This window comes from Ruegeria sp. TASC047 (genome assembly GCF_059612445.1).
The window spans coordinates 1-56,254 of the sequence record NZ_JBXWQP010000040.1 but is presented as its reverse complement, the minus strand read 5'-3'; the positions used below and the strand labels follow the sequence as shown (position 1 = coordinate 56,254).

At 58.4% G+C, this 56,254-nt stretch carries 57 protein-coding genes (1 of these 57 cut by a window edge); 31 read left to right on the top strand and 26 right to left on the bottom strand.

Features of this window, described 5'->3' with window-relative positions:
• Positions 1-711, bottom strand: partial view of a phytanoyl-CoA dioxygenase family protein gene (locus AC2FLO_RS15610; protein ID WP_496753097.1) — the 5' portion only. Its footprint begins 87 nt before the window's first position; the window shows 711 of its 798 coding nt (coding positions 1-711); it begins with the start codon at positions 709-711; its stop codon lies off the left edge, out of view.
• Between the two features lie 83 nt (positions 712-794).
• Here AC2FLO_RS15610 and AC2FLO_RS15605 point away from each other — a divergent pair, with 83 nt between their 5' ends.
• Positions 795-1,718 carry a LysR family transcriptional regulator gene (locus tag AC2FLO_RS15605; protein ID WP_496753098.1) on the top strand — a complete coding sequence of 308 codons (924 nt, stop codon included), beginning with the start codon at positions 795-797 and terminating at the stop codon, positions 1,716-1,718.
• On the opposite strand, the gene irrA is transcribed toward AC2FLO_RS15605, so the two are convergent.
• The gene (gene irrA, locus AC2FLO_RS15600; RefSeq protein WP_267366106.1) at positions 1,696-2,112 is read right to left on the bottom strand and encodes an iron response transcriptional regulator IrrA; all 417 of its coding nucleotides are present in this window, start codon (positions 2,110-2,112) and stop codon (positions 1,696-1,698) included. The two genes, AC2FLO_RS15605 and irrA, sit on opposite strands and share 23 nt — an antisense overlap.
• 188 nt (positions 2,113-2,300) lie before the next feature.
• On the opposite strand from irrA, the gene fabA reads away from it, so the two are divergent.
• The 4 genes from fabA to AC2FLO_RS15580 are packed head-to-tail and all read left to right on the top strand — an operon-like array spanning position 2,301 to position 5,106.
• The gene (gene fabA / locus AC2FLO_RS15595) at positions 2,301-2,810 is read left to right on the top strand and encodes a bifunctional 3-hydroxydecanoyl-ACP dehydratase/trans-2-decenoyl-ACP isomerase (RefSeq protein WP_480585969.1); all 510 of its coding nucleotides are present in this window, start codon (positions 2,301-2,303) and stop codon (positions 2,808-2,810) included.
• A gap of 31 nt (positions 2,811-2,841) precedes the next feature.
• Positions 2,842-4,071 (top strand): beta-ketoacyl-ACP synthase I, encoded by a 1,230-nt coding sequence (fabB, locus tag AC2FLO_RS15590; RefSeq protein WP_496753099.1) that lies wholly within the window; start codon positions 2,842-2,844, stop codon positions 4,069-4,071.
• 5 nt (positions 4,072-4,076) lie between these two features.
• Positions 4,077-4,868 (top strand): enoyl-ACP reductase FabI, encoded by a 792-nt coding sequence (locus tag AC2FLO_RS15585; protein ID WP_496753100.1) that lies wholly within the window; start codon positions 4,077-4,079, stop codon positions 4,866-4,868.
• Between the two features lie 58 nt (positions 4,869-4,926).
• Positions 4,927-5,106: a hypothetical protein gene (locus tag AC2FLO_RS15580; protein WP_267366102.1), complete on the top strand. Its 180-nt coding sequence runs from the start codon at positions 4,927-4,929 to the stop codon at positions 5,104-5,106.
• A 33-nt stretch (positions 5,107-5,139) separates the two neighbouring features.
• On the opposite strand, the gene AC2FLO_RS15575 is transcribed toward AC2FLO_RS15580, so the two are convergent.
• Positions 5,140-5,568: an FKBP-type peptidyl-prolyl cis-trans isomerase gene (locus tag AC2FLO_RS15575; protein ID WP_496753101.1), complete on the bottom strand. Its 429-nt coding sequence runs from the start codon at positions 5,566-5,568 to the stop codon at positions 5,140-5,142.
• 126 nt (positions 5,569-5,694) lie between these two features.
• Here AC2FLO_RS15575 and AC2FLO_RS15570 point away from each other — a divergent pair, with 126 nt between their 5' ends.
• From AC2FLO_RS15570 to AC2FLO_RS15530, 9 genes are all read left to right on the top strand, one after another.
• Entirely contained in the window at positions 5,695-6,381 is a 687-nt protein-coding gene (locus AC2FLO_RS15570) for a haloacid dehalogenase type II (protein ID WP_496811722.1), read from the top strand.
• Positions 6,381-7,211: an alpha/beta fold hydrolase gene (locus AC2FLO_RS15565; RefSeq protein ID WP_496753102.1), complete on the top strand. Its 831-nt coding sequence runs from the start codon at positions 6,381-6,383 to the stop codon at positions 7,209-7,211. Before AC2FLO_RS15570 ends, AC2FLO_RS15565 begins: the two co-directional genes overlap by 1 nt.
• The gene (locus AC2FLO_RS15560; RefSeq protein ID WP_496753103.1) at positions 7,208-8,182 is read left to right on the top strand and encodes a threonine ammonia-lyase; all 975 of its coding nucleotides are present in this window, start codon (positions 7,208-7,210) and stop codon (positions 8,180-8,182) included. The genes AC2FLO_RS15565 and AC2FLO_RS15560 overlap by 4 nt, the downstream gene beginning before the upstream one ends.
• A 60-nt stretch (positions 8,183-8,242) precedes the next feature.
• Complete coding sequence (gene pcaD, locus AC2FLO_RS15555; RefSeq protein WP_496753104.1) at positions 8,243-9,031, top strand: 3-oxoadipate enol-lactonase; 789 nt, start codon at positions 8,243-8,245, stop codon at positions 9,029-9,031.
• Positions 9,032-9,043: 12 nt separating this feature from the next.
• Positions 9,044-9,760 (top strand): alpha/beta fold hydrolase, encoded by a 717-nt coding sequence (locus AC2FLO_RS15550; protein ID WP_496753105.1) that lies wholly within the window; start codon positions 9,044-9,046, stop codon positions 9,758-9,760.
• A gap of 86 nt (positions 9,761-9,846) precedes the next feature.
• A complete protein-coding gene (locus AC2FLO_RS15545) occupies positions 9,847-11,046 on the top strand; it encodes a TCR/Tet family MFS transporter (RefSeq protein ID WP_496753106.1) in 1,200 nt (399 codons plus the stop codon).
• An 82-nt stretch (positions 11,047-11,128) separates the two neighbouring features.
• Complete coding sequence (locus tag AC2FLO_RS15540; protein WP_496753107.1) at positions 11,129-12,223, top strand: Zn-dependent alcohol dehydrogenase; 1,095 nt, start codon at positions 11,129-11,131, stop codon at positions 12,221-12,223.
• Positions 12,224-12,246: 23 nt separating this feature from the next.
• Entirely contained in the window at positions 12,247-13,479 is a 1,233-nt protein-coding gene (locus AC2FLO_RS15535) for a mandelate racemase/muconate lactonizing enzyme family protein (RefSeq protein WP_496753108.1), read from the top strand.
• Between the two features lie 111 nt (positions 13,480-13,590).
• Entirely contained in the window at positions 13,591-13,878 is a 288-nt protein-coding gene (locus AC2FLO_RS15530; protein WP_496753109.1) for an ArsR/SmtB family transcription factor, read from the top strand.
• 6 nt (positions 13,879-13,884) lie between these two features.
• Here the strand turns inward: AC2FLO_RS15530 and AC2FLO_RS15525 are convergent, their stop codons facing one another.
• A complete protein-coding gene (locus AC2FLO_RS15525; protein ID WP_480586362.1) occupies positions 13,885-16,881 on the bottom strand; it encodes a cyclic nucleotide-binding domain-containing protein in 2,997 nt (998 codons plus the stop codon).
• A 244-nt stretch (positions 16,882-17,125) separates the two neighbouring features.
• Between AC2FLO_RS15525 and AC2FLO_RS15520 the strand changes: the two genes are divergently transcribed.
• Positions 17,126-17,488 carry a DUF3307 domain-containing protein gene (locus AC2FLO_RS15520; RefSeq protein ID WP_480488349.1) on the top strand — a complete coding sequence of 121 codons (363 nt, stop codon included), beginning with the start codon at positions 17,126-17,128 and terminating at the stop codon, positions 17,486-17,488.
• Positions 17,489-17,609: 121 nt separating this feature from the next.
• On the opposite strand, the gene AC2FLO_RS15515 is transcribed toward AC2FLO_RS15520, so the two are convergent.
• The 6 genes from AC2FLO_RS15515 to AC2FLO_RS15490 all read right to left on the bottom strand — a co-directional run bounded on the left by AC2FLO_RS15515 (position 17,610) and on the right by AC2FLO_RS15490 (position 24,786).
• Entirely contained in the window at positions 17,610-18,914 is a 1,305-nt protein-coding gene (locus tag AC2FLO_RS15515) for an NAD(P)/FAD-dependent oxidoreductase (protein ID WP_496753110.1), read from the bottom strand.
• Positions 18,911-19,585 (bottom strand): TetR/AcrR family transcriptional regulator, encoded by a 675-nt coding sequence (locus tag AC2FLO_RS15510; protein WP_480585935.1) that lies wholly within the window; start codon positions 19,583-19,585, stop codon positions 18,911-18,913. Before AC2FLO_RS15510 ends, AC2FLO_RS15515 begins: the two co-directional genes overlap by 4 nt.
• On the bottom strand, positions 19,586-21,124 hold the full coding sequence (locus tag AC2FLO_RS15505; RefSeq protein WP_480585933.1) for a trimethylamine methyltransferase family protein: 1,539 nt from the start codon (positions 21,122-21,124) through the stop codon (positions 19,586-19,588).
• 2 nt (positions 21,125-21,126) lie between these two features.
• Entirely contained in the window at positions 21,127-23,529 is a 2,403-nt protein-coding gene (locus tag AC2FLO_RS15500; protein WP_496753111.1) for a GcvT family protein, read from the bottom strand.
• A 110-nt stretch (positions 23,530-23,639) separates the two neighbouring features.
• Positions 23,640-24,269, bottom strand: coding sequence for a glutathione S-transferase family protein (locus tag AC2FLO_RS15495; protein WP_480585927.1), 630 nt, complete (start codon positions 24,267-24,269; stop codon positions 23,640-23,642).
• 19 nt (positions 24,270-24,288) lie between these two features.
• Positions 24,289-24,786 carry a class I SAM-dependent methyltransferase gene (locus tag AC2FLO_RS15490; protein ID WP_480585924.1) on the bottom strand — a complete coding sequence of 166 codons (498 nt, stop codon included), beginning with the start codon at positions 24,784-24,786 and terminating at the stop codon, positions 24,289-24,291.
• A gap of 233 nt (positions 24,787-25,019) precedes the next feature.
• Between AC2FLO_RS15490 and AC2FLO_RS15485 the strand changes: the two genes are divergently transcribed.
• Genes AC2FLO_RS15485 through AC2FLO_RS15465 form a run of 5 tightly spaced genes read left to right on the top strand, consistent with a single transcriptional unit; the run spans position 25,020 to position 32,241 of the window.
• Complete coding sequence (locus AC2FLO_RS15485; RefSeq protein ID WP_496753112.1) at positions 25,020-26,792, top strand: ABC transporter ATP-binding protein; 1,773 nt, start codon at positions 25,020-25,022, stop codon at positions 26,790-26,792.
• Complete coding sequence (locus AC2FLO_RS15480) at positions 26,785-28,698, top strand: ABC transporter substrate-binding protein (protein WP_496753113.1); 1,914 nt, start codon at positions 26,785-26,787, stop codon at positions 28,696-28,698. Before AC2FLO_RS15485 ends, AC2FLO_RS15480 begins: the two co-directional genes overlap by 8 nt.
• A gap of 14 nt (positions 28,699-28,712) precedes the next feature.
• Complete coding sequence (locus tag AC2FLO_RS15475; protein WP_496753114.1) at positions 28,713-29,741, top strand: ABC transporter permease; 1,029 nt, start codon at positions 28,713-28,715, stop codon at positions 29,739-29,741.
• Positions 29,738-30,892 (top strand): ABC transporter permease, encoded by a 1,155-nt coding sequence (locus AC2FLO_RS15470; protein ID WP_496753115.1) that lies wholly within the window; start codon positions 29,738-29,740, stop codon positions 30,890-30,892. Before AC2FLO_RS15475 ends, AC2FLO_RS15470 begins: the two co-directional genes overlap by 4 nt.
• Positions 30,889-32,241 (top strand): CoA transferase, encoded by a 1,353-nt coding sequence (locus AC2FLO_RS15465; protein WP_496753116.1) that lies wholly within the window; start codon positions 30,889-30,891, stop codon positions 32,239-32,241. Before AC2FLO_RS15470 ends, AC2FLO_RS15465 begins: the two co-directional genes overlap by 4 nt.
• 61 nt (positions 32,242-32,302) lie before the next feature.
• On the opposite strand, the gene AC2FLO_RS15460 is transcribed toward AC2FLO_RS15465, so the two are convergent.
• The gene (locus AC2FLO_RS15460) at positions 32,303-34,696 is read right to left on the bottom strand and encodes a mechanosensitive ion channel domain-containing protein (RefSeq protein ID WP_496806807.1); all 2,394 of its coding nucleotides are present in this window, start codon (positions 34,694-34,696) and stop codon (positions 32,303-32,305) included.
• 106 nt (positions 34,697-34,802) lie between these two features.
• Between AC2FLO_RS15460 and AC2FLO_RS15455 the strand changes: the two genes are divergently transcribed.
• The 8 genes from AC2FLO_RS15455 to AC2FLO_RS15420 are packed head-to-tail and all read left to right on the top strand — an operon-like array spanning position 34,803 to position 41,568.
• On the top strand, positions 34,803-35,078 hold the full coding sequence (locus AC2FLO_RS15455) for a hypothetical protein (protein ID WP_496811721.1): 276 nt from the start codon (positions 34,803-34,805) through the stop codon (positions 35,076-35,078).
• On the top strand, positions 35,075-36,289 hold the full coding sequence (locus AC2FLO_RS15450; RefSeq protein ID WP_480484051.1) for a glycosyltransferase family protein: 1,215 nt from the start codon (positions 35,075-35,077) through the stop codon (positions 36,287-36,289). Before AC2FLO_RS15455 ends, AC2FLO_RS15450 begins: the two co-directional genes overlap by 4 nt.
• Positions 36,286-37,533, top strand: coding sequence for a glycosyltransferase family 4 protein (locus AC2FLO_RS15445; RefSeq protein ID WP_496753117.1), 1,248 nt, complete (start codon positions 36,286-36,288; stop codon positions 37,531-37,533). Before AC2FLO_RS15450 ends, AC2FLO_RS15445 begins: the two co-directional genes overlap by 4 nt.
• Positions 37,533-38,609, top strand: coding sequence for a glycosyltransferase family 4 protein (locus AC2FLO_RS15440; RefSeq protein ID WP_496753118.1), 1,077 nt, complete (start codon positions 37,533-37,535; stop codon positions 38,607-38,609). The genes AC2FLO_RS15445 and AC2FLO_RS15440 overlap by 1 nt, the downstream gene beginning before the upstream one ends.
• Entirely contained in the window at positions 38,606-39,190 is a 585-nt protein-coding gene (locus AC2FLO_RS15435) for a histidine phosphatase family protein (RefSeq protein WP_496753119.1), read from the top strand. Before AC2FLO_RS15440 ends, AC2FLO_RS15435 begins: the two co-directional genes overlap by 4 nt.
• Entirely contained in the window at positions 39,187-40,329 is a 1,143-nt protein-coding gene (locus AC2FLO_RS15430; RefSeq protein WP_496753120.1) for a glycosyltransferase family protein, read from the top strand. The genes AC2FLO_RS15435 and AC2FLO_RS15430 overlap by 4 nt, the downstream gene beginning before the upstream one ends.
• Positions 40,326-41,081, top strand: coding sequence for a polysaccharide deacetylase family protein (locus AC2FLO_RS15425; RefSeq protein WP_496753121.1), 756 nt, complete (start codon positions 40,326-40,328; stop codon positions 41,079-41,081). The genes AC2FLO_RS15430 and AC2FLO_RS15425 overlap by 4 nt, the downstream gene beginning before the upstream one ends.
• A gap of 10 nt (positions 41,082-41,091) precedes the next feature.
• Positions 41,092-41,568 (top strand): class I SAM-dependent methyltransferase, encoded by a 477-nt coding sequence (locus AC2FLO_RS15420; protein ID WP_496753122.1) that lies wholly within the window; start codon positions 41,092-41,094, stop codon positions 41,566-41,568.
• On the opposite strand, the gene AC2FLO_RS15415 is transcribed toward AC2FLO_RS15420, so the two are convergent.
• Positions 41,569-42,711: an alpha-D-ribose 1-methylphosphonate 5-triphosphate diphosphatase gene (locus AC2FLO_RS15415; protein ID WP_496753123.1), complete on the bottom strand. Its 1,143-nt coding sequence runs from the start codon at positions 42,709-42,711 to the stop codon at positions 41,569-41,571.
• Between the two features lie 52 nt (positions 42,712-42,763).
• On the opposite strand from AC2FLO_RS15415, the gene AC2FLO_RS15410 reads away from it, so the two are divergent.
• Positions 42,764-43,447 carry a DUF1045 domain-containing protein gene (locus AC2FLO_RS15410; RefSeq protein WP_496753124.1) on the top strand — a complete coding sequence of 228 codons (684 nt, stop codon included), beginning with the start codon at positions 42,764-42,766 and terminating at the stop codon, positions 43,445-43,447.
• Here AC2FLO_RS15410 and phnN read toward each other — a convergent pair.
• The 9 genes from phnN to phnG are packed head-to-tail and all read right to left on the bottom strand — an operon-like array spanning position 43,429 to position 49,691.
• A complete protein-coding gene (phnN, locus tag AC2FLO_RS15405) occupies positions 43,429-43,977 on the bottom strand; it encodes a phosphonate metabolism protein/1,5-bisphosphokinase (PRPP-forming) PhnN (RefSeq protein ID WP_496753125.1) in 549 nt (182 codons plus the stop codon). The genes AC2FLO_RS15410 and phnN overlap by 19 nt on opposite strands.
• Positions 43,974-44,657, bottom strand: a complete 684-nt coding sequence (gene phnL / locus AC2FLO_RS15400) for a phosphonate C-P lyase system protein PhnL (RefSeq protein WP_496753126.1) — start codon at positions 44,655-44,657, stop codon at positions 43,974-43,976. Before phnL ends, phnN begins: the two co-directional genes overlap by 4 nt.
• Positions 44,658-44,679: 22 nt before the next feature.
• The gene (phnK, locus tag AC2FLO_RS15395) at positions 44,680-45,450 is read right to left on the bottom strand and encodes a phosphonate C-P lyase system protein PhnK (RefSeq protein ID WP_480554566.1); all 771 of its coding nucleotides are present in this window, start codon (positions 45,448-45,450) and stop codon (positions 44,680-44,682) included.
• Positions 45,451-45,455: 5 nt separating this feature from the next.
• A complete protein-coding gene (locus tag AC2FLO_RS15390; RefSeq protein WP_480554568.1) occupies positions 45,456-45,860 on the bottom strand; it encodes a VOC family protein in 405 nt (134 codons plus the stop codon).
• Positions 45,857-46,717, bottom strand: coding sequence for an alpha-D-ribose 1-methylphosphonate 5-phosphate C-P-lyase PhnJ (locus AC2FLO_RS15385; RefSeq protein WP_480554569.1), 861 nt, complete (start codon positions 46,715-46,717; stop codon positions 45,857-45,859). The genes AC2FLO_RS15390 and AC2FLO_RS15385 overlap by 4 nt, the downstream gene beginning before the upstream one ends.
• Positions 46,718-46,720: 3 nt before the next feature.
• The gene (locus tag AC2FLO_RS15380; protein ID WP_496753127.1) at positions 46,721-47,566 is read right to left on the bottom strand and encodes an EamA family transporter; all 846 of its coding nucleotides are present in this window, start codon (positions 47,564-47,566) and stop codon (positions 46,721-46,723) included.
• Positions 47,563-48,654 carry a carbon-phosphorus lyase complex subunit gene (locus AC2FLO_RS15375; protein WP_496753128.1) on the bottom strand — a complete coding sequence of 364 codons (1,092 nt, stop codon included), beginning with the start codon at positions 48,652-48,654 and terminating at the stop codon, positions 47,563-47,565. The genes AC2FLO_RS15380 and AC2FLO_RS15375 overlap by 4 nt, the downstream gene beginning before the upstream one ends.
• Positions 48,655-48,657: 3 nt before the next feature.
• On the bottom strand, positions 48,658-49,233 hold the full coding sequence (gene phnH / locus AC2FLO_RS15370; RefSeq protein WP_496753129.1) for a phosphonate C-P lyase system protein PhnH: 576 nt from the start codon (positions 49,231-49,233) through the stop codon (positions 48,658-48,660).
• On the bottom strand, positions 49,233-49,691 hold the full coding sequence (phnG, locus tag AC2FLO_RS15365) for a phosphonate C-P lyase system protein PhnG (RefSeq protein WP_496753130.1): 459 nt from the start codon (positions 49,689-49,691) through the stop codon (positions 49,233-49,235). The genes phnH and phnG overlap by 1 nt, the downstream gene beginning before the upstream one ends.
• 103 nt (positions 49,692-49,794) lie before the next feature.
• Between phnG and phnF the strand changes: the two genes are divergently transcribed.
• A complete protein-coding gene (phnF, locus tag AC2FLO_RS15360) occupies positions 49,795-50,505 on the top strand; it encodes a phosphonate metabolism transcriptional regulator PhnF (protein ID WP_496753131.1) in 711 nt (236 codons plus the stop codon).
• 200 nt (positions 50,506-50,705) lie between these two features.
• Here the strand turns inward: phnF and phnE (AC2FLO_RS15355) are convergent, their stop codons facing one another.
• The 4 genes from phnE (AC2FLO_RS15355) to phnC all read right to left on the bottom strand — a co-directional run bounded on the left by phnE (AC2FLO_RS15355) (position 50,706) and on the right by phnC (position 54,809).
• Complete coding sequence (gene phnE, locus AC2FLO_RS15355) at positions 50,706-52,073, bottom strand: phosphonate ABC transporter, permease protein PhnE (RefSeq protein ID WP_496753132.1); 1,368 nt, start codon at positions 52,071-52,073, stop codon at positions 50,706-50,708.
• A complete protein-coding gene (phnE, locus tag AC2FLO_RS15350; protein ID WP_480622840.1) occupies positions 52,070-52,951 on the bottom strand; it encodes a phosphonate ABC transporter, permease protein PhnE in 882 nt (293 codons plus the stop codon). Before phnE (AC2FLO_RS15350) ends, phnE (AC2FLO_RS15355) begins: the two co-directional genes overlap by 4 nt.
• A gap of 66 nt (positions 52,952-53,017) precedes the next feature.
• Entirely contained in the window at positions 53,018-53,920 is a 903-nt protein-coding gene (gene phnD / locus AC2FLO_RS15345) for a phosphonate ABC transporter substrate-binding protein (RefSeq protein ID WP_496753133.1), read from the bottom strand.
• 67 nt (positions 53,921-53,987) lie between these two features.
• Entirely contained in the window at positions 53,988-54,809 is an 822-nt protein-coding gene (phnC, locus tag AC2FLO_RS15340) for a phosphonate ABC transporter ATP-binding protein (protein WP_480507128.1), read from the bottom strand.
• A 165-nt stretch (positions 54,810-54,974) separates the two neighbouring features.
• Here phnC and rpe point away from each other — a divergent pair, with 165 nt between their 5' ends.
• On the top strand, positions 54,975-55,664 hold the full coding sequence (gene rpe, locus AC2FLO_RS15335) for a ribulose-phosphate 3-epimerase (RefSeq protein ID WP_496753134.1): 690 nt from the start codon (positions 54,975-54,977) through the stop codon (positions 55,662-55,664).
• Between the two features lie 248 nt (positions 55,665-55,912).
• Here rpe and AC2FLO_RS15330 read toward each other — a convergent pair.
• A partial coding sequence (locus AC2FLO_RS15330) for an EF-Tu C-terminal domain-related protein (protein ID WP_496753135.1) occupies positions 55,913-56,254 on the bottom strand: 342 nt, incomplete at its 5' end.

Sequence of the window (56,254 nt, the reverse complement as noted above, 5' to 3'; positions counted from 1 at the left end):
GCCTGGACGCTCTACATACCGTGCGTCATCGCCGACCAGCCGCAGAGAAAAGGCGCGGCGACGGCTATCCGAGTGGTTACCCCGCGCACCGTGAAGGGTGCGATAATTGAAGGCAACGGCGTCACCGGGGTCCATTTCGAATTCAACGACTTTCATGCCCTCGGCATCTGGGTCCGGCACGGGGATGTACTGCCCTTCATCCGGGAAAAAACCTTCCTCGGAAACCCAGCGGGTTGGCAGCACCTCTTTCTCCCACCGGTGAGAACCTGCGACACAGCGCAACGTCGCCTGCCTAACCGGATCCAGCGGAGACCAGAAGCTGATGGTTTGCTGACCTTCAACGAAGTAATATGGGCCATCCTGATGCCAGGGCGTGGCCATGGATGTACCGGGCTCTTTTACCAATACGTGGTCGTGAAACACCTGCACGTTTTTAGACTGCATCAGGTCCGCTGCGACCTCGGCCGCAGGCGAGTTTTCGATCACCTCACGGAACTGTGGGATGCGGGTCCAGTTGCAGTAATCGTCAAAGAACAGACCCGTTTGACCCTCTTTCTTGTTTTCTGATGCATACGGGCCAGGCTCTGCCATATTCGCGGCCACACCCTTCCGCAGTTGATCCACATAGTCTGCAAACAGCCCTTTGATAAGAACGACGCCATCATCCTGATAGGTTGTGATCATTTCTTGGGTAACAAGCGGGTGAGGCATCCGGGTCTCCATTCGTTTTCCAATCTTTTGCGTTGAAGATGTGTTCTATTCAAATCATATCTTTCGAAGTTATAATTAACTTCATGTTATATATTTCACTGCGTCAGTACGAATATGTTTGCGCGGTCGGGCGCCACGGCAGCCTGTCCGCAGCCGCACAATACCTGAATGTATCGCAACCAGCCCTGTCCACAGCCCTGACGCGTGTCGAAGCACATTTGGGTCACCCTCTGTTCATCCGCCGCCGAGGTTCGGCCATGGCGCTGACGCCTCAGGGGCGAAAATTCATCGATCAGGCAGAGACCCTTCTGAAAGACGCAGCCCAAATCGAGTCATCAGAAACACCGTCGCCGGGCACGACACGTCTAAGACTGGGGTGTTTTACGGACCTCGCCCCCTTCCTATTGGCACCCGCCCTGCACCATTTGCGCGACACTTTTCCAAACATCGCAATCACATACTTTGCTGCGTCCTTTGAAGGGCTGCTGAACAGATTGATTGATGGCCAGATCGATATTGCCATCACCTATGAGCTGACAATGGATGCCGGGTTCACACGAACAAAACTGTTCGACAGTCGACCAAAGGCCCTAATGCCACCGGATCATCTGTTGGCGACAGCGGGCATGGTCTCACTGGCTGACTTGGCTGCTCACCCGTTGATCCTGTCAACAGAAGGCTGGTCAGCCCAACACATCCTCAGTCTCTTTCGGCGCAACGGTCTGCACCCGACTGTCGCGCATAGGGCGGCATCGATTGAGATCCAGCGCAGTCTTGCCGCCCATGGCGAAGGGATCGGGATCAGCTATACCAGCCCGCTCAACCCGGTCAGTTATGACAATAAACGTCTTGTCAGTGTTCCGATCAGCAATCAGGACGCAACTGAATCGGTTGTACTTGCGCGCCACGGAACAGGGCCCGCTGACGCGACGATTGATCAGGTTGAACGTTTGTTGTTGGCGAGTTTGAAAGGCGGTCTTGGCGCTACTTTTTGCGCAGGCGAATGACAACGTCGACCGAGGCAATCTCGACCCCTTCGGGTGCTTCGGGCAGGCGCTGGATCACCAATTGGTCCGACGGCGCGTCACTCAGGCGCGCCTCATCCTCCCAATAAAAATGAGGGTGATCATGCGTATTCGTGTCGAAGTAGCTTTTTGACCCGTCCACGGTGATTTCCTGCAGAACGCCAGCGTCGCAAAACGCGCGCAGGGTATTGTAAACCGTCGCCAGTGAAACAGCGTCGCCATTCGCCTTGGCCGATTCAAACAGGCTCTCGGCGGTGACGTGACGATGGCGGCCATCGCCCACCAAAAGCTCGGCCAACGCCACGCGCTGACGCGTCGGACGCAGGCCAGCGTTCACCAGCCAACCCGTTGCTATATCGCCGCTCTGCGGTGTCATTGATCCGATACCCATAGTTACTTCCATTATATATAGGAGCGCATGGTTGGCAATTTCAAATGAAATTCATTCGCAAAGAACGCGGCATACACAACATGATGTGGCCGCTGCTCTTGCAGGACCTTGCAAACGGGTGCTAGACGAGGCCAGATATAACGAACGGACCCACGGCAGGAGAGGCGGCAAGAATGGCCCAGTTCCCAAGCAGTTTTGACAAAGACGATCTGCTGAAATGCGCCCGCGGCGAATTATTTGGCCCCGGCAATGCACAATTGCCCGCCCCGCCAATGCTGATGATGGACCGGATTACCGACATCTCGGAAGACGGTGGCCTGCACGGCAAGGGCCATGTGCTGGCCGAGTTCGATATCACCCCTGAACTTTGGTTCTTTGACTGCCATTTTCCCGGCAACCCAATTATGCCGGGCTGCCTGGGCCTTGACGGTCTATGGCAGCTGACCGGTTTCAACCTTGGTTGGCGCGGATGGCAAGGGCGCGGCATGGCCGTCGGCGTGGGCGAAGTGAAACTGACCGGTATGGTTCGTCCAGACCGCAATATGCTAACGTATAAAATCGATTTCAAGAAAGCGATTCAGACACGTCGCCTGACCATGGGTGTGGCAGATGGAATCGTCGAAGCCGATGGCGAGATGATCTATGATGTCAAAGATATGAAGGTCGTTTTGTCCGAGGCCTGAGCCTGACCGACCCGAAATAAGGAGTGCGCACATGCGTCGAGTAGTCGTCACCGGTCTGGGGGTAGTATCTTCGATCGGGAATAATGCCCAAGAGGTTCTGGCCTCGCTCAAAGCAGGCAAGTCCGGGATCGAAGCCAGCGAACAGATGGCGGAACACGGATTTCGCAGTCAGATCGCGGGAACGCTCAAGATTGACGTGGCTGAACACGTGGACAAACGCACCCTACGCTTCATGGGTCCGGGCGCGGCTTACGCTCATATCGCCATGTCTCAGGCCATTGCAGATTCCGGTCTGACCGAGGATCAGGTGGTCAACCCGCGCACAGGTCTGGTGGCTGGGTCTGGCGGCCCGTCGACAAGCGCGATGCTGACCGCGCATCAGACGGTTCTGAGTACCGGTGCAACCAAGCGGATCGGGCCGTTCGCTGTGCCGAAATGCATGTGCTCGACAATCTCGGCAAACCTGGCGACCGCGTTCAAGATCAAGGGTATCAACTATTCGATCACCTCGGCCTGCTCGACTTCGCTGCATTGCATCGGCAACGCAGCCGAACAGATCATGCTGGGTAAACAGGACGTCATGTTTGCTGGCGGCGGCGAAGAACTGGACTGGACGCTTTCGTGCCTGTTCGATGCGATGGGCGCGATGTCGTCGAAATACAATGACACGCCCGACAAAGCCTCGCGCGCGTTTGACGAAAACCGTGACGGGTTTGTGATTTCCGGTGGCGGCGGCATCCTCGTTCTGGAAGAGCTGGAGCACGCGCTGGCCCGCGGCGCAAAGATTTATGCCGAAGTCACCGGCTATGCTGCTACCTCGGATGGCCACGACATGGTGGCCCCTTCGGGTGAAGGCGGTGAGCGCGCGATGCGGCTGGCGCTGGCCACATTGCCCGAAGGTCGCAAAGTCGGCTATATCAATGCACATGGGACCTCGACCCCTGTCGGTGACGTAGGCGAAGTAGAGGCTGTGCGCCGCATCTTCGGTGAAGGCAATGTGCCACCGATTTCTTCGACCAAATCGATGACTGGCCACGCGCAAGGCGCGGCAGGAGCGCTTGAGGCGATCTTCTGCCTGCTCATGCTGGACAATGATTTCATCACGCCGTCGATCAATGTCGACACACTCGCCCAAGGCATCTTGCCCGGTGAAATTGCAACTGAAGTGGTTGAAAACGCAGGACTGGACAGTGTCATGACCAACAGCTTCGGCTTTGGCGGCACCAACGGGTCCATGATTCTGTCTAAGTATAACGGGTGAAAGTGATGTCGGATCTTCTCAAAGGTAAGCGCGGCCTGATCATGGGCGTGGCCAATGACCGCTCAATCGCGTGGGGTATTGCCAAGGCCATGCACGAGGCAGGCGCAGAACTGGCCTTCACCTATCAGGGCGAGGCTTTCGGCAAACGGCTGGAACCTCTCGCTCAAAGCCTTGGCAGCGATTTCATGGTGGATGCCGATGTGACCGACGACGAGTCACTGGACCGCGCCTTTGGTGAGCTGGCTCAGCGTTGGCCCACCATCGACTTTGTTGTTCATGCCATTGCGTATTCGGATAAATCCGAGCTGACAGGCCGGTTTCTGAATACCACGCGGGCGAACTTCAAACACTCGATGGACGTGTCGGCCTATTCTTTCATCGAGGTGGCACGCCGCGCCTATCCGATGATGAAGGACTATGGGGGTTCGCTGCTGACGCTGACCTATCAGGGATCAAACCGGGTGGTACCGAACTACAACGTCATGGGTGTTGCCAAGGCGGCGCTGGAATCGGCGACCCGTTATCTGGCCAATGACCTTGGCCCGGATGGTATCCGCGTGAACGCAATCTCACCGGGACCGATGAAAACCCTTGCCGGTGCCGCCATTGGCGGGGCGCGCAGGACATATAAGTTCTGCGATCAGAATGCGCCGATGCGTTCGAATGCCACTCTGGAAGCTGTTGGCGGGACCGCAGTTTACCTGACATCTGATGCGGGAGCCTGCACGTCCGGAGAAATCATCCGCGTTGACGGTGGTTTCCACGTTCTGGGCATGCCGCAACCCGATTTCATGTGACCATATCTTTCCCTGCCGCCGCCAAGATTTCACCATCTTTGGGCGGCAGGACTTCGATATGAGCAAGCTAGATCAAATCATTGCAAACAACGCACGATCAGTGCAAAGCCGGAAAAAGTCCGGTTTCCTCAGCCAGCGGGCCAGAGTGCTGCTGCTTGCGCTGACATCATTGCTGCTGGTGTTTGTCTTTTTCACCCAGCCACAGGTACGTGCAGCTGTTGAAGCTTTGATCGGCTGAAGTCCGGGCGGGCGTTCCAACCCGAACTATGTCTCAATTGATCGAGACGACTTCAATCTCAAACACCAGATCCTGACCGGCCAACGGATGGTTTCCATCCAGGGTCACAGTCGCTTCGTTGGCGTCCACAACTGTCACAGGTACGGCCTGACCGTCCGGTGTCTGCATCTGCAGTTGAGTGCCCGGATCCAGCGGAATATCCTCGGGAATACCCTCGCGGGGGATTTCCTGACGCATCGCAGGGTTGATCGGGCCGTAGGCGTCGGTGCAGGCAATCTCGACCCGTTTCTTGTCACCTGTGGACAAACCGGGCATGGCACTGTCCAGACCGGGAATGATCTGGCCCGATCCTACCACGAACTCCAACGGATCGCGCCCATCCGAACTGTCAAAGACTTTGCCATCCAACAATGTCCCTGTGTAATGGATGCGAACCGTGTCACCTTGCTTGATTTCTGTCATAGTGGCCTCCGGCCGTTTTTAGGGGTTAAGCGGCCAACCCTAGAGATTGACACAAAGTTGTAAACCCTTGGCCCTTTCCCCCCATTCCGTGTTGTGCCAACCTGCGCGCAATCAAAGGAGGGTCATATGGCAATCACGACCTGCGTGTTCGACGCCTACGGAACGCTGTTTGATGTTGCGGCCGCCGCCCGGCAGGCAGCAGGCGAGCCGGGGTTCGAAGCCCTGAAAGACAAATGGCCCGAGGTCGCTGGGCATTGGCGCCTGAAGCAATTGCAATACACATGGCTGCGTGCTGTGGCGGATGCCCATGCGGATTTTTGGGATGTCACGCAGGACGGGCTGGACTGGGCGCTGGAAGGTGCCGGCCTTCAGGGCAACCCAGAATTGCGCCAACGCCTGCTGGATCTTTATTGGGAGTTACAGGCCTATCCCGAAGTTCCTGTCATGCTGAAAGCCCTCAAGGATGGCGGGATGCAGACTGCCATCCTGTCCAACGGATCACCGCCCATGCTGGACGGCGCTGTTCAGTCCGCCGGGATCGGCGATGTGCTGGATGACGTGCTCTCGGTCGAAAGCGTTGGGGTCTTCAAGCCCCATTCCCGTGTCTATGATCTGGTTCAGAACAGGTTTGACTGCGCCCGAGACGAGGTCTTGTTCGTCAGTTCAAACGGCTGGGATGCCGCAGGGGCCAGCGGTTATGGTTTTGTCACCGCCTGGGTCAATCGGATCGGGGAACCAATGGACCGGCTGCCGTGGACGCCAGCGCATGTACTGTCTGACTTGACCACCATTCCCAAACTGGCTGGTCTTTAATGCCGGACTTTACGACTTCGGACGGCAAGCGCATCTATTTCGAAGACCATGGATTGGGCACGCCGCTTTTGTGTCTGGCCGGATTGACCAGAAACAGCCGGGATTTCTCGTATTTTGCACCACATGCCACTGAGCTGCGCATGATTGCTATGGATTACAGGGGGCGCGGTCGCTCGGACTACGACCCCGATTTCATGAACTACAACGTCTTTCGTGAATCCCATGACGCGATTGAACTGCTGGATGTACTGGGCATCGAAAAAGCGGCCATTCTGGGCACCTCGCGGGGCGGACTGATTGCCATGGCATTGGCGGCAAGCCACCCCGAACGTTTGGCCGGTGTGATTCTGAACGATGTGGGGCCGGTCATCGAGACGTCAGGCATCGCCAAGATCATGGCCTACGTGGGCGCACAACCCACCGCGAAAACCTATGACGAAGCTGCTGCTGCCCTGAAACATGTGATGGAGCCGCAATTCCCCGGAGTTCCCCTGGAGATCTGGCGCAAACAGGCCGAAATTCAATACAAACAACAAGGGGACAGGCTGGCGCTGCGCTATGACCCGGCCCTGCGCAAAGCGCTTCTGGAACAGGCCGCGAGCGGTGCCATACCCGATTACTGGTTGTTTTTTGAAGCGCTGCGCAACATTCCCTGCGGCGCGATCAGGGGCGCGAACTCGGACATTCTGAGCGCAGAAACACTGGCTGAGATGCACCGGCGGCATCCCGGTCTGATCTCGACCGATGTGCCGGATCGCGGGCATGTTCCGTTCTTGAATGAGCCTCAATCTCTGGATGTCATCAAAAAGGTATTGAAGAACGCTGCATGAGCACAATTGAAATGATCGAAGCCGCGGCCAAACGGCTTAAGGGACATGTCCGCGAGACACCAATTCTGTCGTCGCCATTTCTTGACGCGATCGCCGGGCGCCGAATTTGGGTCAAGCCGGAATGCCTGCAACATACGGGCAGTTTCAAGTTTCGGGGGGCTTGGTCTGCCATATCCGCGCTGGACGAAGACATACGCCAGCGCGGCGTGATTGCCTATTCCTCGGGCAACCACGCGCAGGGCGTTGCGATGGCGGCGTCGAAACATGGAATTGCTTCGGTCATTGTCATGCCGTCGGACGCGCCGCACCTGAAAATCGAAAACACCCGCGCGCTTGGGGGTGAAGTTGTTCTTTACGACCGCGCAAACGAAAGCCGCGAAGAGATCGGGGAAACCATCGCCGCCGAACGCGGGCTAACCCTGATCCGGCCATATGACGAGCCTCAGGTGATTGCGGGACAAGGTGCCACCGGCTTGGAAATCGCCAGACAGGCAGCGGAACTTGGGGTTTCTCAGGCGGATGTTCTGGTCTGTTGTGGTGGTGGCGGCCTCACCTCTGGCATTGCGCTGGCACTTGAAAAACACGCCCCCGACCTAAGGGTACGCCCGTGCGAACCAGAAGGGTTCGATGACGTAAAACGATCACTGGCAACGGGACGGATTCAGAACAACAACGCGGCATCAGGCAATATTTGCGATGCCATCCTGACACCGCAACCCGGCGACATCACCTTTCCCATCCTCAACCGTCTTTGCGGGCCCGGTATTTCGGTCACCGAAGACGAGGCGCTGCGGGCCATGGCACTTGCTTTCCTGCGCCTCAAGATCGTGCTGGAGCCCGGCGGCGCAGTTGCATTGGCCTCGGCCCTGTTCCGGGGCGACGAGATTGAGGGCGACGACGTGATCGTGGTCACTTCGGGCGGTAACGTCGATCCGGATGTTTTTGCCAGGGCGTTGGAATTCCTGACCTGACAGGCACCCCAAACCTGTGCAAATTGCACCTGGAACGCCGGGGCTGCAAGGACCTGAGTCATGATGATCGCTGATCTGGGCGACGTGAAACTGAATTACCGTGTTGATGGTGCGGCGGATGGCGCGCCACTGGTTTTTGCCAACTCATTAGGAACAAACCTGCACCTGTGGGACGCCGTGTTACCGCACTTGCCCAAGGGGTTGCGCATCATCCGGTATGACAAACGCGGACATGGGCAATCCTCGGTTCCACCGGCGCCTTATTCTATGGGCGCCCTGATCCGCGATGCCGAGGCGCTGCTGGATCACCTGAAGGTTCGTGACTGCGTTTTTGTCGGCCTGTCCATTGGCGGGATGATTGCACAGGGACTGGCCGTCAAACGTATGGATCAGATACGTGCGCTGGTTCTGTCGAACACCGCTGCCAAAATCGCCACACCCGCAGTCTGGCAGGATCGGATCGACGCCGTACGTCGCGGTGGGATCGAAGCACTAGCGGACGCCACAATGGAACGCTGGTTTTCTCGTGATTTCCGCGCGGCACAAGACCACCTGCCATGGCGCGACATGATGATCAGCCAACCGCTTGACGGGTATCTGGGCTGTTGCGCCGCCATCGCCGGGACCGACTTCTATACACCCACAAGCGGCCTGCGCCTGCCTACACTTGGCATCGCCGGAAGCGCGGACGGCTCGACCCCGCCCGATCTGGTGCGCGAAACTGTTGACCTGATCCCCGGATCGCGGTTCGAACTGACTTGCAGAGCTGGCCATTTGCCGTGTGTCGAGAAACCCGCAGAATACGCAGCAATCCTAACCCGGTTTCTGACCGATATCGGGCATATCTGAAGGAGAACAGCAATGGCGTCTTTCCTGTTGGTCCACGGCTCTTGCCACGGAGCCTGGTGCTGGCGCGATCTGATCCCTGCGCTTGAGGCTTTGGGACACTCTGCCCGGGCCATCGACATGCCCAGCCATGGTGCGGATCCAACGCCGGTGTCCGAGGTTACACTGGACAGTTGCCGCGATGCCGTTCTGAACGCCTGCACGCCCGATACGATTGTCGTGGGTCACTCGTGGGGCGGCTATCCGATCAGCGCCGCCGCCGAGGCTCGGCCGGAGGCCATGCGCGCCCTGATCTTTCTGTGCGCCTACGTGCCTCACGATGGGCTTTCGTTGGCAGATATGCGCAGGCGCGGGCCACGGCAAACCATAGCTCACGCAGTGGAAAAATCCGCAGACGGTCTGTCTTACACCGTGTCGGTGGATGCCATTCCCAGGCTGTTCTATCACGATTGTCCGGACGATATTCTGCCTTACGCCTATGCGCGCCTGTGCCCACAGGCCATTCTCCCCCAGGAAACACCACTGCCGGTCGGCACGAATTTCAACGATGTACCCAAGGCCTATGTCCGCACCACGGATGACCAAACAATCCCCACGGAGTATCAGGCGGACATGTGCGCGTTCATCCCGAAGGAACTGCGACGAACCATCGACAGTTCGCATTCTCCGTTTTTCTCGCATCCACAGGAACTGGCCGGATTGCTAAGCGAATTGGCAAGCAAATTCGGGTGATACCGCAGATTGTACGTAAAACTCTGTCTTCCCACATTCGGTGACTGTGCCTAGGGTGCCACGAACAGATCACCTGCCCGAGTCCCATGCGCCTGCCATCACTCTTCATCCTCAGCATCGTCATGATCGACGCAATGGGCATTGGTCTGGTGATGCCAATCATGCCGCAACTGATTGTAGACGTGCAGGGCAGCTCACTTGCCAATGCGGCGATCTGGGGCGGAGTGCTGAGTACCGCTTTTGCGGCGATGCAGTTCGTCTTTGGTCCAATCCTTGGAAACCTGTCCGACGCCTATGGTCGTAGAACCGTGCTACTGGTGTCGCTGTTCGTCATGGCGCTTGATTATATGGTTATGGCCGTGGCCGGCAGTATCTGGCTGTTGCTGGCCGGTCGTATTGTCGGCGGTATAACCGCAGCCACACATTCCACCGCTGCCGCGTTCATGGCGGATATCTCCGATCCCAAGGACAAGGCCGCGAACTTTGGCCTATTGGGCGCGGCCTTTGGCGTGGGTTTTGTCCTCGGCCCGGTGATCGGCGGGTTGCTCAGCGAATATGGAACCCGTGCCCCGTTCTGGGCTGCGGCAGGACTGGTGGCACTGATCTTTGCCGTCGGCTGTTTCGTGATGCCTGAAACCGTAACCGACAAGACCCGGCGCGCCTTCAACTTGCGCCGCGCCAACCCGGTGAATTCGCTGCGCGCCATTGCTGCACTGCCCGGTATCCGGCCTATGCTGTGGGTCTACTTTCTGTATTCGGTCTCAATCTACGTCTACCCCGCTATCTGGTCCTTTTTCACCACCGAGCGGTTCGGCTGGTCCCCTCAGATGATCGGCCTGTCACTGGGCGTCTATGGGATCGGCATGGCCGTTGTGCAAGGCGGTCTGATCCGCCCCGCAATCCGATTGTGCGGCGAGCGGGGCGCCATCATCTACGGGATGGGTTTTGAAATCCTCAGCTTCGCAATTCTGGCCTTTCTGACCAACGGGTTCATTGCGCTTTTGTTCATCCCAATCACCGCAATCGGGGCAATCACCACACCGGCACTTCAGGCAATGATGTCCAAAGCGACACCGGATTCGCAACAGGGAGAGTTGCAGGGCGTGCTGACCGCGCTCCACGCGCTTTCGATGGTCATTTCGCCCTTGGTCATGACCAGCGTATTTGCGCAATTCATTCGCCCTGACACACCGCTGTACTTGCCGGGTGCTCCGTTCCTGCTGGCGCTGGCGCTGATGCTGGCCGGGTTTGTGCTGTTTCGCCGGTCCCCGCCTGTTGTGGCTTAACAACGACACACACATGACGGTTTCCGCCTTGCGATCAACGCTTTCCCACGCCACCGTGGGGCCAACGGGAATGAGGGAAAACATGCAAACAATCAAAGCTGCAGTCTGCCGAGCATTCAGCGAACCCCTGGTTATCGAAGAGGTTCAGCTGGCCCCCCCCGGCACGGGCGAAGTCGAAGTGACGCTGGATGCAGTGGCCATCTGCCATTCAGACATATCCTATGCCGAAGGTGCCTGGGGCGGCTTTCTGCCCGCCGTCTATGGCCACGAAGCCGCAGGTGTGATCTCGTCAGTTGGAGAGGCCGCCGGAGACTTCAGGATTGGCGAGCCCGTGGTTGTAACCCTGATTCGCGCGTGCGGGTCCTGCTCCACCTGTGCCGGAGGGCACCCGACAAATTGCGAAACTCCGTACGACACCGTCAAAGGCCCGCTGAAAACGGCTGAGGGCGAACCGCTGGAGCAGGCCATGGCCTGCGGCGCTTTTGCCGAAAAGGTCGTGGTGAGCCATCGGCAGATCGTCAGGATACCCGAAAGCCTGCCCAAAGACCTGGCCAGCCTTCTGTCTTGCGGGGTGATCACCGGGGTCGGTGCTGCGGTCAACGCCGCCAATTTGCGTCCGGGTCAGGATGTCGTGGTCATCGGCGCGGGTGGTGTTGGCCTGAACGCCATTCAGGGCGCACGAATCGCCGGTGCACGACGGATCGTGGCCGTCGACATGACAGAAGAAAAACTGGAAATCGCAAAGGAATTCGGCGCGACCCATGGCGTATTGGCCAGCCTGAAAGAGCCCTGGAAAGCAGCGTATAAAGCCCTTGGCGGGCGCGGGGCCGATGCGGTTCTGATTACGGTCGGCGCAATCGCCGCCTATGATCAGGCCCCGCGCTATCTTGGCCGCGGCGGCAAGGCCATCATGATCGGAATGCCGCATTCGGGCGGCATGGCCAGCTATGAACCGGTTGTTCTGGCAGCCCTGGGTCAGGGTGTTGTCGGCTCGAAAATGGGTGATGTGGTTATTCAGCGGGACATCCCCTGGATGATCGACCTCTACGAGCAAGGTCGGTTGAAACTGGACGAGTTGATCTCGGGCCGCTGGTCGCTGGATCAGATCAACGAGGCCATTGCCGATACCAAAACCGGATCTGCAAAGCGCAACGTGATCCTGTTCGACAGAACCTGATCCCCCGGCTCGGAGAAACTGAGATGAAACTGCAGGATCTCGACATCATCGTCACCGCCCCACCCGCTCCGGGTTGGGGGGGGCGATACTGGATATTGGTTAAGCTGACGACTGACACCGGCATCACCGGTTGGGGCGAATGCTATGCCTCGTCCGTCGGACCCGAGGCGATGCGCCACGTCATTCGGGATGTGTTCGAACGGCACATGCTGGGCGAGAACCCCGAAAACATCGAGCTTATGTTCCGTCGCGCCTATTCCAGCGGCTTCACGCAGCGCCCCGACCTGACGGTGATGGGCGCATTCTCGGGGTTGGAGATCGCCTGTTGGGATATTCTGGGCAAGGCTCGCGACCGCCCGGTTTACGCTCTGTTGGGCGGCAAGGTGAACGAACGAATTCGCTCCTATACTTACCTCTACCCTTTGCCGCATCACAATCTGACTGACTTCTGGACCTCTCCCGAACAAGCGGGTGAAACAGCTGCCGAAATGGTGCGGCACGGCTATACCGCGGTGAAATTCGACCCGGCGGGCCCTTATACAATCCGTGGCGGCCACATGCCCGCGATGAGTGACATTTCCATGTCCGTCGCCTTTTGCAAGACAATTCGCGAAGCGGTAGGGGACAAGGCTGACCTGCTGTTTGGCACACACGGTCAGTTCAACACGGCCGGGGCCATCCGGCTGGGGCAGGCGCTGGAACCGTACCAGCCCCTATGGTTCGAAGAACCCACGCCACCCGATATGATCGAAGACATGGCCCGTGTCGCCCGCAACGTCCGTATCCCCATCGCCACCGGAGAGCGCATGACAACCAAGGCCGAGTTCGGAGCCGTTCTGCGCGCCGGGGCTGCGGAAATCCTGCAACCGGCGCTGGGGCGTGCCGGCGGAATCTGGGAGATGAAGAAAGTCGCCGCCATAGCAGAGATATTCAACGCTCAGATGGCACCGCATCTTTATGCGGGTCCGGTGGAATGGGCCGCCAATATCCACCTGGCCGCGTCGATCCCGAACCTGCTGCTATTGGAAACCATTGAAACACCGTTCCACAATCAGCTTATCAAAGGGTCCATTCAGGTCGAGGACGGCTTTGTGATCGCTCCGACAGGTCCGGGACTTGGGATCGATGTCGACGAAGACCTGGCCCGCGCGCACCCGTATGAAGGTCGTGGCTTGCATCTGCAAATGCAGGAAGAGCCCTGCGATTACGTTAACGGCAATGCTTTTCAGGGCGGTGCCCCTGCAACCGAGGGGTGACAACGCAGACGTGTTTGAGGCATATTAACCCAAGACTAACGGAACAACGGTCAAAACGTGACACTCCTAGAAACCGAACCTCAGGCACACACCTCGGACACACCATCTGAAATGAAAGAAAATGCAGCCCGCGCGGCTGCATTTCTCAAGACACTGGCGCATGAAGGGCGCCTGATGATCCTGTGCCACCTCGGAAACGGTGAGAAATCGGTAGGCCAGCTTGAGGATTTGCTGCAATTGCGGCAAGCCGCCGTCAGCCAAATGCTAGCCCGTCTGCGGGAGGAAGGATTTGTCACCACCCGAAGAGATGGCAAAACGATCTATTATTCGCTGCGCGATGGGAATGCAGAGCAGATGATCGGTCTGCTGTACGATCTGTTTTGTGAGCCTGTCAACTGATCACTCCTAATTGGACACGTAACCGGCGATCACCTGCATCAGCTTGAACGCGGTTGCCGCATCGTTTTCCACAACGGCCAGGAACTCTTCCTCACCGATCCGAAGACAGGATAGGTTTGTTTCGGCCACCATGCTCAGCGCGCGTGGTTCTTTGCGGATCAGACCAAGCTCACCCACCAATGCGCCCGGCCCCACGGTGGTGATCAACTGGTCGGGGCCATCTTCCTGCGGCAGGTACAGGCCGGCCTCGCCCTCCAGCACCACATAAGCGCCATCGGTCGGCTGATCATCTTTCAGGAAAACCACCTGACCGGGCTTGGCATCGAACCATTGCGCGCCAAAAGCCAGAAGGCGCAATTGCCTCCGGTCCAGCCCCGAAAACAAGGGGGTCTGCTCCAGCGCGCGAAGTTTCCGCGCCAGATCTGCTGAAGATGCGCTGTCTTTTCCCACGTCCACCGGTCCTCCGTCCGAGACGACACGACCTTGCCGGATTTCCACGAACATGTCGAATACGTCCGGGTTTTCGAACTGGTCATTGAGGTAGAACACCGTGGCATCCGGCAACAACTCGCGCAGCTTCTTGTAGACCGACACCTGCGTTTTCATGTCGTAACTGGCCAATGCCTGCTCCAGGATCAGGATATCCGGCTTCTTGATTGTCGCGCGGGTAAACGCCAGCGGTTCGGCAAAAACCGCCGGAAGGCTCTGCCCACCCAAAGCAACCGGAATGTCATAAATCAGCTCGACCACCAAAGGACGCGCGCCGTTCTCCTCCAACACGTCCACAATGACCTTGCGGGCCTCATCCGATCGCGCGCCACCTATCTGGCTGACCTTGCCGAACAGCGCGTTTTCCATGACCGTCAATCCAGGCGCGAAATCTTCCGGGTCCAGCGGAACAAAAGCGTCCTTGAGACTTTCCAACAGCTTGTCCGAATGACTCTGCCTCAGTTCCAGAATGCGATCCTTCAGCTCATCCGTGAACGCCGGGCCAATCTGTTCAGCCGAGACGACGAAAGGCACGGCCAACATACTGGCCAGCTGTTCGTCATCCAGCCCTGACGTTCCCTCTCTGCGGGTCTGTTCAACCAGCTCCACGGCTGCCTCATAGGTCTTTGCATCAAGACCCAGCTTGCGGAACAACGGATGGTCGGTTCCGTCGAACCCGAAGATCTGGCGCAGCATCTCGATCACGTCACGCGTCAGGGCGATCAACGTCTCATCCAGCCCCAACTCTCGCAACTGCATGAGGAAAACCTTCTGCCGGGCAAGCAAAGCCTGCGTCACCGGCACGCGAGGCGTCGCAAAAAGTAGGTTTTCTGCAACAGGCAGCGCCGGGTTGTAAGCATTCCGGTCGAAAATCAGCGCCTGCTGCTCAAGACCCGCGTCATGGACCGCCTGCCGCACAAGCGGGCGCAGCTCGACCAGTTTCTTTGCCAGTTCGCAGTGTTCGGTCGCAACAAAGCTCTGTTCAGCGCCACGCCGGAACAGGGCAGCCCCGGACCCCATTCCATCAATCAGTTGCAACCACCAATCGCGCAACGCCGTCGCGTCTTCAAACCCGGCCAGCGCCGGGTCAAGCCATTCCACCCTGAACGGATCCATGCTGTTTCCAGCCCGCAAGGTCTCGGCAAAATCTGGGTCATCTGTGGATTCAGCCAAGGGTTTGAACCGCATCGGCATCATCACGTTGTCACCCAACGTTCCCTGAAACATGACCGGGCGGGACGTTGCATACCCGATACGTGCGGCCACTACGCCCTGATGCAGGTCTGCCAGGTTCAGATCCCCAACCTGAACCGTGCCGGCAGCGGGCAAAATCTCGCGGGTCAGCAGCTCACCCATGGCGCGCCGGTCCTCTTCGCTGGGTGCGGCAATGCCAATCGTCTTGCCAGCGGGAAAAGTAAGATTCAGATCATCCAGCACCTGATTGCCGTCCATGTCACGAACCGAGACGTGCTTTAGCGCTATATCACCGCTCAGGTGGGGGCGCTCTGCTGGTTCGCCCTCGAACAGCGCTTCGTCCTTCAATCCGGCTGGATCGAAGCGGTCAACGACGATATCCCAGCGCAACGACATGTCCTGGGTTTGGTTGTAATAGGTCAGCAGCTCTTTCCAGGGTGAGCTCAGATCCTTATACGCCGCCAGCGCCGCAACCAATGCCCCCAGCGAAACCGAACCCTGCAACACCAGAAGGCCACCGATCAGGTAGAACATGAATGGTGTCAGCTGCGAGATGAAGTTGTTTATGAACTTCATAAAGAACTTCTTCTGGTAAATCTCAAAGCGGATCGCGAAAAGCCGCCCCAACTGATCGGAGATCATAGCCCGGCGATAGCGCCAGCCGCCATTGCTGCGGAGGGTTGACGCACCTGCCGCGTTTTCGCCGATCTGGGCAGCCAACGTCCGAACTTCCTGAATACGCTTCTTGTTCAACAGGTTGATCTGACGCTGCAATTTAGGGATTAACCAGGCCTGCACCGGGATCAGGGCGACTGCGGCCAGCCCGAACCAAAAGCTTTGCAAGAACAGGAAAGAAAGGATGGTGATCATCTGACCGGCTTGCAGAACCGGCTGGCTGATCGCATCGCCCATCAGCCCGCCCATTGGTTCGCTTTCAGCCGTGATCATCGAGACCATTTCGCCCTGGCTGACCCGTTCGAAATAGGGTTGCGGAAAAAGAAGCGCGCGGCTGACCAGCTGATACCGAAACCGTCGCAGCATGCGTTCGCTCAGCACACCCTTCATGGTGTTGATGCGCATTTTCATCAGCCCGTGCGCCAACACGGCAGCAAGGAAAGCAAAGCACAAGATGATCAGGAAATTCGTCTGTGAAAGCGTATAGCCCCAGACATCCACTTCGGCCGTTGTCGAACCGATTGCGTCGTTGATGATACGCTTGGGCAGTTCCAGCGTAAGATAGAGCAACGGAAACAACGTCGCCGTCACAGCCAGCAGGATCAGCTGATCGCGTTTGGAGTATTTCCAAATAAAGCGGAAAATCGTGCGTTCTATGGAACCTGCCCCTACTGCTGGCCGATAACACGGCCCGGATGCCGCGCGCCCAAATTCAACGGTTTGAATTTACTGCCATACTGACGCGTTATGCAAATTTTTTCCCACCTGAGAATTTTCTTTATCTTATGTGAACTAGTTCATTTACGCATGGCCGTGTTATTGCCTAAAGTCAGTTTAGAACGATATCGGGAGGGTTCTTTTGACTGCCAGTATTGGCGCAGTGTTACTTATGCTTTGCCTTTTTCAGGTCAAGCACATGTTCGCTGACTACTACCTCCAGACACCGAAAATGCTCTCTGGCCGAGGCGAGTATTTTCACTTGGGACGCGCGCAGCACGCAGCAGTACATGTTGCGGGCTCTGTCATCGTGTTTGCCGCGTTTGGCGCTCCGGTATTGTTCATCCTGATTGTCGGACTGCTTGAATGGGTCATTCATTTCAATATCGATTTCTTGAAAGCTAGCTATTCAGACAAGAAACAGCTTGAGCCGACGCAGGCCGCGTTCTGGCGTGCAGCTGGGTTAGACCAGTGCCTGCACAACCTGACTTATGTGGCGATGGTCTGGGCCTGGGTGACTTTCGCGGCAACGTAGCTCGTACCAGGATATGCCGTCCGATGCGCAGCCCAGAAGCTATGCGCCTATCCCTCGGCCGGTCATAGCGAGGCAAGCTGTTAACCTGCCCCACTCGACTTTGATCGATGCCAAAACCCGACTAGCCCAGAACCGAAAAACTGCTTTCCTCATTGATCGGGCGCTTGCGTGAGTAAAAGCCCACGTCGATGGTCCGTTTGATATAAGGCAGTTCGAATTGCAGCGGTTCCGCGTCGTGATCCGCTCCGCCTTCGCAATATGCGATCAGGGCTGCCATCATCTTACCCGCAATCGGTGCATTCTTATATTGGTTCCCGCTGGAACCGCATGCCATGTAAAACCCCGGCAGGCTGGATTTGTCATAGATCGGAATCCAGTCGGTTGAGGCATCGTAAAGGTCAACCACACCACGCGTTTTCGATGGGATGCCAAGGGAAGGCACGCGCTGCGCGTATCGCATGGCCTGTGTGGTCCATTGGTCCGTGAACTCGCGGTTGTAGGTGACGTCATCCTCGCACCATTGATGCGGATCACACTCCGGATCCTCTGATCCCACAAGGATGTGGTTGCCGTGTTCCGGGCGGCAGTAGCAGGCAATGTCGCTGTCCGAGACGATGGTTCCGTCGTTTTCAAAGTCGAACCCTTCCGGGGCAGGGACATGCACGACCTCTTGCCGCAGGGGGCGGGTTTTGATGGTCATGTCATCCAGAACTCCGGCCATCTTGTTGATGATGGACGAACCAGGTCCTGCCACATTGACCACAACCTTCGCATGGATTTCCTCGCCCGAGGCCAACTTGACGCCGGAAACGCGCCCGCCCTCGGTCAGGATTTCCGTGACTTCAGCACTGGTACGCACCTCGGCCCCGTGCTGTTTGGCAGCATCCATCAGGTTTTGCGCCGACAAGGCCGGGTCGGTGACGTACCCCGCCTGCGACCAGTACACTCCACCCGTCATCTTTCGCCCGTTAGGCTGGCCGAATTCCGGGTCATCCATGCGGCGCGCCGGAGCAAAGCTGTCCAGCGAATAAACCGGCAGGCGTTCAACCACTTTATCCCCCGACCATTCTTCGAACGGACAATCCAGTTCTGATGAATTGCGCATGTGCTTTTCCAGCATCCCGTTCGCCTCGGTCTTCATAACCAGGCAGCCGGTTTCCCTGAACTGAGCCAGATTGGCCCCCTCCGGCAGTCCAAGATAGTCAGCCCAGTCGCGCCAGTAATGATAGCCTTCCCAGGCAAACGCCGTTCCATCGAAGGTGGAATAATGCATCCGGATGATCGCGCAGGACCCGGCGGTTGAACCGTGTCCAACCTGTGCGTTGCGATCCAGAGACAGGGTTTTCCAACCCGCCTTGGACATTTCGAACGCGATGGCCGCGCCGATCACGCCGGTACCAATGATGATTGCGTCTGGTTGACTCATTTCGGGTCTCCTTTCCAGTAGCGCCGGGAATATGCGCTGAATTCTTCAACTTCTTCGGGTTTCGGTTCGACGCCCGTAAAGGCGTATAGGTAATGCGGCACCATCGAGATCCGCGTCTCGAAGGGTTCGTTCAATTGTGCAAGGTCATATCCGATCTGCATGTAATACAGCACGCGCGCACGCGTTTCGGACTCGATCTCGGAATAGCCGTATCTGGCGAACATCGCGTGCAAAGCCTCAAGCCGCCGTGTGTCTGACTGGTCCAGCGCACGGCGTACTTTGCCCGATTTACGCGCCCAGTCGCGCACGGCAAAATCCAACGCGGTGTCAAACAAATCCGTATTGACCACACAACGATGCACGTTGCAGACCGCGCCCGTTATCGTGTCGGCTGGTGCTTCGGCCTGTTTTACAAGCGCAACCGTATTGGTCGCCTGCCACCGCGCCAGCAGTGCATCCAAAAGTTCCTGTCTGGACTTGAAGTACCAGTAGAAGGATGAACGTGACACGGCCATCCGCTCGGCTAGGTTAAGAACCTTGATCTGGTCCACCCCGTCCGAAATCAGCACGTCCATCGCCACGTTCAGCCAGTCGTCGCGGGTGACCTTGATATTGCCGATCAGGGGCTCGGCCTCGGGATCATCGCGGTGAAGGATAGGTTTGTTGTTCATTCAACTCTCCGGTGGCGCCCCACCCTCTGCGGTGCGGCGTGCGATAAAGTCCTGCAAGGCACCAAAACGATCATTGTCTATGGCGGGGGCCTTGAAATCGTTCAGAATACCCTGCCAAACCCCCGTTGCACGGTGGTTGGCATCCGTCGATCCTCGCTCGGTCCATGTGCCGAAATTGGCGTAGTCATGGACATGCGGTTGATAGAACTCGGTGGTGTAGCGCTCCATCGTCTGGGGGCAGGCAAAGAAATGACCGCCGGGCGCGACCTCACGCAAGGCGGTGTCAAAGCCGATCTCGGCGAACCCCGCCTGCGCGCCTGCGCAAAGCTCGGCCACCATGTTCAGCACCTCGGCATCACAGACCAACTTTTCGAAGGATACGGTCAATCCCCCTTCCAGCCAGCCCGCTGAATGAATGATCACAGTCGCGCCGGCCATCAGGCAACCCCAAAGGCCAAACTGGTTTTCATTCGCCGCCTGCACGTCGTTGCTGTTTGACGCCGACCCTGCCGCCGACCTCCAGGGCAAGCCAAGGTGACGCGCCAGTTGGCCTGCGGCAAGTGACGCCTGAAAATGCGAAGGCGTCCCGAATGCAGGCGCGCCGGATTTCATGTCCACATTGCTGGTGAACGTGCCATAACAGACCGGAGCGCCCGGTCTGGCCAGCTGCGTCAAGGTCAGCGCGGCAAGCGCCTCGGCATGGGACAGGGTGATTGCCCCGGCCACGGTGATCGGCGCCATCGCCCCCATCAGAGTGAACGGAGTGATGATCGACATCTGACCGTGGCGCGCAAAGTCGATCAGCCCTTGCGCCATGGGAATATCCAACGTGCGCGGGCTGTTTGTGTTGATGATCGTGTAACAATGCGCATTGCCCCGGAACTCATCATCCGACAGACCGCGCGCCGTGGACAGCATCTCAAAGCAATCCATGACCTGCGGCGTGCCGCGCGAGAAGAGGAACGGAAACTTGTCGGTCAGTTCCATCTGCGCCTGTGTCGTGAAGTAGTGGCGCAAATGCGTCGGTACATCCTGAGGTTCAACCTGAGGCGAGATCATCTGGAACACATCGAAATGATGGGTGAGCTTTAGAAACTCCAGATAATCCTGACTGGTCGCCGGGCGACGGCCACGCTCAAGATCGGTTGCGTTCGGCGCGCCTGCCCCCGGTTGAAAAACCAGCGAACCCAGTTCCAGAGTGAAATCCCGATGCCGCGAACCGGCGCGACAAGCGATAGATTTGGGGGCCGAGGCAACGGCAGCCTCAACCATCTCGCGCCCGACAAAGACCATTTCACTGCCTTCATCCACACGCGCGCCACCCTGCTTGAACAGCTTGCGCGCCTCGGGAAGCAGGGTCTTTACACCCAACTCCTCGAGCGTACGCAACGCTGTCTCGTGCATGTCCGCGATCCGGTCAGCCGGGAACACCTCCATCAAAGGGAAAGGGTTCCTGAGCTGGCGATAGTTCACATCGCGGCTGGGCTGCGGGGCAGCCGCGCCCCCTCGCCTTCGGCGTCGTCGGTCCGGAGCCGTCATGATCAGCCCCGCATCACTTTGCCCTGAGGGTCGTAGGGCGACGGTGCAATTACCCGCGCCGGACATTCCACCCCTACGACATGGACAGACAGTTCCGTACCCGGGTCCACCTTGTCACGGTCAATCAAGGCCATTGCCAACGACTTGCCGGTATAGTGCCCGTAACCGCCTGAGGTCACAAAACCCACGCGTTCACCATTGGCCCAGACCGGCTCATACCCGCTGGCATCGGCGTCCAACGCATCGATTTCCAGTGTCACCTGCACCTGCGCCGGGCCATTGCCATCCCGTTCGGCCAGAGCGGCCTTCTTGCCGATGAAATCCTTGTCCCAGTCGATCCAGCGATCCATGCCGGTCATGCCGGGTGTGTAAGCCTGCGTGAACTCTGCCGACCAGATGCCAAAGCTTTTCTCAAGCCGGGTTGATAGCATCGCATTGAAACCGCACTCGCGGATACCCTCTTCTGCACCGGCTTCCAGCAAAATGCGGCGCAGCTTGATGTGATCGCCATAGCGGCAGTTGATTTCATACCCTTTTTCGCCGGTCACCGACATACGAGCCACGCGGGCACGGACGAGACCGATGTCGAAATCACCGCAGCCCATGAATTTCAGACCCGAGATATCCTGTTCGGCCAATTTTTCGACCACCGCCTGCGATTTTGGTCCGACCACGGCGAACCCGCAATACTCCTCTCCCAGGTCGCGGACAGTGACCCCATCCATCATATGATCGTTGAACCATCGCATATGCCAGGCGCGCAGGTAATAGCTGCCCATGATCCACCAGCGGCCATCGCCCCAGTTCAACACGGTCAGATCGCCTTTGAGCCGCCCGTCCTCGCCCAGCATCGGCGCCAGTTTGGCACGTCCCGGGGCGGGCAGTTTCGACGCCATAACGTTATCCAGCCAAGCCTCGGCATTTGGGCCCGAAACCTCAAAGCGGGAAAAACCCGTGATATCCATCAGACCCACGCCCTCACGGATGGTCCTGCATTCAGCGGCCACAATGTCGTGCGCGTTCGAACGTTTGAGTGTTGGCGTTTCCTCGAACCCTTTGGGCGCGAAATACAGCGGCACCTCCAGATCCCAGCTGACACCCCATTTGCATCCGGCCTCGGTCATCGCGTCATGCGCCGGAGCCATCTTCAACGGGCGACCCGCAGGCAATTGCTCGTTCGGGTAGGTCATCACGAAGCGGCGCGAATAGAACTGGCCAGTGGTTTCACGAATATACCGCTTGTTCTGTGCGAAATCACCATAGCGCGCCACATCCATCGGCCAGGCGTCCGCTTCGGGCTCACCATGGATCATCCATTCGGCCAGTGTTTTGCCAACGCCACCACCTTGCAGGAACCCGGCCATCACCGCGCAGGCGGTCCAATAGCCGCGCTTGCCCGGAACCGGACCGACCAGCGGGTTACCGTCCGGCGAGAACGTGAACGCACCATTGACCCATGTCTTGATGCCCACTTTCTGGATTGACGGATACCGCTCAAAGCCCAATGTCAGTTCGTTCTCGATCCGGTCAAGCTGTTCCTGAAACAGTTCCTCGCCATAGTTCCACGGCGCGCCATCCATCGCCCAGTGTTCGTGATCGACCTCGTAGATCCCCACCAGAACGCCCTTCTGGTCCTGCCGCATATAGGTGAATCCTTCGAGGTCCACAGTCATCGGCATCTCGAAATCCGCCTGCGCCACTTCGGGCACAGTGTCTGTGATCAGATAGTGGTGCTTCAACGGTGAGACTGGCAACTCTACCCCGGCCATACGCCCAACCTGCTTGGCCCAGAGCCCGGCCGCGTTGACCACATGTTCACAGGTGATCGTGCCCTTATCGGTCGCAACCTGCCAACCATCATCTGTCTGGATCAGCTCTTCGACCTTGGTTTCCTCGTAATATTCGGCACCACGTTTTCTGGCCGCAGTCGCATAAGCCTGAACAGTGCCTGTCGTATCGATATACCCTTCGCGATCCGCCCACATCGCGCCCAAAACACCGTCGGTTGACATGATTGGGCAGCGTCTCTGTGCCTCTTGCGGGGTCAGCAGCTCGCAATCATCAATGCCGATTGACTGGAAGATGCGGTAATTGGCCTGCAACCACTCCCAGCGTTCAGGCGTACCGGCCAGCGTCAGACCACCGGTCATGTGCAAACCGATATTCTGGCCCGATTCTTTTTCGATCTCACTCAGTAGGTCAATTGTGTAGGCCTGCAACGAGGCCATGTTCGGATCCGCGTTCAGGGCATGGATGCCGCCCGCTGCGTGCCATGACGATCCCGATGCCAGCCGCCGCCGCTCCAGCATGACCACATCGGACCAGCCGAATTTGGCCAGATGATACAGAACCGAGGCACCAACGACGCCCCCACCAATGACCACTACGCGATATTGGGATTTCATCCCGACCTCCCTGAACAGAATCTGGGAAGACGCTAGTGGCACTGTTCAGTTCTGTCTAGACAATTCTGTACAGTGCGGAATGCGAGAACTCTGCCGCATGCTTTGAATACCTAAAGCTGCGCGCTTGGGCGGGCTTTCACGCTTTCAAACCAGACCTGCGTTCTTGTATTTCCTTCCGGTATCCGCGTCTTGATGACGCGCGCGAAATCGACAAAAACAAAAGTGGATATATCCGCCAGAGTGAATACATCGCCCGCAACATACGCGCTTTGCTTCAGCCGCGCCTCCAGCAGTTCAAAAAACGACGCAACCCGCTCGCGCCCACGCTGCGCCAGCTCAGGGATCTGCGCATGGTTAACAGGGCCGGGAATGGCACGGTCTTTGAACGCCGGATGGCTGTTGCGCAAAGCCTCAGCGATGGGTGCACCGCCCTGCTGCTCGGCAATTGCGTTCCACATCAAGACCAACCCTTTTTCATCAGCGGTACGGCCCATTAAGGACGGCTCGGGGAAACGCGCTTCAAGATACGCGGCGATGCCAAGATTTTCGGTCAGGACTGCGCCTTCATCCGTTACCAGAACCGGGATTGTGGCCCGGGGGTTCACTGCACGAAACTCAGTGCTCAACTGCGCGCCCTCGGCAATCGAGATTTCGTGCGTTTCGATGTCCAACCCTTTTTCCGCGATAAACATACGGGCACGGCGCGGGTTTGGGGCCGTAGAGCAATCGTAGAATATCATGCAGGCCCCTTCTCTCTGGTCAACGCCGATAGATGAAACAGCGCCCTTCGACGGCACCCTCGGGCAACGGCATTTCCTCCAGCGCCTCGAAATACATCCGGTCACTTGAAACCATTAATCCACCCGGTGCCAGCAAGGGCTCGATCAACGGGGAAACAAGCCGCGCAAAGATGTCGTTCTTTTCGCGATTATGCCCCCCAAGGTCTGCATGAATCAGGCTTGCTGTCGGTCCAAACCTGTCGACCGCCGCTGGCAGCGTCTCGCGCACATCCCCCAAGATCACCCGATCCTCGGGCGGGGTTGAATCAGGGTGCGAAGCCACCGCGCGTTCGAACACAAAGACAGGGCGTCCATCGATATGCTGCACAAGATGATGATAGGTGCGCCCATTGCCCAACCCCAGTTCAAACACCGGGCCAGCCATGCCTGCCGTTTGCGCAATCGCGTGATCCAGGCAGGCGCGCTGCGACACCATACGATCGATAAACAAGTCCAGACGGCTTTGATTCTCGGACACTGGCAAATATCTCCTTGATACCAATCGAAAGCATAGGTGCCCCCGACGCCGCCTTAGATGACAAATTCTCAAGACTTTGTGTAGCGACGAAGCCCAAAGTTTCACATTTTCGCGACATTTCAGCCCAAGAACGGGTTTGACTAGACAGGCGGAACCGCGCGACACTGACGAAAAAATCACGGGGAGTTGAAACGACCGATGTCACCAAGCGGCCAAACGGTTGGAAAGCCTGCATGAGCGCGTTGTTGTCTGTCAGAGACCTCAGCATCGGCTTTGGTGCGGGAAGTTCCGTGGTCACGGATGTGAATTTCGATGTCAAACCAGGAGAAACCTTGGCGCTGGTCGGTGAATCGGGATCGGGTAAAACCATCACGTGCCGGGCCGTCTTGCGGATTCTGCCGCGAACGGCGCAGATACGCAGCGGCACGATAACTTTGAATGATTCCAAAGGTACATGTAACCTGACAGCGGTCAGCGAACGAGAAATGCGCGGCATTCGTGGCAATCGCGTTTCGATGATCTTTCAGGAACCCATGCGATCGCTGTCACCTCTGCACAAGATTGGGAATCAGGTCAGTGAAGTCTTGTGGCTCCATCGTGGGCTTTCCGAGTCCGAGGCGCGCAAAAAGGTCCTGACACAGTTCGAGCGCGTGGGCTTTCCAGATCCGCAGCGTGCCTATGACTCCTACCCGTTCGAGCTGTCGGGCGGAATGCGCCAACGCGCCATGATTGCGATGGCAATGGTATCCAAACCCGAACTGCTGATCGCGGATGAGCCAACCACCGCGCTGGATGTGACCACGCAAGCGCAGGTTCTGGGGCTGATCAAGGAATTGCAGCGCGAGACCGGCATGGCGCTTATTCTGGTGACCCATGATCTGGGCGTGGTTGCCAACATGGCCGAACAGGTTGTGGTCATGCACAAGGGCCGCATTATGGAGGCTGGCCCGGCCGCACCAATCCTGACCTCCCCCGCACATCCATATACCAAACAACTGTTTGATGCTGCACCGGAAATTCCAGATCAGGATGCTGTGGGTATACCGATGCCGGACGACGATCTGATCCTTCAGATGAAGGGTGTCTCCAAAACCTACACGATGCGGTCCAGCAAAGGGTGGCAGGCCGACAAGGAAATCTATGCGTGCAAAGGGGTCGATCTGAATTTGGCACGCGGCAAGACGCTGGCCATTGTCGGTGAAAGCGGATCAGGTAAAACAACAGCCGCGCGGATCGCATTGGGTGCGGAACTGCCCGATCCCGGTGGAGAAGTCCTGTTTCGCACCGTGCCGAATGCCGATCCCATCACAGTGCACAACATGACCCGCGCTCAGCGTACGGCGTTTCAGCGCAATGCGCAGATGGTGTTTCAGGATCCCTACAGCTCGCTCAGCCCGCGGATGCGCATTCAGGACGCGATGACCGAGCCGCTGGAAATTCACCGTATCGGAACAACGGCCGAGCAGCGCGACAAGGCCGCCGAGATGTTGCAACGCGTCGGCCTGACAGCCGACATGCTGAAACGCTATCCACACGCCTTTTCGGGGGGCCAGCGGCAACGTCTGTCGATAGCCCGCGCCATGATGCTCGACCCGCAGCTCATCGTGTGTGACGAACCCACCTCGGCGCTGGACGTATCGGTACAAGAGCAGATTCTGACCCTGTTGGAAAACCTGCAGGACAGCCTGAACCTGTCCTATCTGTTCATCTCGCACGATCTGGCTGTGGTCGCGCGGATCGCCGACGAAGTTGCCGTGATGCGTCGCGGCCTGATCGTCGAGCAAGCACCGCCCGAAACTCTTTTCTACAATCCGCGCCACCCCTACACCAAAGCGCTGATTGCCGCTCAACCCGAACCCGACATCAATCGCCCGATCGACCTGCAAGTGGTTTCCTTGGGCGCCGGCGCGCCGGACAGTTGGGATGAAGCCTTTCGTTTCTCGGACACCGTGATACCCTCATTGGTGGAATTGGAACCGGGCCATAAGGTACGTTGCCATGTTTAAGACCACTCGCCCTCTGATCCTGGCCGCTTCGCTGGCGCTCATCGGGATGCTGCCCGCCACGGCAGAGACAATCCCGACGCCGCAGGAAAGCGCGTTCTGGAACGCGGAAGTAGAAGCGGGCAATCTGCCACCCGTTCAAGAGCGCCTGCCAGCGGACCCGCTGATTGTAGATCTGGCAGCAAAAAGTCGCGAGTTCGGCAAACAGGGCGGCACCCTGCGCACCATGATCACGCGGTCCAAAGATATCCGCCAGATGGTTGTCTATGGCTATGCCCGGCTGGTCGGATTCGACCAGAACTACGAGATTATCCCCGATTTGCTGGCGTCGTTTGAAAACGAAGACGGCCGCAAGTTCACCCTGAAACTGCGCGAAGGGCACAAATGGTCAGACGGTTCTCCGTTTACGTCGGAAGATTTCCGCTATTGGTGGGAAGACGTTGCCAACAACAAATTGCTCAGCCCGTCAGGCCCGCCGGATTTTCTGATTGTCGAAGGCAAATCACCCACCGTTACCTTCCCGGATGAAACCACGGTGATTTTCGAATGGGAGGACCCTAACCCGGGTTTTCTACAATCGCTGGCTCAGGCAAGACCGCCCTTTATCTATCGCCCAGCAGCTTTCCTGAAACGATATCACGAGAAATATGCCGACCCCGAGGAACTTGCCTTTCTGGTCGACGATGCCCGCGTGAAAAGCTGGGCCGCGCTGCACAACAAGCTCGACAACCTGTACAAGTTCGACAATCACGAATTACCCACATTGCAACCCTGGTTGAACGCAAGTTCCGGCAAGAAAATCCGCCACAATTTCGTACGTAACCCCTATTACCACCGCATCGACAGCAAAGGGGTTCAACTGCCCTATATCGATGTGGTCGAGATGGAGATTGTTGCCCCCGGTCTGGTCGCTGCCAAAACCAATGCAGGGGAAAGCGACCTGCAAGGCCGGGGTCTGGATTTCCGCGACGCTTCGATCCTGAAAAAAGGCGAGGCGCAAGGCGGATACAAGACATTACTGTGGAAAACCGGCGTTGCATCGCAAATCGCGATCTATCCGAACCTCAATTTCGAGGATGACGTCTGGCGCGAAGTGTTGCGTGACGTCCGTGTGCGGCGCGCCCTGTCCCTTGCCATCGACCGCGAGACAATCAATCAGGCTTTGTATTTCAAGCTTGCGCATCCCGGCGCAATGTCGGTTCTGCCTGCCTCGCCCTTTTACGATGAAAAGAATGCCACGGCATGGGCCGGTTACGATGTCGGGCAGGCCAATGCGTTGCTGGATGAGGTCGGCCTGACCGAGCGCGACAAAAACGGTATTCGCCTGTTACCGGACGGCCGTCCTATGGAACTGGTGATCGAAACCGCTGGCGAGCGGCAAGAGGTTGAAAACGCCCTGCAAATCGTTACTGACACCTGGCGCGAGATCGGGGTCAAGCTGGTTATGCGCCCATTGGATCGCGATATCCTGCGCAACCGGGTGTTTGCCGGAAACTCGATGGCATCGGTCTGGTATGGATGGGATGACGGTATCCCGCAGGCGCACACGTCCCCGGCGTATCTGGCACCCACCGATCAGGTCTTCCTGGCCTGGCCTAAATGGGGCCAGTTTTACCAGACAGGTGGTGAAGCCGGGGAAGCCCCCGACATGCCCGAGGCAGAACGCCTGATGCAACTGGCCCATGACTGGGAGGTCGCAACTACCGATGACGAACGCAAGGAAGTCTGGACTGAGATGCTGAGAATCCACGCCGACCAGCTTTTTGCCATCGGTATCCTGAACGGAGCACCCCAACCCATTGTCGTGTCGAACCGTCTGCGCAATGTGCCGGAACAGGCCATGTGGGCATGGGAGCCCGGTGCGCATTTCGGCGTTCACCGCCCGGATGAGTTCTTTTTCGACGACTAAGCAGGAGCAGCTAAATGGTCATGCTGCGCTATGCGGTGTATCGCTTTTTCACGATGCTGCTGACATTGTTGGTGGTCTCGGTCCTGATTTTCATAATCATCAACCTGCCGCCCGGTGATTACCTGAGCAACCAGATTGCCGAGCTTCAGGCTTCGGGCCAGTCAGCGGGTGTCGCCAAGGCCGAGTTTTTGCGCGCCGAGTACGCTCTGGATCGCCCTATGTGGGAACAGTATCTGATCTGGGTGGGCTTCTGGCCGGGACCGCACGGATTTTCAGGTCTGATCCAAGGCAATTACGGCTGGTCCTTTGAATTTGACCGACCTGTATCGGAGATCGTGGGGGACACGCTTTGGTTGACGGTCGTCGTCAACCTGGCCGCGATCCTGTTTGTATATGCCGTTGCCCTTCCCCTGGGTGTTGTTGCAGCTGCGCGATCACGGACGTGGATTGATTACACCTCGGCTTTTGTGGGTTATCTTGGGCTGGCGACCCCAAACTTCCTGCTGGCCCTGATCCTGTTTTACTACGGGCATCGGTATTTCAACCTGCCTATCGGCGGCCTGATGGACCCGCAATTCGAAGGTCAGCCGCTGAGTTGGGACAAGATAAAATCCATTCTCATCCACCTGATCGTTCCGACTTTTGTCATCGGAACCTCGGGCGCATCGGCGATGATGCAGCGCCTGCGGGCAAATATGCTCGATGAACTGGGTAAGCCCTATGTGGAAACGGCCATTGCCAAGGGCATGGCCCCGGCACGGATGCTGACAAAATATCCACTGCGAGTGGCATTCAACCCGTTCGTTGCGGATATCGGTAACCTTCTGCCGTCAATGGTATCAGGATCGGTTCTGGTTTCAGTTGTTCTGGGCTTGCAAACCATCGGGCCGACTTTGCTGACAGCACTGAAAACGCAGGACCAATTCCTGTCCGCGTTTATCCTTATGTTTGTCGCGCTGCTGACGCTTATCGGCACGATGATCTCGGATATTCTGCTGGTCATGCTGGACCCTCGTATACGGTATGAGGGGCGCGAAGCATGACCGACACTTCTGACAACCGCTACGTCGATGACGCGCCCTTTGATCCGCAGGCGTCAATACAGCAACTGGAACGCGCCGATCTGGATGCCCCCAACTGGGTGTTGGTCTGGCGCAAGTTCCGCACGCATAAGCTGGGCCTGATCTCAGGCATTTTCCTGTTGCTGTGCTACCTGATGCTGCCATTTGCCGGTTTCATCGCGCCTTATGGCCCGAATGACCGGAACGGAGAGCATCTGTATGCGCCACCGCAATCGGTGAACTGGTTTTACGACGGCGCTTTTATCGGCCCCCATGTTTTTCCAATCGTCGCCGAGGCGGATCTGGAAACCTTCCAGTGGAAGTTCGTCCCTGATACCGACGACCCGCGCCCAATCCGGTTCTTCTGTGAAGGGTCCGAATATCGACTTGCGGGTCTTATCAAGACAGACAGGCATCTTTTCTGCGCGCCGGATGGTGCCACCTTGTTCCTGTGGGGTTCCGACAGACTGGGTCGCGATATCTTCAGCCGCATCCTCTATGGGGCGCAGCTGTCGCTGACCGTGGGGCTGATCGGTATTTCGGTATCATTCTTTCTAGGTATCCTGTTCGGCTCGATGGCCGGCTATTTCGGTGGGCGCATTGACTGGGTCATCAACCGGGTCATCGAAATCCTGCGTTCACTGCCGGAACTGCCGCTGTGGCTGGCACTGTCTGCCGCCGTGCCATCGAACTGGAGCCCGGTTGCCGTATTCTTCATCATTTCGATCATCCTCGGCATCCTCGACTGGCCCGGGCTGGCGCGTTCAGTCCGTGCCAAGTTCCTGTCACTACGCGAGGAAGAATATGTAAGGGCCGCGGAAATGATGGGCGCAAGCTCGGGCCGGGTGATCCGTAAGCACTTATTGCCGAATTTCATGTCTCATTTGATTGCATCTGCCACCCTGTCGATCCCGGCAATGATACTTGGGGAAACGGCGCTTAGCTTTCTTGGCCTGGGCCTTCGTGCACCAGCGGTCAGTTGGGGTGTGATGCTGAATGACGCGCAAAACCTCGCATCGATTGAGATCTACCCCTGGACGGCAATCCCGATGCTGCCGATCATCGTGATCGTACTGGCTTTCAACTTTCTGGGTGACGGGTTGCGCGACAGCCTTGATCCTTATCAGCAATGAGCCCTCTTGCTACCCTTCCCGCCGCCGACCGATATCGCAAGGTCGGCACAGGTGCTCTGCCAAGTGCTTTTGCCGTCTCCGAACTGGCGACGGCCAGCTTTGCAGCCGTTGGGCAAGAGATGGCCCGCTTTATGCGGGCGCTGAACCTGACCCAAAACGCCCCCGAGATCGCCATCGACCACCGGCTGGCATCGTTGTGGTTCAGCTATTCCTTCAAGCCCGATGGCTGGGAAATGCCAAACCTTTGGGATGCGGTCGCGGGGGACTACAGGGCCTCAGATGGCTGGATCAGGCTGCACACCAACCTTCTGCGCCATCGCGCAGCAGCGATGAAGGTTCTCGGCACCCCGCCAGAGCGTGAAGCTGTGGCAAAAGCCGTCAGAACCCGGGCCATATCCGATTTGGAAACCGATATTGTGGCCGAAGGCGGCGTGGCCGCTGCCATGCGCAGCCGGACCGAGTGGCTTGAACATCCGCAGGGCCGCGCTGTATCGCGCGACCCGTTGATTGGCTGGCAAGGCCCCCGGTACGTCAAGCTGCGCGAGAGACCGCAGGCAACCCCTGCAAGACCTCTTGCCGGGTTGCGGGTTCTTGACCTTACACGCGTTCTGGCAGGTCCGGTATCGACACGCACATTGGCCGGTTTCGGGGCCGAGGTTCTGCGGATCGATCCGCCCGGTTGGGACGAACCCGGTGTGATCCCCGACATTTCACTTGGAAAACACTGCGCCTATCTCGATCTGAAATCGACCAATGGCATGGAACGGCTGCAAGAACTTCTGCCCCAAGCGGATGTGTTCGTACACGGGTACCGGCCCGGCGCTTTGGATGCGCTTGGCCTGACCCGCGCCAAGCGCGATGAACTGGCACCGAACAGGGTCGAGGTGACGCTGAATGCCTATGGCTGGCAAGGCCCCTGGTCGACTCGGCGCGGGTTTGACAGCCTTGTCCAGATGAGCGCGGGAATTGCGCATGCGGGCATGGGATGGGCTGACGCAGACAAACCGACGCCGTTGCCGGTTCAGGCTTTGGACCACGCGACCGGCTATCTGATGGCCGCCGCCGTCCTTTCCGCATTGGCCGAGGCCGCGTCGGGCAATTCCATCATGCATGCGCATCTGTCCCTTGCCCGCACCGCCGAGCTATTGGCGGTTCTCGGCAAAGACGACGTCGAGGCCGAGCCCATTCGCCCGATACCCACGGATTACTTGCCTGCGACAGAAGCCTCGGGCTGGGGACCGGGGCACCGTCTCAGACCAGCGCTTAGCCTCGGTGAAACTGCGCTGCAATGGGATTTACCGGCGTCGAAACTGGGCACATCCGAACCGGTCTGGCCCTTCGTTTCCTAGTGACCCAGCTCTTTCGGTGGCACCTCATCCGAGGCGCAATTCAAAGCGACGGAAGGCCTTGCTATCGGTCGTCACCGCCCGGTCCGATATCGTCCAGATAATCCTCGTCGATCGCGGCCTGAACAGCCCCCGTCACGGCTTCACGCTGTTTCGGCGTCAGGTCTTCCGCTTCCTTGCCATCCGCCAATCTTACAGTGACCTCGCGATGTGCAAACTTGATCCCTTCGCGCGCGAACAGCTCGCGAATGTCCTGATAGACCTTCTTGCGCACCAGCCATTGATCACCCGGTTTCGTCATGAACTTGACCCGGATAATCATCGCCGAATCCTGCATCTCGATCACGCCCTGCGACTTTAGCGGCTGGATGAAATTGTCTCCGATTACAGGATCGGTCAACAACTCCTGTCCCAGTTTCTTGATCAGTTTGCGGACCTTCTCGACATCGGTGTCATAGGTCACGCGCAGCGGCAGCTTCATAATCACCCAATCGCGCGAGTAGTTGGTCAGCACTTTGATCTCACCAAAGGGAATGGTGTTCAGCGCACCCAGATGGTGGCGCAGTTGCATGGATCTGACCGAGATTTTCTCGACCGTGCCTTTCACATCCCCAATGTCGATATATTCTCCTTTCCGGAACGCATCATCCAACAAGAAGAATGCGCCGGAAAAAATGTCGCGCACCAGCGTTTGTGACCCGAACCCCACGGCCAAACCAACCACACCGGCACCCGCAAACAGCGGGCTGACGTTAATACCCAGTTCCATCAGGACTATCAGAACGATTGTAACCACGACAACGGCCAGAATTGCGCCCCGGAAAAGCGGCAACAACGTTGCCAGACGGCTTTGCCCGCCTTCGCCACCTTCGTCGCCTAGTTCAACCTCGGTGCCATCGTCGGATTCTTCAGCGATTTTGCTGTCGATCCAAATCCGAAAGAAGTGAAACAGGATGTACCCGATGAACAGGACAACCATCACATCCAGCGCACGTTCAACCGGCAGATCCTCGCTCCAGTCTGCGTTCGGATACCATATCACGACAAGCGCATAAGCCCCGAGCACGAAAGCCAGAATTCCGGCTACCCGGCGGGCCAGGTCTTCATAAGTCAGAAGATGCTGCTTCGGTTGTTCGGGCTCGGATATTTCCGTCGCCACGACCCCTTCATCCGCTGCGGCGGCTTCCCCGTTTATTTCGCTAATCATGCGCGAGCGGTCAAAATATCGCTCCAGCAGATAGTTCATTGCACCATAGGCCACGACCACGGACATGAAGATCATGTAGCTGCTTGCAATCAGCGGCAGCGGCGTCGGATGCTCCAGCGCCAGATCAACAGCCAGACGGAACCAGCTGAACACGACATAGATGATCAATGCCGGTGCCCAGCCAAAAGACACAAACCGCAACAGCCATGACACCTGTTCGGATGCCCGCCCACCCCGGATCGCATTCGAGATTGCACGGGCGTTGAACAGGATCATCAGTATATTGCCCAGCGCGCCCAGCATCGTCAGACCGCCATACACCATGGCGTAGACGTTGTAATTCAGTCCAAAATCCGCGACCCAGGTAGAAAACAGAACGACCGAAATGTCATAGGTCGCCAGCACGGACGCCCAAATATACAGCCTGCGCGCATTCTTGTCCGAAAAGGGCGGTAATCGATATTGGCTCAGATAAGGTGACAGGACCATGCGCCAAAGGTCCGACACCGTGCGCGACAGGAAAAAGGCCGTAAAGATGGCCGTGATCGTGAACTGGACCGAGATATCCTCGGCCTCGCCGAAGATCAGGTACCCAACGATCAAAGCCATGATCATGGCAAAGATCGTGGCACCGATCCCCATCAGGAACCGGAACAGCAGGAACGGCATCTTTTCCCGATACCCCTGCGGGTCGTCCTTGATCCGCGCCACCACCCAGCGGCGCGCGAACCGCTTCCCGTATATCTCGATCGACAGCCACCGCCCAAGTAACAGGAACAGGATATTCCAGCCCAACACCTCGACATAGGTCTGAATTCGGCCATCCGGGCTGGTCTGACGCAGGATGTATTGTACTTCAAAAATAGAATAGGGCAGCGCCTCGAGCCTGGATTGCATCGACTCACGAAACTTCGAGAACCGCTCTTGCGCCTTCATCAGCTGTGAGCCGTCACCCATCGGGTTGCTCGAATCGCTGGCCGCGCCCCCCGAACCTGCATCCTTGCCACCTGTCGTTGTCACAACCTGACCGGCACTGTCGATGACAATGAGACTCGCGCCCGCATCGCTGGCCGCGCGGATTGCAGCGGCCAAATCACTTTCCTTGTCGGCCTCAGACGAACTGCCCGACCCTGAGGGATATCCGGGAATCAAGGATGACTGCGCCAATGCACCATTAGGAACGCCCAGAACAATGGCCCACAACGCAAAGAACAATACGGCCAGAAAATCATTTCTCATCGGGTCTTGCATCCAGTTTTCCTGATGTTGGTCAGATTACAGAAGCATTTCAGGCAGTTCAAACACTCGCATCAAACCGTCTCGATATCGTGTTAGGACGTGTTCTTGGCGCACTCTGATGTCTGCAGGTGTTTTCAATCTTTCGAAAATTGAATATGACCAAGCAAAAGTTTCAGGTTCGCCCCGACTGTCAACATCGGTTTTTTTTGGCGACCTTGCCTGGCGGTGGCGCGATATGTCGCGAAACAGTCAATACGCTGTTGCCAAATCGCAATGCTTGAAACATTTGCAAGTACGCAAATCCGCCTTTGGCAAGCGTGGCATTGAAATATACGGTAACGCTTGCGAACGCGCGGATTTCGCTCTGGGATCAAGAAGACGGGCAACACTATGAGCCTTGGCACAACCAATTCTAAACCGGACCGCGCGCCGCGTATCCTGTTTTACAGCCACGACACGTTCGGTCTGGGGCATTTGCGCCGGTCCCGTGCCTTGGCTGCGGCAATCACACAAGCGGACCCAAGCGCTTCGGCACTGATCCTGACGGGCTCGCCCGTGGCCGGGCGTTTTACCTTTCCGCGCCGCGTTGACCATGTGCGCCTGCCCGGTGTGACCAAGCGTGCGGACGGCTCGTATGCCGCGCGCACAATCGGAATGGGGATCGACGAAGTTACCGAATTGCGTGCGGGATTGATCCAGACCGCGGTTCAGCAATTCGACCCCGACGTGTTGGTCGTCGACAAGGAACCGACAGGGTTCCGGGGTGAGCTGCTGCCAACACTGAAATACCTCGAACGCCATTGCGGAACGAAACTGGTTTTGGGCCTGCGTGATGTGCTGGACGAACCCGAAGTGCTGGCCGCTGAATGGGCGCGCAAAGAAGCCATCGAGGCGACCGAGCGGTTCTATCATGAAATCTGGGTTTACGGATCGCAATCGATCTATGATCCGACGCAAGGCTTGCCGTTGAGTGCGTCAGCGCGATCCCGCATTCACTGGACGGGATATCTGCGCCGCGATCTCGGCCCGGTCGGTGAACCGCCTCAGCAACCTTATATCCTGATCACACCCGGTGGCGGTGGCGATGGCAAGGCACTGGTCAACCTCGTGCTATCTGCCTACGAGAAAGACCCAGACCTGTCGCCGCGTGCTGTGCTGGTCTATGGCCCATTCCTGTCGGGTGAATTGCGCAACGATTTCGAAGCACGGGTTGCCGCATTGAATGGTCGTGTAACTGCGGTTGGGTTTGAATCGCAGATCGAAACACTGTTTGCAGGGGCCGAAGGCGTGGTCTGCATGGGCGGCTACAACACGTTTTGCGAGGTCCTGTCCTTTGACAAACGGGCCGTCATTGTTCCACGTACCACACCCCGTCTGGAACAGTGGATACGGGCCTCACGCGCAGAAGAGCTGGGGCTGGTCAAGATGCTGGACGAACAACGCGACAGCCTGACACCCGACGCAATGATCCGTGCCATCCGCAACCTGCCGCACCAATCTGTGCCGTCGCAGGCCATCCAAAGCGGATTGCTGGATGGTTTGGACTATGTCACCGACCGCATTGACAGCCTGCTGACACGGGAACAGAAACGAGCCACTGGATGAACTCGGCCTCTCCCAATCTGGCGGTTGTGGTCAAAGGCTGGCCGCGACTGTCCGAAACATTTATCGCGCAGGAACTTGTTGCCTTGCAGGAAGCCGGGCACCGATTTGACATCTGGTCTCTGCGCCATCCCACCGACACCAAACGTCACCCTTTGCACGACCGCTTCTCGGGGCAGGTTCGCTATCTTCCAGAATACCTGCATGAGGAGCCAAAGCGGGTGTGGACGGCCCGCGCTGCCGCCCAAGACCTGCCCGGCTATGCCGAAGCCTACAAGATCTGGCGGCACGACCTGCGCCGCGACCCGACGCCGAACCGCATCCGCCGGTTCGGGCAAGCATGTGTTCTGGCCGCCGAGTTACCCGCCCAGACGCAGGGGCTCTATGCCCATTTCATGCACACCCCCTCGTCGGTCGCCCGATATGCGGCCATCATACGCGGTCTGCCATGGAGCTTTTCTGCCCATGCCAAGGATATCTGGACCTCACCGGATTGGGAAAAGCGTGAAAAGCTGCAGGCCGCAACGTATGGGGCCGCTTTCGGGGCCACCTGCACGGCAATCGGCGCGGAACACCTGCGCAGCCTCGCTGATGACCCCAACCGCGTGGAGCTTATCTATCACGGTCTGGACCTGTCGCGCTTCCCCGAACCGCCAAAACGCAGGATACGCGCCGCTGGCGATCCGTTTCACATGATTTCCGTTGGACGACTGGTTGAAAAGAAGGGCTTTGACCGTCTTATTGCGGCCTTCACACTGCTGCCGGAAAACCTGAACTGGCATTGGACCCACATTGGCGGCGGGGGTCTTGGGGACACTCTGCACACACAGGCGCGCGCTGCTGGTATCGCGAACCGCATCACCTGGAGGGGGGCCTGCGATCAGCCGGAGGTGATCGAAGCCATGCGCAGGGCCGACCTGTTTGTCCTGCCCAGCCGTATTGCTGCGGACGGGGATCGTGACGGATTGCCGAACGTGTTTATGGAGGCCGCGTCCCAGCTATTGCCGATCCTGTCGACACCGGTTTCGGCCATCCCGGAATTCATCCAATCCGGAACACATGGCGTATTGTCTGATGACGACCCGGCTGCATTGGCTTCGGCCATTTCAGCTCTGGCCGCTGATCCGGAAACGGCAGCAACTATGGCGCGTGCAGCCTATGACCGTCTGATTGCAGATTTTCGAATGGACCCTGGTATTGCACGGCTGTCCGCACGGCTGAAAACCCTGAGCATGGAAGACGCGTAATGGCGCGGGTTGCGTTTTATGCGCCAATGAAATCCCCCGGCAGCCAGAAACCCTCAGGCGACCGCGAAATGGCGCGAAACCTGATGCTCGCCTTGGCGGCGCAAGGGGATAAGGTCGAACTGGCCTCGGACCTGCGCATCTATGACAAGAACGGGGACCGGGACCTACAGCAAACCCTTGTTCGCGCGGCTGAGAATGAAGCACAGCGGCTGAACGCCGAGTTGCCCTTTGATACAGATCTTTGGGTGACTTATCACAATTACTACAAAGCACCCGACCTGCTTGGCCCCAAGATCTGCCAAGCGCGCGGCATTCCGTATGTGCAACTGGAAAGCACGCGCGCATCAAGCAGGCTGAACGGGCCGTGGGCCGATTTCGCCCAAGCGGCGCATCAGGCGTGTGATGCAGCGGATATCATTTTCTACCACACAGCCAATGACCTGATTACGTTGGAACGGGACCGTTTTGGCAAGCAGGCACTGGTTGAATTGCCGCCATTTCTGCCTGAAACCGTGTTGCCTGTGGCAACGACCGGGGACGGCCCCATGCTTACTGTCGGAATGATGCGGCATGGGGACAAGCTGGCATCCTACCGGATTTTGGCAGAAGCCCTTTCGCACCTGACATGTGACTGGAACCTGAACATCGCGGGGGACGGACCGGCGCGGCCGGATGTTGAAGCGTTGATGGTGCCGTTCGGAAGCCGGGTGCACTTTCTGGGCCAGCTCGACCGGGCGGCCTTGCAGAAAATCTACCAACACGCATCCCTGCTTGTCTGGCCGGGCGTGAACGAAGCCTATGGGATGGTCTATCTCGAGGCGCAGGCGACAGGCCTGCCCGTGATCGCACAGGACCGCCCCGGCGTTCGGGATGTGCTGGCACCTGCGGTTTACCCATCGTTTGATGCTGAGGCCAAAGGGCTTGCCGATCACATGCAAAACCTGCTGGAGGATACCGCGCAGCGCCATGCGCTTGGGGCGAATGCGCGCAGCTATGTGGCCCGGCGCCATCTTATGCCTCAGGCGACCGGGCAGTTGTGGGCGCATCTACGGCCCTTGTTGAAGGATGTATCATGACCCGTCTTGCACTGCTTCGCCACGGGCATACCCACTGGAACCGCGCAGGGCGCATTCAGGGGCGCAGTGATATTCCACTGGATGACGACGCGCGGTCTGAACTGGCCGGGTATCGCTTGCCTGACCCATGGGCCGCCGCTGATATCTGGTCCAGCCCGTTGCTGCGCGCCAGTGAAACGGCGCGGATCGTGTCTGGGCGCGCAACAAAAACCTCGGACGCGCTGACCGAAATGAATTGGGGCGACTGGGAGGGGCTTCGAGGTGTCGACCTGATCGCCGATGAAACCAGCGGGTATCGCCATATCGAAGACTGGAGCTGGGATTTTCGCCCGCCTCACGGTGAAAGCCCTGCCGAGGTTTGGACTAGGCTGCGCCCCTGGGTGTCCGGACTGCGACAGGATACAGTCGCGGTCTGCCATATTGGCATCATGCGGGTCATTCTCGCCCAGGCGTGGGGTTGGGATTTTGATGGTCCCGCCCCCTTCAAGATCAAGCGCAATCGGCTGTATATCGTTGATATGGACACAATGACCGCAGACCCGGACCCCGTTCGCCTGATCAAACATGGGCCGATGCCATGAAGGTGATGATCGTTGTCACGCACCTTTTGGGAACAGGGCATCTAAGCCGGGCCCTGACGTTGGGCCGGGCGTTCCGGGATGACGGCCACCAAGTCATGGTCGTTTCAGGCGGGATGCCTGCGCCTCAACTGGACAGCAGCGGGCTAACCCTGTTCGGTTTGCCGCCGCTCAGATCAGATGGAACCAATTTCACCCGGCTTCTGACTGAAAGCGGCGTCGAGGCTGACGCGGATTATCAGCGCGCGCGTGTGACAGCCATGGTGCAGGCGGTAAACAGCTTTCAGCCGCAAATCCTGATAACCGAGCTTTACCCCTTTGGTCGCCGGTCGCTGGCAGCGGAATTCGACGCGGCCCTGAATGCGGCACGGGCCCTGCCTCAGCCTCCGGTCATCCTGGGATCGATCCGGGATATTCTGGCCCCGCCTTCCAAACCTGCCAAGGCCCAGCGGACAGAAGATATCGTCACCCGCCTTTATGACGGCATTCTTGTTCACTCGACCGAAAGTGTCACACCGCTTTCGGTCAGTTGGCCGGTGTCTGACCGATTGGCGGAACGGTTGCATTATACCGGCTTTGTTGCGCCTGAGTTGCCTCAACCGCATCCTGATGCCGTTGGGCAGGGCGAAATCCTTGTCAGTGCCGGCGGCGGTTCTGTGGGGCAACCGATCTTTCGCGCGGCCATCGAGGCCGCCCGCCAGATGCCCAACAGGCGTTGGCACCTGCTGGTCGGTGGGACGGATGCCAAAGCGAGAATAGCCGAGCTGTCCCAACTGGCCGAAGGAACCTCGGCAATTCTGGAGCCCGTGCGCCCGGATTTTCGCCAGATGCTGCCCCATGCGGCGGCATCGGTCAGCATGTGCGGCTACAACACCGCCATGGATATTCTGCAAAGCGGAACACCCACTGTTTTTGTCCCATTCGATGATGGCAAAGAGGTTGAACAGGGGCTGCGTGGGCAAAGCCTGTCGAGTTTGCCAGCCATCGAGGTGCTTCTCAGCCGAACCCTGAGCGGGCAGGCGATGGCGCAGGCCGTAGAGCGCGTCATTTCAGATGGACCCCGCGCACAGCAAGATTTCGGATTTGATGGCGCGGCCCAAACCGTAGAGATCGCCAAACACCTGTTGGAACGGCGTAAATGAACCCGGACTGGTACCCACTTGAGGTCGAACTGACCCATTGGCATGCAGCGGGCCTTTCGTTGCCGCTGTGGTGGCGAGACGATGACGCGATCGACCTGACACCACAGTTGGACCGGCTGTCCGATCTGGCCACGCAGTTGGGCCTGCCGGTACATCTGGCCGTCATTCCACACGCGGCAACCCCTGCGCTGGCTAACTATGTTGCGCGCGGCGAAACTCTCATCCCTGTGGTTCACGGGTGGTCCCACAAGAACCATGCGCCCGCCAGTGAGAAGAAAGCCGAGTTTCGCCTCAACCGTCCGTTGGACGAGGTTGTTGCCGATGCCGCGGCAGGACTGTCACGCCTTGACGCCTTGTTCGGCAACACCCTGCGGCCGATGTTTGTCCCTCCGTGGAACCGCATTGCACCAGAAGTAATCAAACATCTTCCATCGCTGGGATACCGCATTCTTTCCACAGCAACACCCCGCAGAACAAAAATGGCGACGGTGGGGCTTGAGCAGGTCAACACACATCTTGACCCGATTGACTGGCGAGGTACACGCGGTCTGAACTCTCCAGATCGCCTGATCGCTCAGACAGTTAACCTCCTGCGGGACAGGCGTGAAGGCCGCGCAGACAACGACGAGCCTTTTGGAGTATTGACCCATCACCTGGTCCATGATCAGGACATCTGGGCCTTTACCGAGGCGTTGCTGAAACATCTGCTGGACGGTCCTGCCACACCCTGGGTCGCACCAAAGAACGAATAAGGACATCGTCATGAGCCGACTGGATTCCATGCTGCGCCGACTGACGGCCCAACGTGACGGGCTGAACTGGGCAGCCGAACAGATCAGTGACCATAATGGCGACGTGCTGGATATGGGTTTGGGCAATGGTCGCACCTATGACCACCTGAGAGAGATCCTGCCGAACCGCCGGATCTGGGTGATGGATCGTGTGCTGCAATGCCATCCTGACAGCACCCCACCAGCCGAAGATTTCCTGCAAGGCGAAGCTGAACCCATGCTGCGGAAACTGATGGCGGAAGGGCACAAGATCGCGTTGGCGCATTATGATTTTGGACGCGGCATCAAACACGAAGATGTAGCCGAGGCCGCACGCCTCAGCCCGTTGATCGCGCAAGTCATGCAGCCCGGTGGGTTTTTGATTTCCGGTCAGCCCCTTCTCGGCTTCAACCAGATCAAAGGGCCCGAGACGATCGCGCCGGACCGTTACCTATTCTATACGGCCTGATCACGCCACACGGCGACCTCGCGCCCAAACCGAGTTGAGGGCTGGCACACCTGCCCGCATCCGGAAACGGATAACATCGGCGCGGGCATTGGCGCGCAACTCGCCACGATCCTCAAGCCCGGCGGCCTGCGCCGGGGCCAATGTGACGGTCTTCATTCCACGCGCCATATCGCCCCACATTTCGCCCAGCATGACCGCAGACAATAACAAGGCCGACGGCACGTAATCCGAGGACATTACGTCCAGATGCCCAAGCTCGGCCAATTCGCTGGCCGCAACATTACCGGAATGAGAGCCACCGCGAACAACGTTTGGCGCGCCCATCATGACCTTGATACCGTGATCATGACACGCTCGCGCAGCTTCCACCGTTGTGGGGAACTCAGCCAGCCGAATGCCGTGACCTGCCGAGATCTTCACCTGATCTTCGGTCGTATCGTCATGACTGGCAAGCACGGCCCCAAATCGGCGCGCGGCCTTGACGGTTTCGACCTCGTGCACATCACCGTTGCGATCCCGAAGGCTTTTCAGCTGAGCCACATGCTGAAAGAACGTATCATCGTCCATGGCATATTTGCCCTTCAGAAAGGATTCCAGCTTGCCCATGTCGCGAAACTGACGCTGGCCGGGGGTGTGATCCATGATGGACACAAGGCCAACCCTGTCCTCGGGTCCAAACTCGTCCAGTTCTTCGATCAGTGTCTCGGAACACACCTCTGCCCGCAAATGCAGGAAATGGCTGATCTTGAGCGCATCCTGCTCGCGCAGATCCCACAACTCCCGCGACAGGCCGCGGGCATATTTTCCGTACCGTCCTGCACCGGAGGGGATTGAACCAACCCGCATCGCATCGAACACACTTGTAATCCCCACGCTGGCCAGTTCCGCGTCATGGGCCAGAATGGCGGCGGCATGGGGCCAATGCACATTGGGGCGCGGCTGAATATGGCGTTCAAGATTATCCGTGTGCAACTCGACAAGACCGGGGCTGACATAGTCGCCTTCGCAATCTATCGCACCTGCAGGGACTGCACGCCCGGTGTCAATTTCGATGATGGTGTCACCCACAATTCGAACACAGCCGGTGGCGGTTTCATTCGGCAACACAAGCGTGGCATTGGCAAGGATTAAGTCTTCTGTCATCTGAACTTCACGCAATCTGAGGTATTGGAAGGCCACTTAATAGGAGGCCAATGTGACATTCACGCGATACGCGATCTATTTTGCGCCACCCGCCGGGGCGGCCTGGACGAAATTTGCGACCAGTTGGTTGGGCTGGGACATGGCAAAAGGAATGCAGGTCGCGCATCCGATCATGGGTGGCATCGACATTGCCTCCGTCACTGAGGTGCCGCGCAAATACGGGTTGCACGCGACCCTGAAACCGCCGTTCCGGTTGCGCGTTGGCCTGACCTTTGACGCATTGCACCAGGCGTGCATTGCGCTGGCTGCGCGCCAGCAGCCCGTCACTCTCGACGGCCTGGAAATTGCCCGCCTTGGCCGGTTTCTGGCGCTGCGCCCGCTGGGTGAAACGCAGGCGCTGAATGCGCTGGCCGCGGCCTGTGTTCGCGACCTCGACCGGTTTCGCGCACCTGCCACTCAGGCCGAACTGACGCGCCGCCGCACCGCCGGGCTGACCCCCGAACAGGACGACAATCTGATCCAATGGGGCTATCCCTACGTGCTGGACGCGTTTCGATTCCACATCACGCTGAGCGGAAAACTGGACAAACCAACCCTCAGGGCAACCCAAGAAGCACTGCAAACCCATCTGAGCCCTTTGCTGCCACAGCCCTTCCAGATCACTGATCTTGCCCTTGTGGGCGAAGCCGAAGATGGGAGGTTTCACCTGATCCATCGCTACGCGCTTTCCGGTTGAAGACAGCGCAGGATTTCGGCGACCGTGTCTTCCAGCGCGCCGGAATTGTCGACTTCGATGACCCGGTTCAGACCATCCGGCAACTCCGCGTTGGCGCGACACAACCGCCGCGCCTGCTCGTCTGCGCTTTCCCGTCCCCGAGCGGACAGGCGCCGCGCCAAAACTCCGACATCTGCCGTCAGAGAGATCACAATAAGATCTCCAAACACCTTCTGCGCCTGCAAAAGAATCCCACGGGAAAGATTGACCAGAACCGCATTCGCCCCCTGACGCTGTCGCAAAATCTCGGCCGGGATACCGTAGAACAGTCCGTGCGCAGGCCAGCTGAGGGCAAAAGAGCCTGCCTGTTCCATCTGCTGGAATTCTGCAACCGAAACCCGGTCAAAATCCTCGCCTTCTTCGCCTGCGGGGCGGGTGATCACCCTTCGCACCCGCCGGACGCCAGGCACCTGTGCCTCCAACGCTTCCATGACGCTGTCTTTGCCAACGCCCGAGGGGCCAACAATCGCTATGACAGGGGCAAGTGTCATGCCGCCAGTCCCGGCGTGAAGTCAGCGACATTGACTTCGCGGTCACAGACACGCTCACGGGCATCGAAGTCGTGGAATATCCCGACAATCGCCGCGCCACTCCCTTTTGCCTCTTCAATCAGCGACAACACGGTTTCGCGGTTCTGCGTATCCAGGCTCGCCGTCGGTTCGTCCAACAACATCGCCAGGTAGTCATGGGCAAAGCCACGTGCAATGTTCACCCGCTGCTGTTCGCCGCCCGAAAAGGTTGTAGGGCTCAGGGTCCACAAGCGCTCAGGAATGTTCAGCCGCTTCAGCAACCCGGCTGATTTCTCCAGCGCCTCAATTCTGTCGCAACCCACGGCCAGCAAAGGCTCTGCCACAACGTCCAGCGTCGGCACACGCGGCACGACCCGCAGGAATTGACTGACATAGCCCAGCGTTTCCCGGCGGAGGGTCAAGATCTGGCGCGGCTCGGCTTTTGCCACGTCCAGACCTCCAACCAGCACCTGACCAGAGGCCGCCAGGTAGTTGCCATAAATCACGCGCATCAGCGTGGACTTGCCCGCGCCAGACGCCCCGGTCAAAGCAACGCACTCACCCGGTTCAACCCTCAACGACGCGCCTTCCATCACCGGGATAACAGCACCGCCCTGATTGTGTAGGGTAAAGCTTTTGCTCACATTGATCAGTTCAATCATTGCTTCACCTTTTCCCAAATACTCAAACCTGCAGAACGCTGGACACTAGCAGTTGCGTGTAGGCGTGTTGGGGATCATCCAGCACCTGATCGGTCAGCCCGGCCTCAACCACATGACCATCCTTCATCACCATCAACCGGTCGGCCAACAGACGCACCACAGCAAGATCATGGGTCACGATGATCGCGCTCAGCCCCATTTCACGCACCAAGCCGCGCAAGAGGTCCAGTAATCGCGCCTGAACCGAGACATCCAGCCCCCCGGTCGGTTCGTCCATGAACACCAGTCGCGGGCCAGTCACCAGATTACGGGCGATCTGCAAACGTTGCTGCATCCCGCCCGAAAACGCGGTGGGCCGGTCATCAACGCGCGCCGCCTCGATCTCGACCCGGCCCAGCCAGTCAATGGCCTTGTCTCGGATGTCACCATAGTGGCGCTCGCCCACGGCCATCAGCCGTTCACCAATATTGCCTCCGGCACTAACTGACATCCGCAGCCCGTCACGTGCATGCTGATGCACAAAGGCCCAGTCGGTACGGCTCAACATCCGGCGTTCGGGCTCCGACATGGTCACCGTATCCACCGGCCCGTTCGCGCGCGTGTCAAAGATCACCTGCCCCGCATCGGGCACCAGATGACCCGCCAAACAATTCAGCAGGGTCGACTTGCCCGAGCCACTTTCACCCACGATCCCCATCACCTCTCCGGGATAGAGATCAAAGCTTACGTCGGCACATCCGATACGGGCACCATAGGTTTTTCTGATATCCTTTACGCTCAGCAACGGTGTCATGTCACTCACCTGGGATCATAGGAAAATTCGACCCGATTGCCGCCCGGCTCCCGGATCATGAAATGGATCTTTGGACCCGCACCAGAGGGTTCCGGCGGAAACTCAACCACGACAGAAGGCCAGTCCCTGACTGCTTCGAATACAGCATTCAGGGCGCTCTCGTCCGGTACCTTGAAGGCCACGTGATGCAGTCCGACATTTGAATGCCGATCAAAACCACGCAGTTTTTCACCTTTTTGCTGCCAAAGCGTGAGCTTCGCCGCCCCATTGGTCACATAGACCGCGGGATAATCCGGATTGCTGCCGAAAATCTCCCAACCCAGTGCGTCGACAAAAAACAAGCGCGTGGCGTCAAGATCCGAAACCGTCAGGCCAAGGTGGTCAATTCCAAGAACATCTTCCCGTTTCACGCTGCGTCCTCTCCGGCCAAGCGGCCCACATGGCCGGTCGCGCGGCGCGACCGGCAATAATCGGTGTCCGAACAGACAAACATTCGGTTGCCTGCATCATCCATGATAACTTCATCCAGATAGCTGTCCTCGGCCCCGCACAGGTCACAGGGATGATCGGCCTTGGTGGCCTCGAACGGATAATCCTCGAAATCGAGGCTCACGACCCTGGTATGTGGCGGCACTGCGTAGATGCGCTGCTCGCGCCCGGCACCGAACAGCTGGATTGCATCCATTTCAAGCTTCGGGTTGTCGAATTTCGGGATCGGGGACGGGTCCATCACATAGCGGCCAGACACTTTCACCGGATAGGCGTAAGCGGTCGAAATCGCTCCGTGCTGGCTGATATCCTCATATAGCTTCACATGCATCAGCCCATATTCTTCAAGGCTGTGCATCTTGCGTGTCTCGGTCTCACGCGGCTCGAGGAAGCGCAGAGGTTCCGGAATCGGCACTTGATAAACGATGATCTGATCTTCGCGCAGCTTCGCCTCAGGGATGCGGTGGCGGGTCTGGATCACCGTCGCCTTCTCGGTTTCCTCGGTCGTTTCAACACCTGCGGTCTTTTCAAAGAACTTGCGGATCGACACCGCGTTGGTCGTGTCATCCGCACCCTGATCGATGACCTTGAGCGTATCCTCAGGCGTCAGCGTCGCAGCCGAGACCTGCACCCCTCCGGTGCCCCAGCCATAAGGCATCGGCATTTCACGGCTGGCAAAGGGCACCTGATACCCAGGAATAGCGAGGCCCTTCAGGATCGCCCTGCGGATCATCCGTTTGGTTTGCTCGTCCAGATAGGCGAAGTTGTAGTCAGACATGGGTCAGCTCCGGCTCATGCGCAGAAGGATCGCACCCGCAAGGGTCAGCGCGGTTGAGGCGACCTTTTTCAGGTCGAGCCTTTCGTTGAGGAAGGTCACGCCGATGATCAGTGCAAAGATGATCGAACACTCGCGCAAGGCAGTGACCAGCGCGATGGGCGCTTGGGTGAAAGCCCAGACAACCAGAACATAGGCGGTGAATGAGGCCGCGCCGCCAATGACCGCCAACCGCCAAAGGCTGGCTGCCCGCCGCAACAACCCCGGTCGCGCAACCCTCGCCACCAGGGCAAAGCCCAGCGCATTCGCCGCCGTCAGCGTTCCGAAAAAGCCCAGCGCTGTTCCCGCAATGCGCGCGCCTTGCCCGTCGACGATGGAATAGGCGGCGATGAACAACCCGGTGATCAGTGCCAGCCCGGCAGCAGCCATGTTGAAATTGCCATCCGCGCGCCGTACCAGCGCGATCGAGGCGATCCCGACCGAGATCATTGCCATCGCCCATAGCTCGGCCTGGCTGAACGTCACCCCAAAGAACAGCGCCGTACCGAGCGCAACCAAGAGCGGCGAGGCACCGCGTGCGATCGGGTAGACCTGAGTCAGGTCCCCGATCTTGTAGGCCTGAATCAGAAACAGCTGATAGCCCAGATGCAGCCCGATGCCCGCCAGCAGGTATGGCCAGCACGTCCAATCGAGCGGCTGGGCAAACGGCAGAAGCAGAAGGCCGGACAACCCCTGCCCCATCACTACAGCCGTCATCGCGGCGCTTTTGTCCGACCCACCCTTGACCAACGCGTTCCACGTGGCGTGCAGCAGCGCTGCCAGCATTACCACCAGAAAGACGAGCCCGCTCATTCGGCAGCCTCCTTTGACGTGATCCGCGCGTCAGCCTCGCGGCGCAGTTTGCGGACCAATTCAAGCTCGGACTGGAAATCCACGTAATGCGGAAGCTTGATGTGTTCGAGAAAACCGGTCGCCTGAATGTTATCCGCGTGGCTCAGAACAAATTCTTCATCCTGCGCAGGTGCGCCCAGATAGTCTTCGCCCAGTTCCTTCCACCGCAGCGCGCGATCAACCAAGGCCATCGCGATGGCCTTTCGTTCAGACTGACCGAAGACCAGACCATAACCACGCGTGAACTGAGGCGGCTCGGTTTTTGAACCCTTGAACTGGTTCACCGTCTCACACTCGGTCAGTTCGACCTCGCCGATATCGATGGCAAACCCCAACTCGGGGATGTCCATTTCAACCGCAACCTTGCCAATCCGCAATTCACCCACAAACGCGTGGTTGCGCGCGTAACCACGCTGGGTGGAATAGGCCATGCCCAACACGAAACCCTCATCCCCGCGAGTGAGCGATTGCAGGCGCAACGGGCGACTGGCAGGAAATTCCATCGGTTCGCGCGTCAGGTCGCCGGGGGTGTCATCACTTGCCGGTTCGTCCTGGATGAGGCCCTCGTCCTTCAGGAATTCGGTGATATGCGGCGTCGGTTCCTGCCGTGCAGAACCTTCCGGAGCATTCGGGTCATCACCATCCGCGGCCAGTTTGAAATCCAGCAAACGATGCGTATAGTCGAAAGTCGGCCCAAGAACCTGCCCACCGGGCGCATCCTTGAACGTGGCCGAGATCCGGCGGTCGCAGGCCATCTCACCCGTTTCGACCGGATTGGAATAGCCAAAACGCGGCAGCGTGGTGCGATAGGCGCGGATCAGAAAGATCGACTCGATCAGGTCACCCCGCGCCTGCTTTATCGCCAGCGCAGCCAGGTCGGGGTCATAAAGCGAGCCTTCCGCCATGACCCGGTTCACTGCAAGGCTTAACTGTTCGCGGATCTGCGCAAGGCTCAGCTCCGCCACATCGGTCGCGCCCCGGCGTTCTTCGGCCAGCCAGGCATGGGCGTTCTCGATGGCTTTTTCGCCCCCTTTGACAGCAACATACATCGCTTAGATCTCCGACGTGATCTGCGTGCTGCGTGGCAGGGCGGCAACCCTGTCGCCGCAGGTAAAAAAGAAATCGCACCCCAGAGGATAAAGCATCGCATTCCCCTGAAGCGCCGGAATATCCGGCAGAGACAGGCGCGCGGTCTTTTTGATGCCGGGGCCGCTCAGAACGGTACCGCTCTGCTCTAGCCGGTCGCATTCCACTATCAGGGTAGCCGAACGATCCGAGTATTCCGGCGTTCCGATGCGATAGGCGTTAAGCGGCCCCAATGCGTCCCATGTGCCAACGGCAAAATCGGCCTTTGCTGCGGATACGAGCGGGGCGCCCGTGTGAAATGTCAGCCAATTGCGGATTGCGTCGGTATCGGTGCCTCCGGCCAGGTGAACCCTGGTTCCGGGGTCGCACAGCGTCAGCAGCAATGTACCGGCCGCCACGGACAGGGGCGCTGGAGGTTCGCCGCCCGACAGGACACGTATGTCGCCCGGACGTGCCATGACGGTCATCGCAGCGCGGAACGCATGTGCGGCATCGACAGGTGCGTCTTGAAAGCCCCCGGTAAACTGTGTTTGCGCGGCCATCAATCTTCCCCCCGAACCAGCGTGAAAAACTCAACCTTGGTGGCCGCTGCCTTGGCCGCGCGTGTGCTTTTGACCGCCTGCATTTGCTGCTGAAGCGGGTCGAGCAGCCGCGCCTGCACCTCATCTGCTGCCCCGGTCTGCATCATCGCATCAATCAATGCCGCGGCTTCGGCCTTGGGTTTCGATCTACCCTGAACATAACCGTGACCAACCGTTCCATCCTGCAACACCACAGAACAGCGCGTGACCGTCATTTCGCCCAGATTGAACGGTGCTCCGGTGCCGCCGGTGCGACCACGCACCATCACGCTCCCGACCTCGGGGCGGCGCAGCCAGTCAAAGCTCGGGCGGGTCTCAATTACGTCCCACAAGGTCATCAGGGTGTCGTCAGGTGCACGGGCCAGCAAACCCATCCAATCCCTGCGTGCCCCGGTCGCGATTTCTGTCTGATCTGTCATCAAAGCCTCTTGGCCGGGTTGTCTATTTGAACTATACAACTAGACAAATATTAACCTGCGTGTGCGCAACACGCAATCTCCAACTGTGTGAAGATTTGGTGACATGAGCAAAACGCCGATCTGGAAAAGCATTGCCCTGCGCCTGACCTCGGACATTGCCGAAGGGCGGTATCAAACCAGTGACCGCCTGCCGACCGAAGCGCAGCTGGCCGCCAAATACGGTGTCAACCGCCACACAGTGCGGCGCGCGTTGGCTGACATGTCGGAACAAGGTCTGGTTCATGCCCGGCGCGGTGCGGGCGTTTTTGTGGCGGCGCGGCCAACCGACTATCCGATTGGCAAAAGGGTTCGATATCACAAGAACGTCTCGGCCAGCGGCAAGATACCGGGAAAGAAAATCCTGGCCCTGACCACACGCGCGGCGGATGAAGCCGAGGCCGAAGCACTGGGTATGAGCAAAGGGGGCCCGGTGCATGTCTATGACGGGTTATCGCTGGCGGATGGGCAGCCCATAGCCGTTTTTCAAAGTGTCTTCCCGGCAGAACGCTTTCCAAACCTGTTACAGGCGCTGACCGAGACCCAGTCAGTAACAAAAGCCCTGCAACGCTGCGGTATCGCGGATTACACCCGCATCACGACCCGATTGACCGCGCGCGGCGCGACAGCAACGCAAGCCCTTCACCTGCAACTGTCCGAAGGTGCTCCGGTGCTGTTTTCGGTCGGTGTCAACGCGGACCCGGACGGCGCACCCGTCGAATATGGCCGAACCGTCTTTGCTGGTGAGCGTGTCACGCTGACGCTGAACGAAGAGTAAACCACAACCCCTGCCGCTCGACCTCGACCTCCTGCCGGGGGTCTCATCCCGTTGGGCGTGGCGCGAAATCCGGATAAACTGCCTTTGGGCCAGCGTTGTCCCGGCAATCGGATGAACGGTCGTGCAAAAGCTCTGTGACGCTTTTTCAAACGGTTGCGCCGCACTGAACCGTGCCGTTTTCTTGCCACTCCTAACCCGGTTCAGGGCAACAGGAACGGTTTGGGGTCGGGCGTGCGCAGTCTGCGCTTTTTACCCGACTCGCCCTGGATCAGACGACTGCGCAGCCAGCCCGAAAACCAATCCATCAACATCACCATCAGAATGATCAGGATGATGTAGTAGGCGACCTCTTCCCAGTCTTTCTGCGTGATGATTGCCTGCGTCAGCAGCAAACCAATACCGCCCCCCGTGACTGCACCGATCACCGTCGCACTGCGGGTGTTGGATTCGAGAAAGTACAAAAGCTGGCTCAGCAAAACAGGCGTGACCTGAGGGATAACGCCGAACCGATACCGTTGCGGGGCGTTCGCACCCGTGGACTGCACACCTTCGATCTGCTTCTGATCCACGTTTTCCAACGCTTCCGAGAATATCTTGCCGAATGTCCCGGTGTCCGTCACCAGAATGGCAAGCGCACCGGTCAACGGGCCGGGGCCAAAGGCGCGGGCCAGAACCACAGTCCAGATCAACGCGTCTACGCCGCGCACAAAATCGAATACACGCCGTGTCGCAAAGCGGATGGATGTCATCCGGTTGAAATTGCGCGTCGCAAGGAAGGCCAATGGCAGGGCCACAATAGCCGCGCCAAACGTGCCCAGAAATGCCATCAGCATCGTCTCGAAGATGGCCCACGCCACATCCTGATGGTGCCACATCTTGTTGGTCCAGAAATCATTAAAGATCGCACCCGCCTCGCCCGATGTCGCGCGTCCGGCCAGTTCCGGGAAGGACTTGCCAAAATAAGGACTGTCCAGCGTGAACCAGAACAATTCCCACCCAGTGAAATAGCGGAACACCTCGGACCGGTTTCGGGTGACAGTCAAACGACCTGCGTCCGTGGTCACAGACAGCCGGTTTTTAGAGACGTTGATCCACTCCGGAACCTCGCCCTCCGGCAACTCGGCCTGTACACCGGCCGAACGCGTGGGCGTCGCGCGAATGGTGCCATAGCCGGGAATGTCATATTCCACCGTCCGCGCACCGAAACGCACCACATGGCTCTTTTCAAGGTCGATCACGGTCGTCTCGCCCAGTGCCACCCACTCCGGCGCCTGACCCTCAGGGTAAGCGCACTTGCGCTCACCCTCGATGGCGACAGACACTTCACCGGTGCGATTATCCCGCGCGGCATGCGTTTTGTAGCTATAGCTGTCTGCCACCAGCGTCTTGCCATTTGCCCAGTTTGCGCGCCCCACAAGGCCCGACCCGTCAAAAGCAAAGAAGACATAGACCAGATAGACGAAAACCAGAGCAGGCAACCCGAAATTCATCAACCTTTTGCGGTTGAACAAGCGATCTGCTTCGGCTTTCAGGTCATCAACAGTCAAATTGGTTGCGAAAGTGCTCATGCCAAAGCTCCTTTTTCCGAGCCGTGGGTCAGACGGTCGCGAAGGTAGCCAGACAGCTGGTCGACGACCACGATTGTAACGAACAGAAGAATGAAGATGGCCGCGGCTTCGTCATAACGCCCCTGCCCCCAGGACATGGCATTGCGCAGCTCGTAACCCAGACCGCCCGCCCCAACAAATCCAAGAATGGCCGAGGCACGGATATTGATCTCGAACCGCAGCAGCGCGTAGCTGACATAGTTCGGCCCGACCTGCGGGATCACCCCCAGATACATCCGCTGTGACCAGTTGGCACCGACAGAATGCAGCCCTTCCACCGGTTTCAGCGAGGCATTCTCGTTCACTTCGGAAAACAGTTTGCCCAATGCGCCAGCTGTGTGAATCGCAATAGCGATCATCGCGGGAACCGGGCCACCGCCCAGAATGAAGATCAGAACCAACGCAATCACGATCTCGGGAATGGCGCGGCAGATGTCTGATATTCGGCGAAACAGCGGGATAAATGACGGCCACAGCGCCATGCCGCGTGTCGACATCAGGGCGAAAAACGTCCCGACAATTGTGCCAACAAGCGTCGCCGCCGCCGCGATGTTGATTGTCTCGACCAGAGCCGGGAAGAACGAGACCAAATTGGCTGGCATTTCAGCAATCTTTTCCCACGCCTCGGACAGAACCTCTGTGGGGTAGTCAAGAATACGGTGCCAGCCATCGACAAAGCTGCCGGCATTCCGGTTGTCGGCTGTGCGAAACCCTGCTGCCATCAACGACAGGAACAGGATCAGGAGGATGCCGCCATAGACCCGCTTGCGTCGTGTCATCGCTGTATAGTCGTTGCGGATCTGATCGACGGATAAGGACCCTGCGGTAAGGTCTGTCATGGAATGCTCCTGAAGGGAAAACGGGGTCCGGTACATCACCAGACCCCGATCATTGGATATGCAGTTTTAGTTGGACTTCAGCTTGCGCGCTTCGATGATGACCTCGTAGGCCTCATGCTTGATAGGATCAAAGCTCTTGGCTTCACCCGCAGCCACACCATAGAAACATTCGCGGTCTTTTTCATCCAGCGTGTTCCACAATTCGGTAACCTGAGCTTTGACATCCTCGGGCAGAGCCTTGCGCAGTACAACCGGACCTTCCGGGATCGGTGCCGATTTCCAGATCTCGACCAGATCGTTCATGTCGACCAGACCAGCATCCACAGCGCGGCGCAGCGCGCCCGACTGATAGCCGTCTTCCCACTCGCCGAGACCATCAGCCCAGGTCACACCGCCATCAACGTCACCGTTGTGCACCGCAACGATGGTCTGCTCGTGACCGCCCGTGAATTTCACCTCAGCAAAATAGTCACCCGATTCCATGGTTGCTCCGGTGACCTGGGGAATCTCGATCGACGGGATCAGATAACCCGAGGTCGAATTCGGGTCGCCAAAACCAAAAACCTTTCCCTTCATGTCCTCAAGCGAGGTGATGCCGCTGTCCTTGCGTGCAAATCCAACCGAGTAATAGCCGTAGCCGCCATCGGTGTTCACCTTGACCAGTACCGGCTCAACCGCTTCGGGGTCGCTCAGATAGGTTTTGGCATAGCCCGACGCACCCAGCCAGGCGACATCAATCGTGCCGCCCAGCAGCCCCTGAATCACTCCGTTATAGTCGGCAGGGGCAAAAAGTTTGGTCGGAACACCCAACAGTTCCTCGGTGTATTCGCGCAGACACTCGTTTTTGCTCATCCGGTCCTGAGCGTTCTCTCCACCCAGAATGCCGATACGAAACTCGCTGATTTCTTCAGCCATGACCGGTGCGGCCAGTGTTGTGGTTGCGACCAAGGCAGCAATCAGTTTTTTCATCTGTCTCTCTCCAGTTTGATAACCCCGGCCTCTCATCGGGCCGGGCGATGAAAGGGGTTGGGACGGCTCAGATGGTTGCCTCTGCTTCCATCAGCGCCTTTTGCGTGGCATCAAGCGTTTCGATTTCCGTTGATGTCGCTTCTTCCGAAAAGCTGGCATCGGCACCATAGATCTCGCGGGCAACGCCCGTGGTCAGTTGCTCGGGCAGCCCATCGAACACGATGCGCCCGTCGCGCATCCCAACCACGCGGTCGCAATAGCGACGTGCTGTGTCCAGTGTGTGCAGGTTGGCGATGACAGTGCGGCCATCTTCTTCGTGGATGCGGCGCAGCGCCTGCATCACCACCTGTGCGTTCATCGGGTCCAGCGAGGCAATTGGTTCATCCGCCAGAATAATCCTCGGGTCCTGCATCAGAGCCCGCGCAATCGCCACGCGCTGTTGCTGGCCGCCCGACAAGGCCTCGGCCCGTTTCGGAGCGTGTTCCGCAATCCCCAACCGGTCCAGGATGTCGATGGCACGGTGAATTTCATCCATCGGGAACAGGTTGAACATAGCGGCCAGCGTCGAATGACGGTTGAGCGTGCCATGCAGCACGTTCGAAACCACATCCATGCGCGGCACCAGGTTGAACTGTTGGAAAATCATCGCACAATCGGCCTGCCAGGCGCGTTTGTCACGGCCTTTCAGTTGGGTGATGTCCCGGCCTTCAAACAGGATTTCGCCTTCGCTGGCATCCGTCAGGCGGTTAATCATCCGCAGCAGGGTGGACTTGCCCGCGCCCGACCGTCCGATGATCCCGATCATGCATGGCTTGTCCACATCCAGCGTCGCGGCATTCACGGCAACATTGTCACCAAAGCGTTTGGTCAGTTTCTTGATACGCAGCACGTGCCACCCCCAATTCATGTTGGCGGACTGCTACAGATGCCGTTCAACGGATATGTGTCAGCGTAGTGAAAGTTTTGTAACGGCACGACACGTGCGGGGGGGGTATCCATCGCCCCGCCTCACGGGTATACGCATCCGCGACTCTTCAGCTGATACGAGGCCAATATGAGCTTTGACCGCACCATCAAGATCGCGCCGTCCATTCTGTCCGCCGACTTTGCCAATTTCGGGCAAGAAATTCAGGCCATCGAAGCGCAGGGCGCGGATTGGGTCCATGTTGACGTAATGGATGGCCATTTCGTTCCGAACCTGACCTTTGGCCCGCCAGCCGTCAAAGCGTTCCGCCCGCATGTAAAGACGGTCATGGACGTGCACCTGATGATCACGCCGGTCGATCCATACATCCAGGCCTACGCTGATGCAGGTGCCGACATTCTGACCGCGCATGTCGAGGCGGGGGCCCACACCCATCGCACGCTGCAGGCGATCCGCGCCGCGGGCATGAAGGCAGGCGTGGCCCTGAACCCGGGCACCCCGGCTGAGGCGGTCGAACATCTGCTGGACCTCACCGATCTGGTCTGCGTCATGACCGTGAACCCCGGCTTTGGCGGCCAGAAGTTCATCGACATGACTGGCAAGATCCGCAAATTGCGCCAGATGATCGGTGACCGCTCCGTGCATATCGAGATCGACGGCGGTGTTGATCCCCAGACAGCGCCCCTTGTTGCCGCAGCGGGGGCTGATGTGCTGGTGGCCGGGTCTGCCGTGTTCAAAGGCGGATCAGTGGATCGGCCCGAGGTTTACGGTGAGAATATTCGGGCCGTACGGGCCGCAGCTGAAGGCGGGTTGGGCTAAGCCGTCCGCTCTCGACAGCGTAGTTTGCTTTATCCGCAAGACTGAATTTCGTTGAACTTATCGGGCGGGACACACCCCGCCTTGATGTTCTTGTTGCGGCCTTCATTTGGATCACAGACGTGCCGGGCTGAAGCCCGGCCTACGGGTAGGTCGACAGTCTTCGATACAAGTACAAAGAAAAAGGCCGCCCCCTGGGGAGCGGCCTTTGTTTGTTCACCGATGTGCCGGGCTGAAGCCCGGCCTACGGATTATTCTACGATCTTCGACACGACGCCGGCGCCGACGGTGCGGCCGCCTTCGCGGATCGCGAAACGCAGGCCGTTTTCCATCGCGATCGGGGCGATCAGCTCAACGCCGAACGACACGTTGTCGCCGGGCATGACCATCTCGGTGCCTTCGGCCAGGGTCACGGTTCCGGTCACGTCAGTGGTCCGGAAGTAGAACTGCGGACGGTAGTTCGCGAAGAACGGGGTGTGACGGCCGCCTTCTTCCTTGGTCAGGATGTAGGCTTCCGCTTCGAACTTGGTGTGCGGTGTCACCGAACCCGGCTTACACAGAACCTGGCCACGCTCAACGCCGTCACGGTCCAC

Excerpts from the sequence above, each read along its gene's own strand:
- AC2FLO_RS15605 (WP_496753098.1), top strand. The coding sequence starts at position 795 with ATGTTATATATTTCACTGCGTCAGTACGAATATGTTTGCGCGGTCGGG.
- irrA (WP_267366106.1), bottom strand. The coding sequence starts at position 2,112 with ATGACACCGCAGAGCGGCGATATAGCAACGGGTTGGCTGGTGAACGCT.
- fabA (WP_480585969.1), top strand. The coding sequence starts at position 2,301 with ATGGCCCAGTTCCCAAGCAGTTTTGACAAAGACGATCTGCTGAAATGC.
- fabB (WP_496753099.1), top strand. The coding sequence starts at position 2,842 with ATGCGTCGAGTAGTCGTCACCGGTCTGGGGGTAGTATCTTCGATCGGG.
- AC2FLO_RS15585 (WP_496753100.1), top strand. The coding sequence starts at position 4,077 with ATGTCGGATCTTCTCAAAGGTAAGCGCGGCCTGATCATGGGCGTGGCC.
- AC2FLO_RS15580 (WP_267366102.1), top strand. The coding sequence starts at position 4,927 with ATGAGCAAGCTAGATCAAATCATTGCAAACAACGCACGATCAGTGCAA.
- AC2FLO_RS15575 (WP_496753101.1), bottom strand. The coding sequence starts at position 5,568 with ATGACAGAAATCAAGCAAGGTGACACGGTTCGCATCCATTACACAGGG.
- AC2FLO_RS15570 (WP_496811722.1), top strand. The coding sequence starts at position 5,695 with ATGGCAATCACGACCTGCGTGTTCGACGCCTACGGAACGCTGTTTGAT.
- AC2FLO_RS15565 (WP_496753102.1), top strand. The coding sequence starts at position 6,381 with ATGCCGGACTTTACGACTTCGGACGGCAAGCGCATCTATTTCGAAGAC.
- AC2FLO_RS15560 (WP_496753103.1), top strand. The coding sequence starts at position 7,208 with ATGAGCACAATTGAAATGATCGAAGCCGCGGCCAAACGGCTTAAGGGA.
- pcaD (WP_496753104.1), top strand. The coding sequence starts at position 8,243 with ATGATGATCGCTGATCTGGGCGACGTGAAACTGAATTACCGTGTTGAT.
- AC2FLO_RS15550 (WP_496753105.1), top strand. The coding sequence starts at position 9,044 with ATGGCGTCTTTCCTGTTGGTCCACGGCTCTTGCCACGGAGCCTGGTGC.
- AC2FLO_RS15545 (WP_496753106.1), top strand. The coding sequence starts at position 9,847 with ATGCGCCTGCCATCACTCTTCATCCTCAGCATCGTCATGATCGACGCA.
- AC2FLO_RS15540 (WP_496753107.1), top strand. The coding sequence starts at position 11,129 with ATGCAAACAATCAAAGCTGCAGTCTGCCGAGCATTCAGCGAACCCCTG.
- AC2FLO_RS15535 (WP_496753108.1), top strand. The coding sequence starts at position 12,247 with ATGAAACTGCAGGATCTCGACATCATCGTCACCGCCCCACCCGCTCCG.
- AC2FLO_RS15530 (WP_496753109.1), top strand. The coding sequence starts at position 13,591 with ATGAAAGAAAATGCAGCCCGCGCGGCTGCATTTCTCAAGACACTGGCG.
- AC2FLO_RS15520 (WP_480488349.1), top strand. The coding sequence starts at position 17,126 with ATGCTTTGCCTTTTTCAGGTCAAGCACATGTTCGCTGACTACTACCTC.
- AC2FLO_RS15515 (WP_496753110.1), bottom strand. The coding sequence starts at position 18,914 with ATGAGTCAACCAGACGCAATCATCATTGGTACCGGCGTGATCGGCGCG.
- AC2FLO_RS15510 (WP_480585935.1), bottom strand. The coding sequence starts at position 19,585 with ATGAACAACAAACCTATCCTTCACCGCGATGATCCCGAGGCCGAGCCC.
- AC2FLO_RS15505 (WP_480585933.1), bottom strand. The coding sequence starts at position 21,124 with ATGACGGCTCCGGACCGACGACGCCGAAGGCGAGGGGGCGCGGCTGCC.
- AC2FLO_RS15500 (WP_496753111.1), bottom strand. The coding sequence starts at position 23,529 with ATGAAATCCCAATATCGCGTAGTGGTCATTGGTGGGGGCGTCGTTGGT.
- AC2FLO_RS15495 (WP_480585927.1), bottom strand. The coding sequence starts at position 24,269 with ATGATATTCTACGATTGCTCTACGGCCCCAAACCCGCGCCGTGCCCGT.
- AC2FLO_RS15485 (WP_496753112.1), top strand. The coding sequence starts at position 25,020 with ATGAGCGCGTTGTTGTCTGTCAGAGACCTCAGCATCGGCTTTGGTGCG.
- AC2FLO_RS15480 (WP_496753113.1), top strand. The coding sequence starts at position 26,785 with ATGTTTAAGACCACTCGCCCTCTGATCCTGGCCGCTTCGCTGGCGCTC.
- AC2FLO_RS15475 (WP_496753114.1), top strand. The coding sequence starts at position 28,713 with ATGGTCATGCTGCGCTATGCGGTGTATCGCTTTTTCACGATGCTGCTG.
- AC2FLO_RS15470 (WP_496753115.1), top strand. The coding sequence starts at position 29,738 with ATGACCGACACTTCTGACAACCGCTACGTCGATGACGCGCCCTTTGAT.
- AC2FLO_RS15465 (WP_496753116.1), top strand. The coding sequence starts at position 30,889 with ATGAGCCCTCTTGCTACCCTTCCCGCCGCCGACCGATATCGCAAGGTC.
- AC2FLO_RS15460 (WP_496806807.1), bottom strand. The coding sequence starts at position 34,696 with ATGCAAGACCCGATGAGAAATGATTTTCTGGCCGTATTGTTCTTTGCG.
- AC2FLO_RS15455 (WP_496811721.1), top strand. The coding sequence starts at position 34,803 with ATGTCTGCAGGTGTTTTCAATCTTTCGAAAATTGAATATGACCAAGCA.
- AC2FLO_RS15450 (WP_480484051.1), top strand. The coding sequence starts at position 35,075 with ATGAGCCTTGGCACAACCAATTCTAAACCGGACCGCGCGCCGCGTATC.
- AC2FLO_RS15445 (WP_496753117.1), top strand. The coding sequence starts at position 36,286 with ATGAACTCGGCCTCTCCCAATCTGGCGGTTGTGGTCAAAGGCTGGCCG.
- AC2FLO_RS15440 (WP_496753118.1), top strand. The coding sequence starts at position 37,533 with ATGGCGCGGGTTGCGTTTTATGCGCCAATGAAATCCCCCGGCAGCCAG.
- AC2FLO_RS15435 (WP_496753119.1), top strand. The coding sequence starts at position 38,606 with ATGACCCGTCTTGCACTGCTTCGCCACGGGCATACCCACTGGAACCGC.
- AC2FLO_RS15430 (WP_496753120.1), top strand. The coding sequence starts at position 39,187 with ATGAAGGTGATGATCGTTGTCACGCACCTTTTGGGAACAGGGCATCTA.
- AC2FLO_RS15425 (WP_496753121.1), top strand. The coding sequence starts at position 40,326 with ATGAACCCGGACTGGTACCCACTTGAGGTCGAACTGACCCATTGGCAT.
- AC2FLO_RS15420 (WP_496753122.1), top strand. The coding sequence starts at position 41,092 with ATGAGCCGACTGGATTCCATGCTGCGCCGACTGACGGCCCAACGTGAC.
- AC2FLO_RS15415 (WP_496753123.1), bottom strand. The coding sequence starts at position 42,711 with ATGACAGAAGACTTAATCCTTGCCAATGCCACGCTTGTGTTGCCGAAT.
- phnN (WP_496753125.1), bottom strand. The coding sequence starts at position 43,977 with ATGACACTTGCCCCTGTCATAGCGATTGTTGGCCCCTCGGGCGTTGGC.
- phnL (WP_496753126.1), bottom strand. The coding sequence starts at position 44,657 with ATGATTGAACTGATCAATGTGAGCAAAAGCTTTACCCTACACAATCAG.
- phnK (WP_480554566.1), bottom strand. The coding sequence starts at position 45,450 with ATGACACCGTTGCTGAGCGTAAAGGATATCAGAAAAACCTATGGTGCC.
- AC2FLO_RS15385 (WP_480554569.1), bottom strand. The coding sequence starts at position 46,717 with ATGTCTGACTACAACTTCGCCTATCTGGACGAGCAAACCAAACGGATG.
- AC2FLO_RS15380 (WP_496753127.1), bottom strand. The coding sequence starts at position 47,566 with ATGAGCGGGCTCGTCTTTCTGGTGGTAATGCTGGCAGCGCTGCTGCAC.
- AC2FLO_RS15375 (WP_496753128.1), bottom strand. The coding sequence starts at position 48,654 with ATGTATGTTGCTGTCAAAGGGGGCGAAAAAGCCATCGAGAACGCCCAT.
- phnH (WP_496753129.1), bottom strand. The coding sequence starts at position 49,233 with ATGGCCGCGCAAACACAGTTTACCGGGGGCTTTCAAGACGCACCTGTC.
- phnG (WP_496753130.1), bottom strand. The coding sequence starts at position 49,691 with ATGACAGATCAGACAGAAATCGCGACCGGGGCACGCAGGGATTGGATG.
- phnF (WP_496753131.1), top strand. The coding sequence starts at position 49,795 with ATGAGCAAAACGCCGATCTGGAAAAGCATTGCCCTGCGCCTGACCTCG.
- phnE (WP_496753132.1), bottom strand. The coding sequence starts at position 52,073 with ATGAGCACTTTCGCAACCAATTTGACTGTTGATGACCTGAAAGCCGAA.
- phnE (WP_480622840.1), bottom strand. The coding sequence starts at position 52,951 with ATGACAGACCTTACCGCAGGGTCCTTATCCGTCGATCAGATCCGCAAC.
- phnD (WP_496753133.1), bottom strand. The coding sequence starts at position 53,920 with ATGAAAAAACTGATTGCTGCCTTGGTCGCAACCACAACACTGGCCGCA.
- rpe (WP_496753134.1), top strand. The coding sequence starts at position 54,975 with ATGAGCTTTGACCGCACCATCAAGATCGCGCCGTCCATTCTGTCCGCC.